Source organism: Halorussus salinisoli, assembly GCA_005239435.1.
Lineage (GTDB): Archaea > Halobacteriota > Halobacteria > Halobacteriales > Haladaptataceae > Halorussus > Halorussus salinisoli.
Genome location: SZNP01000009.1, coordinates 169,949 through 225,185, shown reverse-complemented (window position 1 = coordinate 225,185; position 55,237 = coordinate 169,949). Strand labels below are relative to the sequence as shown.

General features: G+C 65.2%; 56 protein-coding genes and 1 pseudogene (1 of these 57 only partly in view). 23 read left to right on the top strand and 34 right to left on the bottom strand.

Annotation, left to right across the window (positions count from 1 at the left end; genetic code table 11):
• Positions 1 to 118: 118 nt before the first annotated feature.
• The 3 genes from E2484_RS22270 to E2484_RS22260 all read right to left on the bottom strand — a co-directional run bounded on the left by E2484_RS22270 (position 119) and on the right by E2484_RS22260 (position 3,431).
• Positions 119 to 1,072 (bottom strand): biotin--[acetyl-CoA-carboxylase] ligase, encoded by a 954-nt coding sequence (locus E2484_RS22270; RefSeq protein ID WP_137287392.1) that lies wholly within the window; start codon positions 1,070 to 1,072, stop codon positions 119 to 121.
• Between the two features lie 79 nt (positions 1,073 to 1,151).
• Positions 1,152 to 1,526, bottom strand: a complete 375-nt coding sequence (locus E2484_RS22265; protein WP_137287391.1) for a DUF7522 family protein — start codon at positions 1,524 to 1,526, stop codon at positions 1,152 to 1,154.
• A gap of 66 nt (positions 1,527 to 1,592) precedes the next feature.
• Positions 1,593 to 3,431 carry an acetyl-CoA carboxylase biotin carboxylase subunit gene (locus E2484_RS22260; protein WP_137287390.1) on the bottom strand — a complete coding sequence of 613 codons (1,839 nt, stop codon included), beginning with the start codon at positions 3,429 to 3,431 and terminating at the stop codon, positions 1,593 to 1,595.
• A gap of 399 nt (positions 3,432 to 3,830) precedes the next feature.
• Here E2484_RS22260 and E2484_RS22255 point away from each other — a divergent pair, with 399 nt between their 5' ends.
• The gene (locus E2484_RS22255; protein ID WP_137287389.1) at positions 3,831 to 4,673 is read left to right on the top strand and encodes a class I SAM-dependent methyltransferase; all 843 of its coding nucleotides are present in this window, start codon (positions 3,831 to 3,833) and stop codon (positions 4,671 to 4,673) included.
• Between the two features lie 151 nt (positions 4,674 to 4,824).
• Here E2484_RS22255 and E2484_RS22250 read toward each other — a convergent pair whose 3' ends face one another.
• The 9 genes from E2484_RS22250 to E2484_RS22210 all read right to left on the bottom strand — a co-directional run bounded on the left by E2484_RS22250 (position 4,825) and on the right by E2484_RS22210 (position 14,267).
• Positions 4,825 to 5,550, bottom strand: a complete 726-nt coding sequence (locus tag E2484_RS22250) for a glycerophosphodiester phosphodiesterase (protein WP_137287388.1) — start codon at positions 5,548 to 5,550, stop codon at positions 4,825 to 4,827.
• Between the two features lie 94 nt (positions 5,551 to 5,644).
• Complete coding sequence (locus E2484_RS22245) at positions 5,645 to 6,337, bottom strand: NTP transferase domain-containing protein (protein ID WP_137287387.1); 693 nt, start codon at positions 6,335 to 6,337, stop codon at positions 5,645 to 5,647.
• A complete protein-coding gene (locus E2484_RS22240) occupies positions 6,325 to 7,281 on the bottom strand; it encodes a CDP-glycerol glycerophosphotransferase family protein (protein WP_321112973.1) in 957 nt (318 codons plus the stop codon). Before E2484_RS22240 ends, E2484_RS22245 begins: the two co-directional genes overlap by 13 nt.
• Before the next feature lie 221 nt (positions 7,282 to 7,502).
• Complete coding sequence (locus tag E2484_RS22235; RefSeq protein ID WP_394347941.1) at positions 7,503 to 7,838, bottom strand: hypothetical protein; 336 nt, start codon at positions 7,836 to 7,838, stop codon at positions 7,503 to 7,505.
• A gap of 2 nt (positions 7,839 to 7,840) precedes the next feature.
• Positions 7,841 to 9,385, bottom strand: a complete 1,545-nt coding sequence (locus E2484_RS22230; RefSeq protein WP_137287385.1) for an acyl-CoA carboxylase subunit beta — start codon at positions 9,383 to 9,385, stop codon at positions 7,841 to 7,843.
• A 94-nt stretch (positions 9,386 to 9,479) separates the two neighbouring features.
• Positions 9,480 to 10,820 carry a sodium-dependent transporter gene (locus E2484_RS22225; protein ID WP_137287384.1) on the bottom strand — a complete coding sequence of 447 codons (1,341 nt, stop codon included), beginning with the start codon at positions 10,818 to 10,820 and terminating at the stop codon, positions 9,480 to 9,482.
• 140 nt (positions 10,821 to 10,960) lie between these two features.
• A complete protein-coding gene (locus E2484_RS22220) occupies positions 10,961 to 12,304 on the bottom strand; it encodes a sodium-dependent transporter (RefSeq protein WP_137287383.1) in 1,344 nt (447 codons plus the stop codon).
• Between the two features lie 118 nt (positions 12,305 to 12,422).
• Entirely contained in the window at positions 12,423 to 13,133 is a 711-nt protein-coding gene (locus E2484_RS22215; RefSeq protein ID WP_137287382.1) for an SDR family oxidoreductase, read from the bottom strand.
• Between the two features lie 75 nt (positions 13,134 to 13,208).
• Positions 13,209 to 14,267: a dipeptidase gene (locus E2484_RS22210; RefSeq protein WP_137287381.1), complete on the bottom strand. Its 1,059-nt coding sequence runs from the start codon at positions 14,265 to 14,267 to the stop codon at positions 13,209 to 13,211.
• Between the two features lie 107 nt (positions 14,268 to 14,374).
• On the opposite strand from E2484_RS22210, the gene E2484_RS22205 reads away from it, so the two are divergent.
• Positions 14,375 to 15,055, top strand: coding sequence for a DNA methyltransferase (locus E2484_RS22205; protein WP_137287380.1), 681 nt, complete (start codon positions 14,375 to 14,377; stop codon positions 15,053 to 15,055).
• A gap of 9 nt (positions 15,056 to 15,064) precedes the next feature.
• On the opposite strand, the gene E2484_RS22200 is transcribed toward E2484_RS22205, so the two are convergent.
• The gene (locus tag E2484_RS22200) at positions 15,065 to 16,435 is read right to left on the bottom strand and encodes an NAD(P)/FAD-dependent oxidoreductase (protein ID WP_137287379.1); all 1,371 of its coding nucleotides are present in this window, start codon (positions 16,433 to 16,435) and stop codon (positions 15,065 to 15,067) included.
• Positions 16,436 to 16,726: 291 nt separating this feature from the next.
• The gene (locus E2484_RS22195; protein ID WP_170977460.1) at positions 16,727 to 18,607 is read right to left on the bottom strand and encodes a S9 family peptidase; all 1,881 of its coding nucleotides are present in this window, start codon (positions 18,605 to 18,607) and stop codon (positions 16,727 to 16,729) included.
• Positions 18,608 to 18,712: 105 nt separating this feature from the next.
• Here E2484_RS22195 and E2484_RS22190 point away from each other — a divergent pair, with 105 nt between their 5' ends.
• Together E2484_RS22190 and E2484_RS22185 are read left to right on the top strand one after the other, a co-directional pair.
• Positions 18,713 to 19,915 (top strand): amidohydrolase, encoded by a 1,203-nt coding sequence (locus E2484_RS22190; protein ID WP_137287377.1) that lies wholly within the window; start codon positions 18,713 to 18,715, stop codon positions 19,913 to 19,915.
• 564 nt (positions 19,916 to 20,479) lie between these two features.
• Complete coding sequence (locus tag E2484_RS22185; protein ID WP_137287376.1) at positions 20,480 to 21,052, top strand: hypothetical protein; 573 nt, start codon at positions 20,480 to 20,482, stop codon at positions 21,050 to 21,052.
• A gap of 124 nt (positions 21,053 to 21,176) precedes the next feature.
• Here the strand turns inward: E2484_RS22185 and E2484_RS22180 are convergent, their stop codons facing one another.
• Positions 21,177 to 21,413, bottom strand: coding sequence for a HalOD1 output domain-containing protein (locus E2484_RS22180; protein ID WP_321112971.1), 237 nt, complete (start codon positions 21,411 to 21,413; stop codon positions 21,177 to 21,179).
• A 319-nt stretch (positions 21,414 to 21,732) separates the two neighbouring features.
• Here E2484_RS22180 and E2484_RS22175 point away from each other — a divergent pair, with 319 nt between their 5' ends.
• Entirely contained in the window at positions 21,733 to 22,215 is a 483-nt protein-coding gene (locus E2484_RS22175) for an Lrp/AsnC family transcriptional regulator (protein ID WP_137287374.1), read from the top strand.
• A 34-nt stretch (positions 22,216 to 22,249) separates the two neighbouring features.
• Here the strand turns inward: E2484_RS22175 and E2484_RS22170 are convergent, their stop codons facing one another.
• From E2484_RS22170 to E2484_RS22155, 4 genes are all read right to left on the bottom strand, one after another.
• A complete protein-coding gene (locus tag E2484_RS22170; RefSeq protein WP_137287373.1) occupies positions 22,250 to 24,235 on the bottom strand; it encodes a SpoVR family protein in 1,986 nt (661 codons plus the stop codon).
• A complete protein-coding gene (locus E2484_RS22165; protein WP_137287372.1) occupies positions 24,232 to 25,542 on the bottom strand; it encodes a YeaH/YhbH family protein in 1,311 nt (436 codons plus the stop codon). The genes E2484_RS22170 and E2484_RS22165 overlap by 4 nt, the downstream gene beginning before the upstream one ends.
• On the bottom strand, positions 25,533 to 27,806 hold the full coding sequence (locus E2484_RS22160) for a PrkA family serine protein kinase (protein WP_321112974.1): 2,274 nt from the start codon (positions 27,804 to 27,806) through the stop codon (positions 25,533 to 25,535). Before E2484_RS22160 ends, E2484_RS22165 begins: the two co-directional genes overlap by 10 nt.
• Before the next feature lie 80 nt (positions 27,807 to 27,886).
• Positions 27,887 to 29,950 carry a PrkA family serine protein kinase gene (locus E2484_RS22155; protein WP_137287370.1) on the bottom strand — a complete coding sequence of 688 codons (2,064 nt, stop codon included), beginning with the start codon at positions 29,948 to 29,950 and terminating at the stop codon, positions 27,887 to 27,889.
• A 559-nt stretch (positions 29,951 to 30,509) separates the two neighbouring features.
• Between E2484_RS22155 and E2484_RS22150 the strand changes: the two genes are divergently transcribed.
• The 3 genes from E2484_RS22150 (at position 30,510) to E2484_RS22140 (ending at position 31,744) form a co-directional block, all read left to right on the top strand.
• Entirely contained in the window at positions 30,510 to 30,989 is a 480-nt protein-coding gene (locus tag E2484_RS22150; RefSeq protein WP_321112968.1) for a DUF5820 family protein, read from the top strand.
• The gene (locus tag E2484_RS22145) at positions 30,982 to 31,191 is read left to right on the top strand and encodes a hypothetical protein (RefSeq protein ID WP_137287369.1); all 210 of its coding nucleotides are present in this window, start codon (positions 30,982 to 30,984) and stop codon (positions 31,189 to 31,191) included. Before E2484_RS22150 ends, E2484_RS22145 begins: the two co-directional genes overlap by 8 nt.
• A 103-nt stretch (positions 31,192 to 31,294) precedes the next feature.
• On the top strand, positions 31,295 to 31,744 hold the full coding sequence (locus tag E2484_RS22140; protein WP_137287368.1) for a UPF0179 family protein: 450 nt from the start codon (positions 31,295 to 31,297) through the stop codon (positions 31,742 to 31,744).
• A gap of 419 nt (positions 31,745 to 32,163) precedes the next feature.
• Here the strand turns inward: E2484_RS22140 and E2484_RS22135 are convergent, their stop codons facing one another.
• Positions 32,164 to 33,945 (bottom strand): M3 family oligoendopeptidase, encoded by a 1,782-nt coding sequence (locus tag E2484_RS22135; RefSeq protein ID WP_137287367.1) that lies wholly within the window; start codon positions 33,943 to 33,945, stop codon positions 32,164 to 32,166.
• Between the two features lie 232 nt (positions 33,946 to 34,177).
• Here E2484_RS22135 and E2484_RS22130 point away from each other — a divergent pair, with 232 nt between their 5' ends.
• Both E2484_RS22130 and E2484_RS22125 read left to right on the top strand, forming a co-directional pair.
• A complete protein-coding gene (locus tag E2484_RS22130) occupies positions 34,178 to 34,903 on the top strand; it encodes a ribosome assembly factor SBDS (protein WP_137287366.1) in 726 nt (241 codons plus the stop codon).
• Between the two features lies 1 nt (position 34,904).
• Positions 34,905 to 35,276 carry a hypothetical protein gene (locus E2484_RS22125; RefSeq protein WP_137287365.1) on the top strand — a complete coding sequence of 124 codons (372 nt, stop codon included), beginning with the start codon at positions 34,905 to 34,907 and terminating at the stop codon, positions 35,274 to 35,276.
• Here E2484_RS22125 and E2484_RS22120 read toward each other — a convergent pair.
• Positions 35,239 to 35,559 (bottom strand): FUN14 domain-containing protein, encoded by a 321-nt coding sequence (locus E2484_RS22120; protein WP_137287364.1) that lies wholly within the window; start codon positions 35,557 to 35,559, stop codon positions 35,239 to 35,241. The genes E2484_RS22125 and E2484_RS22120 overlap by 38 nt on opposite strands.
• A 163-nt stretch (positions 35,560 to 35,722) precedes the next feature.
• The gene (locus tag E2484_RS22115) at positions 35,723 to 38,344 is read right to left on the bottom strand and encodes a valine--tRNA ligase (protein WP_137287363.1); all 2,622 of its coding nucleotides are present in this window, start codon (positions 38,342 to 38,344) and stop codon (positions 35,723 to 35,725) included.
• A gap of 284 nt (positions 38,345 to 38,628) precedes the next feature.
• Between E2484_RS22115 and E2484_RS22110 the strand changes: the two genes are divergently transcribed.
• The 3 genes from E2484_RS22110 (at position 38,629) to E2484_RS22100 (ending at position 40,995) form a co-directional block, all read left to right on the top strand.
• On the top strand, positions 38,629 to 39,030 hold the full coding sequence (locus E2484_RS22110; RefSeq protein ID WP_321112964.1) for a DUF2209 family protein: 402 nt from the start codon (positions 38,629 to 38,631) through the stop codon (positions 39,028 to 39,030).
• Positions 39,027 to 40,322: a GTPase HflX gene (hflX, locus tag E2484_RS22105; protein ID WP_137287361.1), complete on the top strand. Its 1,296-nt coding sequence runs from the start codon at positions 39,027 to 39,029 to the stop codon at positions 40,320 to 40,322. The genes E2484_RS22110 and hflX overlap by 4 nt, the downstream gene beginning before the upstream one ends.
• A gap of 268 nt (positions 40,323 to 40,590) precedes the next feature.
• Positions 40,591 to 40,995 (top strand): DUF202 domain-containing protein, encoded by a 405-nt coding sequence (locus E2484_RS22100; protein WP_137287360.1) that lies wholly within the window; start codon positions 40,591 to 40,593, stop codon positions 40,993 to 40,995.
• Between the two features lie 10 nt (positions 40,996 to 41,005).
• Here the strand turns inward: E2484_RS22100 and moaC are convergent, their stop codons facing one another.
• Entirely contained in the window at positions 41,006 to 41,521 is a 516-nt protein-coding gene (moaC, locus tag E2484_RS22095) for a cyclic pyranopterin monophosphate synthase MoaC (protein WP_137287359.1), read from the bottom strand.
• Positions 41,514 to 42,953 (bottom strand): NAD(P)H-hydrate epimerase, encoded by a 1,440-nt coding sequence (locus E2484_RS22090; RefSeq protein WP_137287358.1) that lies wholly within the window; start codon positions 42,951 to 42,953, stop codon positions 41,514 to 41,516. Before E2484_RS22090 ends, moaC begins: the two co-directional genes overlap by 8 nt.
• 608 nt (positions 42,954 to 43,561) lie before the next feature.
• Between E2484_RS22090 and E2484_RS22085 the strand changes: the two genes are divergently transcribed.
• From E2484_RS22085 to E2484_RS22080, 3 genes are all read left to right on the top strand, one after another.
• On the top strand, positions 43,562 to 44,620 hold the full coding sequence (locus E2484_RS22085; RefSeq protein WP_137287357.1) for a hypothetical protein: 1,059 nt from the start codon (positions 43,562 to 43,564) through the stop codon (positions 44,618 to 44,620).
• Between the two features lie 119 nt (positions 44,621 to 44,739).
• The gene (locus tag E2484_RS25850; protein WP_321112960.1) at positions 44,740 to 44,856 is read left to right on the top strand and encodes an amphi-Trp domain-containing protein; all 117 of its coding nucleotides are present in this window, start codon (positions 44,740 to 44,742) and stop codon (positions 44,854 to 44,856) included.
• A 27-nt stretch (positions 44,857 to 44,883) separates the two neighbouring features.
• A complete protein-coding gene (locus tag E2484_RS22080; RefSeq protein ID WP_137287356.1) occupies positions 44,884 to 45,171 on the top strand; it encodes a hypothetical protein in 288 nt (95 codons plus the stop codon).
• A 12-nt stretch (positions 45,172 to 45,183) separates the two neighbouring features.
• On the opposite strand, the gene E2484_RS22075 is transcribed toward E2484_RS22080, so the two are convergent.
• The gene (locus E2484_RS22075; RefSeq protein WP_137287355.1) at positions 45,184 to 45,480 is read right to left on the bottom strand and encodes an acylphosphatase; all 297 of its coding nucleotides are present in this window, start codon (positions 45,478 to 45,480) and stop codon (positions 45,184 to 45,186) included.
• Between the two features lie 217 nt (positions 45,481 to 45,697).
• Between E2484_RS22075 and E2484_RS22070 the strand changes: the two genes are divergently transcribed.
• A complete protein-coding gene (locus tag E2484_RS22070) occupies positions 45,698 to 46,381 on the top strand; it encodes an SRPBCC family protein (RefSeq protein WP_170977459.1) in 684 nt (227 codons plus the stop codon).
• Positions 46,382 to 46,459: 78 nt separating this feature from the next.
• Here the strand turns inward: E2484_RS22070 and E2484_RS22065 are convergent, their stop codons facing one another.
• A complete protein-coding gene (locus E2484_RS22065) occupies positions 46,460 to 47,365 on the bottom strand; it encodes a DNA-3-methyladenine glycosylase family protein (RefSeq protein WP_137287353.1) in 906 nt (301 codons plus the stop codon).
• A gap of 86 nt (positions 47,366 to 47,451) precedes the next feature.
• Here E2484_RS22065 and E2484_RS22060 point away from each other — a divergent pair, with 86 nt between their 5' ends.
• Positions 47,452 to 47,916 carry a DUF555 domain-containing protein gene (locus E2484_RS22060; protein ID WP_137287352.1) on the top strand — a complete coding sequence of 155 codons (465 nt, stop codon included), beginning with the start codon at positions 47,452 to 47,454 and terminating at the stop codon, positions 47,914 to 47,916.
• A gap of 159 nt (positions 47,917 to 48,075) precedes the next feature.
• Here E2484_RS22060 and E2484_RS22055 read toward each other — a convergent pair whose 3' ends face one another.
• Entirely contained in the window at positions 48,076 to 48,315 is a 240-nt protein-coding gene (locus E2484_RS22055) for a UPF0058 family protein (protein WP_137287351.1), read from the bottom strand.
• A 250-nt stretch (positions 48,316 to 48,565) separates the two neighbouring features.
• Between E2484_RS22055 and E2484_RS22050 the strand changes: the two genes are divergently transcribed.
• On the top strand, positions 48,566 to 48,973 hold the full coding sequence (locus E2484_RS22050) for a translation initiation factor IF-2 subunit beta (RefSeq protein ID WP_137287350.1): 408 nt from the start codon (positions 48,566 to 48,568) through the stop codon (positions 48,971 to 48,973).
• Here the strand turns inward: E2484_RS22050 and E2484_RS22045 are convergent, their stop codons facing one another.
• A complete protein-coding gene (locus tag E2484_RS22045) occupies positions 48,974 to 49,153 on the bottom strand; it encodes a DUF7836 family putative zinc-binding protein (protein ID WP_137287349.1) in 180 nt (59 codons plus the stop codon).
• Positions 49,154 to 49,317: 164 nt separating this feature from the next.
• Between E2484_RS22045 and E2484_RS26220 the strand changes: the two are divergent.
• From E2484_RS26220 to E2484_RS22035, 3 genes and pseudogenes are all read left to right on the top strand, one after another.
• Positions 49,318 to 49,455, top strand: a pseudogene (locus E2484_RS26220) (putative manganese transporter); the annotation flags it as partial.
• 36 nt (positions 49,456 to 49,491) lie between these two features.
• Positions 49,492 to 49,740 carry a putative manganese transporter gene (locus E2484_RS26215; RefSeq protein ID WP_394347940.1) on the top strand — a complete coding sequence of 83 codons (249 nt, stop codon included), beginning with the start codon at positions 49,492 to 49,494 and terminating at the stop codon, positions 49,738 to 49,740.
• A gap of 55 nt (positions 49,741 to 49,795) precedes the next feature.
• Positions 49,796 to 50,599 (top strand): hypothetical protein, encoded by an 804-nt coding sequence (locus E2484_RS22035; protein WP_137287347.1) that lies wholly within the window; start codon positions 49,796 to 49,798, stop codon positions 50,597 to 50,599.
• 124 nt (positions 50,600 to 50,723) lie between these two features.
• On the opposite strand, the gene E2484_RS22030 is transcribed toward E2484_RS22035, so the two are convergent.
• The 5 genes from E2484_RS22030 to E2484_RS22010 form a co-directional block, all read right to left on the bottom strand.
• Positions 50,724 to 51,251, bottom strand: a complete 528-nt coding sequence (locus tag E2484_RS22030; protein WP_137287346.1) for a hypothetical protein — start codon at positions 51,249 to 51,251, stop codon at positions 50,724 to 50,726.
• A gap of 135 nt (positions 51,252 to 51,386) precedes the next feature.
• A complete protein-coding gene (locus tag E2484_RS22025) occupies positions 51,387 to 51,899 on the bottom strand; it encodes a COG4315 family predicted lipoprotein (RefSeq protein ID WP_137287345.1) in 513 nt (170 codons plus the stop codon).
• Between the two features lie 101 nt (positions 51,900 to 52,000).
• Complete coding sequence (locus E2484_RS22020) at positions 52,001 to 52,303, bottom strand: hypothetical protein (protein WP_137287344.1); 303 nt, start codon at positions 52,301 to 52,303, stop codon at positions 52,001 to 52,003.
• Positions 52,304 to 52,358: 55 nt separating this feature from the next.
• Positions 52,359 to 52,634, bottom strand: coding sequence for an ArsR/SmtB family transcription factor (locus E2484_RS22015; protein ID WP_137287343.1), 276 nt, complete (start codon positions 52,632 to 52,634; stop codon positions 52,359 to 52,361).
• Between the two features lie 71 nt (positions 52,635 to 52,705).
• Positions 52,706 to 52,990, bottom strand: coding sequence for a DUF357 domain-containing protein (locus E2484_RS22010; protein WP_137287342.1), 285 nt, complete (start codon positions 52,988 to 52,990; stop codon positions 52,706 to 52,708).
• Positions 52,991 to 53,258: 268 nt separating this feature from the next.
• On the opposite strand from E2484_RS22010, the gene grxC reads away from it, so the two are divergent.
• Positions 53,259 to 54,575: a glutaredoxin 3 gene (gene grxC, locus E2484_RS22005; RefSeq protein WP_137287341.1), complete on the top strand. Its 1,317-nt coding sequence runs from the start codon at positions 53,259 to 53,261 to the stop codon at positions 54,573 to 54,575.
• Between the two features lie 16 nt (positions 54,576 to 54,591).
• Here grxC and E2484_RS25845 read toward each other — a convergent pair whose 3' ends face one another.
• Positions 54,592 to 55,237, bottom strand: the 3' portion of a protein-coding gene (locus tag E2484_RS25845) for a DUF7282 domain-containing protein (RefSeq protein WP_321112954.1). It continues 542 nt past the right edge of the window; only the last 646 of its 1,188 coding nucleotides appear in the window; its start codon lies beyond the right edge, outside the window; it ends in the stop codon at positions 54,592 to 54,594.

The following is a 55,237-nucleotide window of genomic DNA, read 5'->3' as shown; positions in this document are numbered from 1 at the left end:
CCGCACGCGCCGGGGTAGACGGTTACCATCGGGAACCCGTGTTTCTCGAGAACTCGCGTCCCTCGAAAGCGTACCTCGTCGGCCATCCCGTCGAATCGGCCGATTCGGCGGACCGGGTTCACACCGGCCGGAGGTGTTCGCAGTCGCCGGCGTGAACCCGAACCCGCTCGCCGTCGTCGGTCTCGACCACGAGCGCGCCGGGGAAGGCGACGTCGACGGCCTCGCCCACGACCGCCCCGGTGGCCGTGTCCACCCGAACGCGCTGGCCGAGCGTGGCCGACCGGTCGCGCCACGCCTCGACCGCTCGCTCGGGGTCGGCCCTGAGCGCGTCGAACGTCTCCAACAGACGCTGGACGAACACCCGGCGGTCTATCGCGCCGACTTCCTCCTGGACGCTGGTCGCGCCCTCGGGGAGGTCGTCGCCCGCGACGTTGACGTTCACGCCGACGCCGACCACGACCCACGAGACCCGGTCGGCCTCGCCCTCCATCTCGGTCAGGATTCCCGCGAGTTTTCGCCCGCCTCGTTCGGTCCCCTCCGCGTCGTCGCCCCCCACGAGCACGTCGTTCGGCCACTTGATCTCCGCGGGGACGCCCGCCTCGCGCGCCGCGTCCGTGGTCGCCACCGCGGCCGCGAGCGTGAGCGCGGGGACGTGGGCGGGCGGCAGGTCGGGCCGGAGGACCGCGCTCAGCCAGACTCCGCCGGGCGGGGCCGACCACTCCCGGTCGAGTCGGCCGCGACTTCCCGTCTGCTCGTCGGCCAGTACGACCACGTCCGCGGCACCCTCGTCGGCCAACTCGCGGGCGCGGTCGTTCGTGCTTCCGACCGCGTCGTGATACTCGATTTCGAAGGGGGCTTCCAGACCGAACTCGACCGCGGGACCGCCGTACTCCGGGACCGCTTCGAGGACGTAACCGCCGTCGCCGCTACCGATGTCGAAGCCCGCGTCCCGGAGCGCCTCGACGTGCTTCCAGACCGCGTTGCGCGAGACGCCGAGGCGGTCGGCGAGTTCCGGACCGGGCACGGGTCCGTCCGCTAAGGCGTCGAGGACGGCCCGGCGCGTTTCGTTCATACTCGGCGATAGGACCGAACAGAACAAGAAAGACGCGCTTCGGCCGGACCCCGACGACTACGGTCGGCGCGAAAATCGGTCACTTCAGGCCCGCGACGCCGAGACACTGCCCGATGAAGCTACTTTGAGCCAGAAACGTCTCCGTGTCGAGCGTCACCGCGATGCCTCGGCGCTCGTCGGCGACGAAGTGCATCTCGATGGCCTCCTCGAACACCCAGACCGTGCCGTTGAGGGGACCGCACCCGCGAAGGTCCTCTCGGATGCCCTGCTCGTAGGAGTCGGCCCAGAGGTCGGCGACGATGCTGTCTATGTCCTGCTCGGAGTGGGAGTCTACGTCCTCGCGGAGGTAGACGACCTCGTACCCGTCGGGATCGTGATAGATAACGCTCCGGAGGCCGTCGCCGACCTGTTCGCGCAGGAAGTCTGTGAGCCGATACGGGTAAACCTGCGACACGTGTAGGGGTTAGCCCCCGTACCGCAAGTGGATTGTGGCTACGTGTTCAGAGTGAATCTGCGTCCGTCACTCGATGACGACCAGCACGTCGCCCATGTCCACGCTGTCGCCCTCGCCGACCGCGACCTGGGTGACCGTGCCACTGCGAGAGGTGACCACGTCGTTCTCCATCTTCATCGCTTCCAGCACGCACACCACGTCGCCGGAGGCCACCTCGTCGCCCTCGGAGACGTTCACGTCGAGGATGGTGCCCTGCATCTCGGCGGTGACGCTCTCGCCCTCGCCGTCGGCCCCTGCGCCGGCGTCGTCGCTGTCGTCGCCGCCCGCGGGTCGGGGTTTCTGGCCGCCCTCGCCGCCCGCGTTCCCGGCGGGAATCGCGGCCGCGCCGCGCTCTTCGAGGTCTACCTCGAATCGCTTGCCGTTGACCTCGACCGTGAACTCGCGTTCGACGACCTCCTCGTCGTCGCTGGCCGTCGAGTCGGTCTCGGTGCCCCACTTCTCTTGAGCCTCTGCGATGCGTTCGGGGTCGAGCGTGTGGTCGAGGTACTTGGTCGTGTGCGTGCCCGCGACGAACGCCTCGTCGCCGAGCATCAGTCGGTGGAAGGGGACGATGGTCGGGATGCCCTCGATGTCGTACTCGGCGAGCGCGCGCTTGGAGCGAGCGATACACTCCTCGCGGTCGGCCCCGTGGACGATGAGTTTCGCGATCATCGAGTCGTAGTCGGTCACGAGGTCGTCGCCCTGCCGGAGCGCGTCGTCTACCCGCACCCCGATGCCGCCCGGCGGGTCGTAGGTCGTGAGTTTGCCGCCGGTCGCGGGCGCGAAGTCGTCTGCGGCGTTCTCGGCGTTGATGCGGAACTCCATCGCGTGGCCTTCGAGTTCGACCTCGTCCTGTTCGAAGCCCAACTCCTCGTCGGCCGCGACCCGAATCTGGGACTTCACGATGTCGATGTCGGTGAGTTCCTCGGTGACGGTGTGCTCGACCTGAATCCGGGTGTTGACTTCGAGGAAGTAGAAGTTCGCGTCCGGGCCGAGGAGTTCGCCGTCCCCGCGGTCTTCGTCTTCTTCCACGAGGAACTCGAAGGTCCCCGCGTTGTAGTAGCCCGCGGCGTCCGCGCCTCGCCGGGCGGCCTCGGCTATCTGCTCGCGGAGTTCGTCGGTCAGCGCCGGGGACGGTCCTTCCTCGATGACCTTCTGGTGGCGGCGTTGGAGCGAACAGTCGCGTTCGCCGAGATGTCGGACGTTACCGTGATGGTCGGCGATGATCTGGACCTCGATGTGGCGCGGATTTTCGAGGTAGCGTTCGAGGTAGACGTTGTCGTTGTCGAAGTACGCCTCGCCCTCGCGCTTGGCGGATTCGAGTTGGTCTTCGGCCTCCTCGGCGCTCCGGACGACCTTCATCCCGCGCCCGCCACCGCCGCCCTCGGCCTTGATGGCGATGGGGTAGCCGTGTTCGTCGCCGAACTCCTCGACCTCCGCTGGGTCCTCCACTGGGTCGGTCGTGCCGGGGACGATGGGCACGTCGGCCTCGCGCATCGTCTTGCGGGCGTGGGTCTTCTCGCCGAGTTGTTGCATGGAGTCGGCGTTCGGGCCGATCCACTCGACGCCCTCGGTGTCTTCGACCTTACCCGCGAACTCGGCGTTCTCCGCGAGGAAGCCGTAGCCGGGGTGGATGGCGTCGGCGTCGGCCTTCTTCGCGGTGTCGATGACCGCCTCGTGGTCGAGGTACGAGTCGGCCGCGCGGGCCGGACCGACGTTGTACGCCTCGTCGGCGTACCGGACGTGGCCCGAGTCTTTGTCCGCCTCGCTGTAGACGGCGACGGTGTCGATACCCAACTCCTCGCAGGCCCGCATCACGCGGACCGCGATTTCGCCGCGGTTGGCGACGAGTACCTTGTCGAACATTCTTGGCGGCAAATATTCGGGTGGGATACCTCATTCTGTCGGTTCTAAGTGGAGGCGTCGCGGGCTCGTCTACTTTCCAGGTCGATTCGGTTGACGAGACGAAACAGCGCGCCAGACCTTCTTCCGAGTTCGTGGACCGTTGCAAACCGCAGACTCTGCGGATTTTCCTACATCTGAAGTTCCGCTGATTCTCCACTCCTGAAGTTCCGCGGACGTTCTCGACCCCCGGACGCGCCGTACTCGGGCCCGGCCGCATGCGGTGCGGTCGCGGCCGAGGCACGTACAAGCGGGGAGGGACGGGGCGAAGTTGCGGTGCGGAGTGGCGTGATACCTCACTACACACCTCGCTAACGTTTAACCGCCAACCGACAGAATTCCGACTCGAACGAGAGTCCCGACATGACCGACGAGCCAGATATGGATCCCCGAGAGTACTACGACGAGTTCGGCGAGCGCGAGTGGGAACGCCTCGACCGCGACCCCGTGACCCGGATGGAGTTCGAGAACACGACCGACTACCTCGCCGAACACCTGCCCGACGCGGAGACCCGCGCCGTGCGCGTCCTCGACGCCGGAGGCGGTGCGGGCCGGTACGCGCTGTGGCTGGCCGAACAGGGATACGACGTGACGCTCGCGGACCTCAGCGCCGAGCAGGTCCGCATCGCCCGCGAGAAAGCCGCCGAGCGCGGGGTCGGCGAGCGCGTCACGGCCGAGCAGGCCGACCTGCGCGAGCTGCCCTTCGAGTCCGACCGGTTCGACGCGGTGTGCTGTCTCGGCGGCCCCCTCAGCCACGTCGTGGACGCCGACGAGCGCGCGACCGCCATGGCCGAACTCCGGCGGGTGGCGACGTCGCAAGCGCCCGTCTTCGTCTCGGTCATCGGTCGCTTCGCCATGCTTCGTGACATTCTGAAGTCGAACCTCGACGACGCCCACGGCCTCCTCGCACCCATCACGGCCGACGGCGACTACACCGCCGAGCGCGTCGCAGAACACGCCGACGGCGAGGGGTGGGCCGAGTGCCACGGCTTCCGAGCCGACGAGTTCGAGCGCGAACTGGAGGCCGCGGGGTTCGAGGTCGAGACGCTGGTCGGTCTGGAGAACGTCGCCAACCGGATGAAACGGGAGTTAGAAGCGGCCGACGAGGAGGCCGTCGCGGACGTGCGCGAGGTCGTCCGGACGCTCCGAGAGGACCGAACTGCGGTGGACTTCTCGGAGCACATGCTGGCGGTCTGTCGGGCTTGAGAAACGTATATACTTCCGAAATAGGTAGAAACGATTGTTTTAGAATCGTAAAAGTGTCTCTTCCGCGTCGTCAATCGGTCCGAATCAGTTCCCGGACCGAGCAACGGTTCGGCGCTCGACCGGCCAAACGACCAGTTCGGCGCTCGGCGGGTCAGTCCGCGGCGGCCGCCCCGTCCTCGACGTCCGCCTCGGTCTCGACTTCGACACCGCCGAGCGTCCAACTGTCTGCGGTCGCGCCGTCTACGCCGACCTCGCGGAGGTCCTCGCAGGTCGCGGCGTCGTCCACGCCCCACGCGATTACGTCCATGCCTTCGGCGTAGGCGCGGTCGGCCACGTCGGTCTCGATGCAGAGTTCGGCGTGCGGGTGGAGGTACTCGCAGTCGAGGTCGAGGGCGGTTTCGAGACCGGTCTCGACGCCCGTATCCGAACCGAACAGGTAGCCCAGCGAGGCGTCGGGGTCGGCCTCGCGGACATCGGCCAACGCCTCGGGGCGGAAGGAGGTGAATCGCACGTTTCCGCCGACGTCGGCGTCGGCGACGACCGACACCGCGTCCGCGCCGATACCGGTCTCTTTCAGTTCGACCTGCACGTTCACGTCCGCGGGCACCGCGGCCAGTGCTTCCGAGAGCAGGGGGACGCCCTCGCCGGAGTCAAGGACCTCCAGTTCGCGGAGGTCGGCCCGGTCGAGGTCTGCGACCGACCCGGTTCCGTCGGTCACTCTGTCTACCGTTTCGTCGTGGAAAACGACCAGTTCGCCGGAGCGACACCGGCGCACGTCCATCTCGACTGCGGGGAGGCGTCGAGAAGCGTGTTCGACTGCGTGGAGGGTGTTTTCGGGGTACTCGTCGGCACACCCGCGATGGGCGATGAGGTCCATTCCTTGCCGGGGAGCATCACCACTACGTCATAAACCCTTCCTTCCTCGTTCGGGTACACATCCTCTGTCACTCGTCAAAGGGCCACGTCCCTCGTCAGGGAGCCACGTCCCACTCGGTCTGTCCGGCGAGGAGCGGTTGCTCGCGGGCGGTTTCGAGGTCCTCGGGGCGGTTGATTTCGAGGTGGGACTCGGAGGGAACCACGACGCGCTTGGTCGGGGTTTCGGGGTAGACGTGCGGATACCAGTCTTCGCAGTTTCGGTCGAGTACGTCCATCGCTTCCTCGCGGTGGCGACGACTGAGGACGCCGACCCCGGCGTGGCGGTGGCCCGGAATCATCCCGTACTCGACGACGTTGCCCGCGTCGTCGCACCGAATCGCGGTGTGTTCGGTCTGGACGCCCGGCAGACAGCCGACGACGTTGTACGCGCCGCCGAGCGCCTCGTAGCGCCGAACGAGTCGGCCGACCACCGAGGGCGAGAGGACGATATCGCCATTGAGCACGAGTACGTCGTCGTCGATGCCTGCGAGTGCACGTCGGAGCGACTCGGCGTTGTCGTACTCGTACCAGTGGTCCAGCACCACCGTCTCGGCCGACGAGAGGTGTTCGCGGGCGTTCTCGGCCTCGTAGCCGAGAACAACCGTCACGCCATCGACTTGGTCGGCGATTGCCTCGCGCTGGCGCTCGTACAGCGTCTTGCCCTCGACTTCGATGAACGCCTTTGGCACGTCCTCGGTCGCGTCACCCATCCGGCTTCCGCGACCCGCCGCGAGGATTACTGCGCGCATGCCGTCACCTCCGCGGCGGCCCGCTCACCGGCCCTGCCGTCCATCGGAATGCCCAGCGTCTCCCGGAAGGACGCCTCGCGCTCGGCCACCGTCTCGGAGTAACCGCGCTCGTAGAGCGCGTCGAGCAGGTCGGCGTCGAACTCCGCGCCGGTCGTTACGCACCCGATTTCGGGCACCTCGTTGTCCTCTGCCGCGATGTCGGCGAACTGGACCAGCGGTCGTTCCGTGTGAAGCCACTCGGACACGATGCCCGAGTAGTCGGATATCAGCACGTCGGACTCCAGCATGCTCGCCTTGGGCGTCTCGTTTTCGTCGAACGCCACGTTGGGCATTTCGGCGATTCGGCCCCGGCACTCCTCGGTCAGCGACTTGCCGGGCTCCTCCTTGCGGTCCATCGGATGCGGTCGGAACAGGAGTTCGTAGTCGGTCCCCTCGACCGCGTCGAGAACGTCGTGGGCCGTGTTCAGGTACGACCCGCCGCCGTAGTTGTGATTGGTCGGCGCGTACAGCACTCGCTTCTCTCGGGGCGGGTCGGCCGCCACGAGGTCGTCGGCCTCCGGAATCCCGACGACCGACACCTCGGCGTCCGCGGGCAGGTCGGTCTCGTACCTATTCGCCCATCGGTCGCCCGGCGCGAGCGCCACGTCGATGGCGTGCCCGGCGGACGCCGCGGTCACGTCGATTTCCCCGCGACCGACGGACGCGCCGTGGCGGACGTGAACCAGCGGATACTCCTCGTGGAACTCGACTTCGTCGATTCGGAATCGGTGGTTGTACGCCACCACGTCGGGGTCGATTCGGCGGACGTGCCGGTCGATGGCCGACAGCTCCTCGACCTCGATTTCGGGAATCGAGTCCGAGCAGCCGACCGCCTCGGGGCGAACCGGAACGTAGGCCGAATCGCCGTCTACGTGCCGGTCTATCGCCTCGAACGTTTTCCGCATGAATCTCCGCTCCATAACGTAAAGTACCCTCACCATTGACAAACCCTCCCACGGCTATCGGCGCTAAAAATCGAGAGATACCTCACGAATCGAAGGTACCCCGCCGTAGCCAGTAGCTATCAATAGTACTCCCTACTGCTACTTAGACGTAACCCCCAGAACTCCGACAAATTGCCCGAAAGCGGCCGGTTCGAGGTCGATTCGAAAGCGTCGAGTCCGTCTCAGAACCTGTCTGTCCGGCCCGAGGCGGCCCACGCGTCCGTGGGTGCGCTCGTGGGAACGCGGCCCGCGCGGCCCTGCAACCCGCGCAAGCGACCCGCGAACGACCACCGCTTGCCCTGCCACGATTCCTCGGCGTCGCGCTCCGCGGCGGCGGCCGCGGCTTCCTGGGACCGGAGGTGGGCACCGACCGCCGCGGCGATGGCGGCGGCCTCCTCGTCGGTGGCGTCGTCCGGGATGGCGAGGTCGGCGTCTGCGAGCGCTCCGAGGTCGGCCGGGTCGCCGGACTCGGCGTCGGCGTCCGACTCCTCGCGCTCTTCGGAGTGTGGCGTCGCCATGGTCAGAGCGGGATGTTCCCGTGTTTCTTGTCGGGTTGCTCGTCGCGCTTGCTGGCGAGCATTTCGAGGTCGTCGATGAGGCGCGGTCGGGTGTCCTGCGGTTCGAGCACGTCGTCCACGAATCCGCGGTCGGCCGCGGTGTAGGGGTTGGCGAACTCGGTGCGGTACTCGTCGATGAGTTCCTGTCGCCGGGACTCGGTGTCCTCGGCCTCGTCGAGTTCGTCGTCGTAGAGGATGTTGACCGCGCCCTTCGGCCCCATCACCGCGATCTCGGCGGTCGGCCACGCGTAGTTCACGTCCGCGCCGATGTGCTTGGACGCCATCACGTCGTAGGCCCCGCCGTAGGCCTTCCGGGTGATGACCGTCATCAGGGGAACGGTGGCCTCGGAGTAGGCGTACAGCAGTTTCGCGCCGTGGCGAATGATGCCGCCGTGTTCCTGGTCGGTGCCGGGCATGAAACCGGGCACGTCCACGAACGTCAGAATCGGGATGTTGAACGAGTCGCAGAACCGGACGAACCGCGCGCCCTTCTCGGAGGACTCGATGTCTAGCGTCCCGGCGTTGACCCGGGGCTGGTTGGCGACGATGCCGACCGACCGGCCGTCGAGTCGGGCGAAGCCAATGACGATGTTCTTGGCGTAGCCCTCCTGTACCTCGAAGAACGAATCCTCGTCTACCACGCCGTCGATGACCCGCGTCATGTCGTAGGGCTTCTTGGGCTGGTCGGGCACGATGGACTTGAGTTCCTCGTCGCGGCGCTCGGGGTCGTCCCACGGTTCGACCCGCGGCGGGTCCTCGACGTTGTTCTGGGGGACGTACGACAGCAGGCGTCGAATGTCGTCTAACGCCTCCTCCTCGTCCTTCTCGGCGAAGTGAGCGACCCCGGAGGTCGATTCGTGGGTCTTCGCGCCGCCCAACTCCTCGAAGGTGACTTCCTCGCCCGTGACCGTCTCGATGACGTCCGGGCCGGTGATGAACATGTGGCTGGTGTCCTGCACCATGAAGATGAAGTCCGTGATGGCGGGCGAGTAGACCGCGCCGCCGGCGCACGGTCCCATGATGGCCGAAATCTGCGGGATAACGCCGGACGCCTCGGTGTTTCGCCGGAAGATTTCGGCGTAGCCGGCGAGCGAGGCGACGCCCTCCTGAATCCGCGCTCCGGCCGAGTCGTTGAGACCGACGACGGGCGCACCGACTTCCATCGCCTTGTCCATCACCTTGCAGACCTTCTCGGCGAACACCTCGCCGAGCGACCCGCCGAAGACGGTGAAGTCGTGGGCGAAGACGAACACCTTTCGGCCGTTGACCTCGCCGTAGCCAGTCACCACGCCGTCGCCTTTGATCTGCTTTTCCTCCATCCCGAAGTTGTGACTTCGGTGGGTGCGAAGCTGGTCGAACTCGTTGAACGTGTCGTCGTCGAGGAAGTAGTCGATGCGCTCGCGCGCGGTCATCTTCCCCCTGTCGTGCTGTGATTCGATGCGGTCCTCACCGCCGCCTTTCAGGGCTTCCTCGCGCAACTCGCGGAGTTCTTCTACCTTGTCTTCCATCGTCATAGTCGTCGAACCCTCCGATGGCTACTCATTGAGCGTTTTGAGAACTACGGGCGGGAAAAGGTTTCCTAAAAGAGAGTTGGTCGTGGACTCAGCCCAAGATGGACACCCCGGCGAGCGCCAGCAGGTTCACCGCGAGCGTCCCGAGCAGGAACAGCGGCAGAATCGTCCTGACCGACCAGAGCCAGGCCGGGCCGAGCGACTGGACGCGCGACCCCGCGCCGGTCGAGAACTCGGCCACGGCGTCCTTGCCGAGGACCCACCCGACGAAGACGAGGAAGCCCGCGAGTCCCGCGGTCAGCATCAGGTCCACGAGCGTGCTCGCCACGAAGTCGAACAGCGCCGGATTCAGCGCGTTCGCGCTCCCCGTCAGCAGGACGAGACCCGCCAGTGCGCCGGTCGCGGTCCGGCGCTCCAGGTCGTGTTCGTCCACGAGGTAGGCCACCGGAATTTCGAGCATGCTGATGGACGACGACAGCGCCGCGAGGACGATGACGCCGAAGAACGCGATCGCGAGCACCTGACCGAAGGGAACCTGCGTGAACGCACCTGCGAGGCTGACGAACAGCGCGCCGGGACCGCCGCCGGACGCCGCCGGCCCGGTCAACTCGCCGACCGTGGCGAACAGGAGCGGGAAGACGACGAACCCCGCGAGGACGCCGACGCCGGTGTTCAGCACCGCGATGATGCTCCCGTCGAACGCGAGGTTGTGGTCGTCGCCCAGATACGAGGCGTAGGTAATCATCGTGCCGACGCCGAGCGAGAGGGTGAACAGCGCCTGTCCCGCCGCGGCACCCAACACGTCGAAGAAGTTGGCTCGGAGGTAGGCCGCGTCGAAGTCGAGGTAGAACGACAGGCCCGCGTCCGCGCCAGTGCGCGTGGTCGCCCACGCTGCGAGCGCGACCAGCAGGACGACGATGGCGGGCATCATCACCTTCGTCGCCTTCTCGATACCGTCTCTGACCCCGCCCAGTACGACGAGCGACGTGAGGCCGAGGAACGCGACGTGGAAGCCGACCGCCGGGAGACCGAAGTTGATGGACCCGAAGTACGCGCCCGGCGACCCGAAGTACCCTCCGGTGAAACTGGCGAGGAAGTATCGGAGAATCCACCCGCCGACCACGCTGTAGAACGACAGCAGGACGACGGCGGTCACGACGCCGAACAGGCCGACCGCGCCCCACGACTTCGACCCGGAGAGTCGGAAGAGCGCGCCCGCGGGGTTGCGCTGGGAGCGCCGCCCGATGACGAACTCCGCGAGCAGGCCGGGCACGCCGATCAGCAGGATGATTGCGAGATACACGACCAGAAAGGCGCTTCCGCCGTTCTCGGCCGTCATCCACGGGAAGCGCCAGACGTTACCTAAGCCGACGGCGCTTCCGACTGCGGCGAGAATGAAGCCGAGTCGAGTGCGCCACGATTCGCGTGTCATTGCGACACACTCGCCAAGCCGACCGTAAGAGAGTTTCGAACCGAAGAACCGTCAATCACCCATAAACACGGCTGAAATTGGCTGAAAAACCATTATCGACTGGAGAAGGTTCGGGAAAATTAATCGGTGGCCGACGATTCTTAGAGCGACGGAATCGGCGGCATCTCGTAGAGGGTGTCCACGCCGAGCAGGAGCGTTGCCAGCACGGCGACCAGGACGAACGTCCGGAGCATCCAGAGCCACGCGGGACCGAACCGTGTGAGGCCGCCGGTCCCCTTCCGGAGTTCCTCGACAGCGACCGGACCGAGGACCCACCCGGCGAAGAAGACGCCGAGCAGGACCGACACCGGCAGGAGGAACTTGTACGCGATGGTGTCGAACCAGCCGAGCCACGCGGTGTTGGCCGCCGAGAACGTCCCGACGACGAACAGCACGGCACCGAAGCCGAACGCGGTGGCCTTCCGGTCGAAGCCGTACTTGTCCACCATGTAGGACGTGACGACTTCGAGCAGGCTGATGGCCGACGACAGCGCCGCGATGAGGACCACGAGGAAGAACACGACGCCGACCGCACGACCCGCCGTGCCGAGGTCGGCGAACGCCGACGCGACCGCGACGAACAGCGCGCCGGGACCGCCGCCAGCGGCCGTCTCCGAGACCCCGCCCTGCTGAGCGAACAGCAGCGGGAGGACGACGAATCCGGCGAGCAGGCCGATGAGCGTGTTCAGCACGACGATGGTCGCGCCGTCGGAGGGGAGACTCTCGTCGCCGTCGATGTACGACGAGTAGGTTATCATCGCACCCATCCCGAGCGAAAGCGAGAAGAACGCTTGGCTCACCGCGAACGGAACCACGTCGCCGAGGTTGTTGAACAGGTACTCGAAGTCGGGGTTGAGGTAGTAGGCGTAGGCGTCGGTCGCGCCGGGGAGCGTCGCGGCGTAGACTGCCAGCGCGAGCAGGATGAAGACGATGCTCGGCACCATCAGTTTCGTCGCTTTCTCGATACCGTCCTCGACGCCGAACGCGACGATGCCCGCCGTGAGAAGCATGAAGAGGCCGTGGAGCGCGATTGCGTCTACGCCGGCCGAGATGGCTCCGAAGTACTCCCCGGGGTTGCCGAAGTACGCGCCCGTGGCGCTACCGAAGACGTACCGGATGACCCACCCGCCGACGACGCTGTAGTACGACAGAATCCACATGCCGATGAACAGGCCGAGCGCGCCCACGATCGTCCACGACGGTCGATTCAACCGACCGAACGCTTCGATAGCGTTGAGCTTCGACCGTCGCCCGACGACGAACTCGCCCAGAATCGCCGGGAGGCCGATGAGGACCGCGGCGAGAAGGTAGACGAACACGAACGCCGCGCCGCCGTTGGTCGCCGTCTTGAACGGGAACTGCCAGATGTTTCCGAGTCCGACTGCACTGCCGACGGCGGCGAGGATGAAGCCCACCCTCGTCGCCCACGTCTCTCTCTGTGCCATGTGTGACGGTAGCTTTCAAACAGGCGGGTATAAACGGAACGATTCGAAGGAAGGCGAGCTATTTTTGCCGCGATTTCCTGTCAACTGGTTCGGAGAAGAGGAAAAACTTGACGAACGTTCAGGACTCGCCGTAGACGGGGACTGCGGCCCCCGACGTGACGCCGGTCGCGTCCGAGCAGAGGGCGAGTATCGTCTCGGCGATGTCGGCGGGCGCGACCCACTTCTCGTGGTCGGCGTCGGGCATCATCTCACGGTTCGCGGGCGTGTCGATGACGCTCGGCATGACGGCGTTGGCTCGGACCTCGCCCTTCTCCTCCTCGGCGATGGTCTCGGTCAGCAGGCGGACGCCCGCCTTCGAGGCCCGGTAGAGTCCGTCGCCTTCGCCGCCCTCGAGTGAGGAGCGGGCGCTGACGCTTACTATCGACCCGTTTCCGTCTCGGAGGTGGGGCAGGGCGTGCTTGCTGGCGAGGAACGCCGTCTTCAGGTTCACGTCGAACAGGAAGTCGAAGGTGTCGGCGTCGGTCTCCGCGACGGGCGTGCCGCCGCGCCACGTCCCCGCGATGTTGGCGAGGTAGTCGAATCGCCCGTGGTCGTCCACGACTTCCGAGACGACGCGTGCGACGTCGTCCTCGTCGGTGAAGTCGCCCTCGTAGAAGTCGATGGCGTCTCCGGTGTCGAGGTGGGCGTCCTCGTCGTCCGGTGCCACCACGTCCGCGGCCGCGACGGTCGCGCCCGCGTCGGCGAAGGCTTCGCAGACCGCGCTTCCGAGCGCGCCGCTGGCCCCGGTGACGAGGGCTACTCGGTCGGTGAAGTCGAAACTGACGCTCATACGAGAGATCGGTCTACTCCGAGGACGATAAAAGGCGGGTCGCTACGAAACGGGGCCGGAGTCGGTCTCCCGTCTTCACTCCCACGTCGCTCGAATCACGCGGAGCCAGTTGTCTCGCGCGATTCTCCGTATCTCCTCGTCGCCGAACCCTCGCTCGCGGCACTCCGCGAGTACGTCGGGGAGTCCCGTCACGTCGCCGATGGAGTCGAGGACCGTCGCGCCGTCGAAGTCCGACCCGAGCGCGACGTGTTCGACGCCCACCTGTTCGGCGACGTACTCGACGTGGTCTACTACCGTCGAGACGGGCGCGTCGGGGTCGCTCTCCCCGTCCGGACGGATTTGGCCCGCCGCGAAGGTGACGCCGACGACGCCGTCGGAGTCCGCGACGGCGTCGAGTTGCTCGTCGGTCAGGTTCCGACTCAACGGGCAGACGCCGTGGACCGCGCCGTGGCTCACGACGAGCGGGTCGGTCGAGACCTCGGCGGCCTCCCGGAAGGTGGCCTCGGTCGCGTGCGCGAGGTCGACGAGGATTCCCTCCTCGTTGCACGCCCGGACGAGGTCTCGACCCGCGTCCGTCAGTCCCGGACCGGTGTCCGGCGTACCGGGGTACTCGAATCGCACCCCGTGGCCGAACTCGTTCGGGCGACTCCACACCAAGCCGATGGAGCGCACCCCCGCGGCGTAGAGGAAGTCGAGGTTCGACAGGTCCGGCGCGACCGCCTCGGCCCCTTCGAGGTGGGGGATGGCGGCGATGGTTTCGGAGTCCGCGAGCGTCGCTTCGAGGTCGTCGTACTCACCGACGACCCGGACCGCTCCCTCCGAGTCGGCCGCGATGCGGTGGAGGCGAGCCAGCACGTCGTACGTGAAGTGCTTCGCGCGCTCGTGGGAGACCGCGGGCGGGAGGTCCGTCTCGTACCCCTCGTCGATCTCGCGTCGCTCGTACTCGTAGTCCTCGTTCGGGACGAAAACGGCGAAGAACCCGCCGCCGAGGCCGCCTTCGCGCGCTCGCGGGAGGTCGACGTGGCCGGATTCGCTCCGCTCGAAGAACGACCGGCCACCGCCGCGCGATTCGAGGTGGAGGTCAAGCAGGGTGTCGTTGTGGCCGTCGAAGATTCGCAGGTCGGAGTCGCTCATCTGTTGGCGAGAGGAAAGTAGCGACGAACTGTCAAACTGTCGGAGGGGGACTCCCGGCGGGTCGGGGACCCGAAATATTATCAAACATCCGCCAGAAACTCCGGCTCGTGCAGACGTTCGTGACCCTCCAGTACGAGCAGGAGACCGCGATTCCGTCCGAGTACGACGACGTGCGGACGCCCGAGGCGTACGTTCGCCACTTCCTCCGGGAGTTCTCGGAGGAGGGCGACGTCGTGTTCGATCCCTTCGCCGGGTTCGGGACGACTCTCGCCGTCGCCGAGGAACTGGGCCGGGTTCCCCACGGCGTCGAGTTCGAGGCGGACCGGGTCGAGAGTATCCGGGACCGTATCGACCACGAGGAGAACGTCGTCCACGGGAACGCGCTCGAACTCGACCCCGGCGACTTCCCGGCGTTCGACTGCTGTCTCACCTCGCCGCCGTACATGGAGCAGTCGATGGGAGTCAACCCGTTCCGGAACTACGCGGACGGGAGCGAGAGCGACTACGAGACGTATCTCCGAGACCTGACCGACCTGTTCGCTCGATTGGCCGACCTCGCCGCCCCCGACGCCAGCGTCCTCGTCGACGTGTCGAACATGAAGTACGAGGGCGACGTGACGACGCTGGCGTGGGACGCGGCCGAGTCGGTCTCGGAGTCGTTCCACTTCGAGGGCGAGGTGGTCGTCGGATGGGAGGGCGAGGCCCGCGACGACAGAGACGGGGGAACCTACGGCTACGGATACGACCACAGCTACTGTCTGGCGTTCAGCGCGGGGAAAAGCGATTGAGTTGCCGACTCAGACCGTGTACTCCGACTCCTCGAACTGGACGTACTTGCCCTTCCGGAACTTGCGCTTGGTCGTCTTGTACTTCGTGACGAGTTTCGCGCCCGTCAGCCCCGACGAGAGCTTGTACTTCAGCAGGCCGCTTCCGCGCTCGTCGGCGAGGATGTCGCTCGCCATCGAGAACGTCCGGTCCCAGTCGTCCGGCCCGTAGTCGGCCACGATGTCGGCGAAGGTGACGTTCCGAGTGATCTCCTCGCCGATGGCGTCCTTCCAGCGGTCGTTGTATCCCGATAGCTGACCTTTCCCGGCGAGTTCGCCCGCGATCTTCCCGGTCCGGACCGCGACGTGGTAGCCGCCCTCGTGGAACGCCGAGGTGGTGCCCATCGCGCCGCCGGCGACCGCGACGTTCGCCGCGGTCGGCGAGTCGATGGGTCGCGTCGAGGAGATGGGGTAGGTCTCGGTGCCCTCGCTCTTGCCTCGGTCCTCGACCAGCGGGAAGTCGCTCAGGTCGTACTCGTCGCCGTACTCGCGTTCGAGCAGGCGTTCGATGTACTCGGCGGGCCGGGGCAGGGCGTCGTCCTCGGGTCGAAGCAGGTCGTAGTCCTCGGGGTCGTCCACGTCTTCGAGGCTCATCCCGATGGGCATCGTCAGGCCCACGCGCGCGACGTTTCCGTCGTTGGGGAACACCCACGGGTAGGCGGTCTCGCCCGGCATCACGCCCCACCAGAACTTGAGCGAACTCGGGTCGAACAGGTCCTCGGGGAACTCCCGGTACTCCTGATACGCGATGTGGTTGGCCTCGTTCGGAGCCACGACCTCCGAGATGCGGCGGTCGTCGGGCGAGAACCGGTCCAGCACGCGCATCGTGACCTGTCGTTGGGGACCGTCCGCCAGGACCAGATACTCGGTCTCGATTTCCTCGCCGTCCGAGAGGTGGAGGGTGTGGGTCGGCGACCCGGTGAGGTCGGTCTCCACGTCGGTCACGCCGACGCCGACGCGGTACTCCGCGCCCGCTCGCTCGGCCCGGTCGCGGAGCCAGTCGTCCATCCGGGCGCGGTGGAAGGTGAACCCGAACCCGTCGTAAGACGACTCGATACCCGTACTCTCCATGACGCAGGCCTCGTTCGGACCGAAGAACTCGGTTCGGTCCAACTCTCGGAGGACGACGTGGTCGGGAATCTCCTCGAACGGGATGTCCATGATGTCCACCCAGTAGTCGAGCATCCCGGCGGCGTCGGTCGAGTCCGGTCCCAACTCCTCGCGGTCGGCGCGTGGTACGCCTTTCTCGACGAGGAGCGCGTCGACCCCCTGCTCGGCGGCGGCCCGCGCGGCGGAAGTCCCGGCGGGACCGCCGCCCACGATAGCAACGTCGACTCGCTTCATACCCCTACGGTTCCGCGCCTGGTATTAAAGAATTGACCTTCCGAATTCGTGACTGTTCGTCAAAGTTTTTACATCCAGAGCTATCGGTCTGATTACTGTTCGGTGGAGAGTCGCCGTAGACTACTCGCCGGGAGATAAAATCGCGCGTTCGAGGTGAGACGACGAGGTTCTCCCGTCGTCTGTCAGTTCGCGGAGCATCCGGGTCGTCGGTAGCGGGACCGGAAGCCACCCTAGACGCCCAAAACGCGTCGATGTGAATCCCGACTCACAACGGTTTATCGTCGTAGTGATCTACTCGCCGTCCTGTTTCCGGTGGGGCCGACTGCTCCCGTCGTCGGGGTCCACTGCGAGGTACTTGGCGAACAGGTCGGCCACCCGCGAGTAGGCGTCCAGGACGTTCTCGCGTTTCAGGAAGCCGTGTGGCTCGTCCTCGTAGGTCTGGAACTCGTAGGTCTTTCCGTGCTTCTCCAACTCCTCGACCAACTGCTCGGACTGGCTGAGCGGAACCCGCACGTCCTCCTCGCCGTGGAGGACCAGCAGCGGAGCGTCGACGTCGGGGACCGACCGAATCGGACTGGCCTCGCGGTAGTTCTCGACGTCGGTCGCCGGGAACCCCAGCTCGCGCTTCATGAGTCGCCAACCGACGTCGTCGGTGTCGTCCACGAAGGTCTCGTAGTCGTAGACCCCGTAGAAGGCCGCTCCGGCGTCGAAGCGGTCGGTTCTGCCGAGCGCGTTCACCGTCATCAGGCCGCCGCCGCTCCCGCCGAAGATGCCCGCGCGGTCGGGGTCCACCGCGGGGTAGGCGTCCGCGAGCGCGTCGGCGGCGTTCACCACGTCGTCCAGGTCACCCTCGCCCCACGCGAAGTCGTTGCGATTCCGGAACTCCCGGCCGAAACCGCTGGAACCCCGGTAGTTCGGCTCTATCACGGCGAACCCCTGCGCGGCGAAGTACTGGGCGCGGTAGTTGTACTCGTAGCCGTCGAACGAGGTGGGGCCGCCGTGGGGGTGGACGAGCAGGGGAATCGAGTCTGGGTCTGCCTCGTCGTTACCCTCGGGGAGGTAGACCATCGCGTGAATCTCGACGCCCCCGGTCGACTCGTAGGAAATCTCCTCCGGGTCCACGAACCGGGAGTCGAGTCCCGCGGGCGGTCGGCCCGCGACTCGCTCGCCGGTCGAGAGATTGCGGATTTCCGGGGGTGTGGCGGGGCCTCCGGCGACCGCGAGAACGTCCCCGTCGTGCCACTCGGGGAAGTAACGGTCGCCCGGTTCGTCGGTCAGGGTGGCGGTCTCGCCCGCCGGTTCCCGTGCGACGGTTCGGACGCTCACGTCGCCCTGCCGGGTGGCGGTGACGGCGAGCGTTTCGCCCGCGGTGTCCCACGCTGGCGCGCCGAAGTCGGTGCCGCGCTCGGCGAGGAGTTGCTCGGGTTCGGCCCGGTCGGGGCCGGTGAGGTAAATCGCGTCGAAACCGCTGGCGTCGTGGACGAACGCGATTTCGTCGGTGTCGGTGCTGGAGTCGGGGGCGGGCCGGGGCCGCGGCGCGTAGGCGTTGACCGAATCGCTGGCGAAAATCGGTTCGACGTCTCCGCTCCGAGAGACCCGGACGACCTGGCTCGCGCGGTCCGACCGGTCCCGGTGGCGCGTCCGGACCGCGTAGAGCGTGTCGTCGTCGGCCCACCGCGGGTCGGCGTAGAGGAACTCGTCGTCGCACAGGACCTCGACTCGGCCCCCGTCGGCCGAGGCGACCGCGAGCGACCCCGGCGACCAGTTGTCGGTCACGAACGCGATCTCGTCGCCGTCGGGCGAGAATCGGGGGTTCGAGTCGGCCGCGTCGTGGTTCGTGACGCGCGTCTTCTCACCGGTTTCGGTCTCGACGGTCCAGACGGAGAGACCGTCGTCACCCTCGCCCGCGTAGGCGATTTCGTCGCCCTCTGGGTGCCAGTCGAACCACCGCGGGTCGAAGTGGGTGTATCGCTGGGCGAGGACGCCTCTGTTGGTGAGTTTCCGGGTCTGGTCGCCGTCGCGGAGGTAGAGGTCGGTGCGATGCTCCCTGCTCACTGCGTAGGCGAGGCGATTCCCCTCTGGCTCCGGGACGACCTGCTCGGCCATCTCCGCGGTCGCGGCGTCGGCCAGCAGGTCGTCGGTTCGGGTGTCGCGGAGGTCGCGTCGGTACATGGCCGTGGTATCGCGTGACGCGGGTTTAGGTGTCGGGGTAGCGGCGAGTCGACGGTGGTACATCGAATCGAAACCCTCATCACCCCGCTTTCGAACCTTCGTGGTATGCGAGCAATCGTCAATGGTACGGTTCACACGGTGTCGGAGCGAGGGACTATCGAGGGCAGCACGGTGGTTCTCGACGACGGCGAGATTTCTGCGGTCGGGACCGACGAGGAGATAGCAGTTCCGGAGGACGCCGAGGCGTTCGACGCGGGGGGTCGCCACGTCACGCCCGGCCTCGTCGACGCCCACAGTCACGCCGGGATGGCCGAGTGGGGTGAACCCGAGGACGGCGACGTCAACGAGGTGTCGGACCCCGTGACCCCGCACGTCAACGCGCTCGACGGCTTCCACCCCCGCGACGACGAACTCAAGCACGCGTTTCAGGGCGGGGTCACGACCGTCTCGGCCCGGATGGGGAGCGCGAACGTAATCGGAGGCATCATCTGCTCGATGAAGACCTACGGCGACGTGGCCGACCGGATGCTCGTGCGAGAGGACGGCATGAAGGCCGCCTTCGGCGAGAACCCCAAGCGGTTCCACGGCGAGGAGAAGGACCGCCAGCCCTCGACCCGGCCGGGCGTGGCCGCGACCCTCCGCCAAGCCCTGATGGACGCCGAGGATTACATCGCGGAGCGCGACTACAGGCGCGAGGAGGGCGAACCCTTCGAGCGCGACCTCGGGATGGAGAACCTCGCGCGCGTCCTCGAAGACGACCTGCCGCTCCGGGTCCACGCCCACCGTGCCGACGACATCGCTACGGTGTTCCGCATCGCCGACGAGTTCGGCATCGACGACTTCTCCATCGAACACGCGACCGAGGGCCACGTTCTCGCCGAGGAGTTCGTGGAACGCGACGTGCCCGCCGTGGTCGGCCCGACCATCTCGTCGGCCAGCAAGTACGAACTCCGCAACATCACCTTCGAGACGCCGGGCATCCTCCACGACGCGGGCGTGAAGGTCGCCATCCAGACCGACGCGCCGGTCCTGCCCCAGGAGCATCTCGACGTGTGCGTCGGCCTCGCGGTCCGGGAGGGTCTGCCGAAGGACGTGGCGCTCCGGACGGTCACGCGGAATCCGGCGGAGATTCTCGGTATCGAGGACCGCGTGGGGACCGTCGAGGAGGGCACGGACGCCGACCTCGTGGTCTGGGACGGCCCGATGTTCGAGTTGGACTCGGACGCAAAGCAGGTGTTCGTGGAGGGCGAGCGAGTCTACGACGCCGACCGCGACGACGTGGACGCTCGCGAGGAGTACGCGTGGTAGCCAGCTAGAGAACGAATTTCGTTCCTTTAGGGTGTATTATCATTTCCTAAGGAAATAAAAGCTCACTTTTGGCGCGTGCTGGCGCGACCTCGCGGTTCGAGGTCGCGCCACGGCGCGCGAGGGACGAGTGAGCGACTGGAGGGAGTGAACGAGGAGGCTGGGGAGGTTTGAGGCCCGCGGTCGCGGTGCTGGGCGGTGCGGTGCTGTGCGGTACTCCGTGGCTCAAGGAGTAGCTAGCTACTCTGCCGCTCACGTTCGCGGTCGTCGGTGAGAATCGGATAGTGAGCATCGGTCGTGTTAGTTTCGAAAGCCCCCGCCCGGTCGCGTGACCGGCCCCTTTCAGTCCGCCGGAAGACGAACCGCGTCTTCCGAGCCCTCGTGAGCGAAGCGAACGAGGACACCAGACGGTAGACTGGTCGAGCAAGCGCGTCCTCGGTAAACTGGCCGAACGACCGCGCCCCCGGTAGTTCAGCACCCACCATCACGCACGTAGACACCACGAAACTAGCCATCGCGTAGACGAACCTATTTCCCGTTTCCGTACCGTACTGTCCACCGACACGCATGAGTCGGACTACGTGGACCGCGGTGGCGCGGACGGTCGAGCGCGGTATCCGGTGCGGACTCGTCGCGGTGTTCGGCGAGGGGTTCCGCCGCCGGGACCCGGGCGCTATCGTGAACGCCGTCTTCGCACTCGCGGCCACCTACCTCCCGGACTTGGTGGAACGCTGGTACGACGTGGAGTTCCGGCCGTGGCAACGGGTCTACGCCGGAATCGCCATGCTCGCCCACGCCGTCGGGATGCTCGGACCCTACGACGACACGTGGTGGTGGGACCACGTCACCCACACCCTCTCGGCGACGCTCTTCGGCGGAGTCGTCCACGCCGCCGCCCGTCGGCGCGGCCGCGACCCGACACCGCGCGTCCTCGCGGCCATCGTCTGCGTCGGTCTCGTCTGGGAACTCCTCGAATACGCCATCCACGCGGTCAGCCGTCGTCTCGGCATCGAACCCCTGCTCGTCCACTACAGCGCCAAAGACACCCTGCTGGACCTCGCGTTCAACCTCGTCGGCGCGCTCCTCGTGCTGGCGTTCGGCGACCGCTTGCTCGGGAACTTCACTCGGCGCGCCGAGTGAGCGACCGAGAGGGGCGAAGGAATCGGTGGAGGTTCGAGGCGTGAGGCAGTTGCGGTGCCGAACGGAGCGAGTACAGTTTCGAAAATTCCGGTCTCTTCCGTATACGTTACTTCTCGACGACCGCTTACTGTCGATGGGATTCGTTCGGTGTTACTGAGACCCGGCCATCCCCTGTAACGGTGATTCTGAAGCCATTATACGGGAACTCGACGTGCCCCGCGGGTTCGTCGGGCCTGCTGGTCATGCTGGCCACGACCGCCTCCAGCGCCTCGGGGTCGATGACGTCGTACAACGGCGGGGTGACCGCCACCGGCGAGACGCCTTTCGCGTCGGCGACTGCGGTGACTACGGCTTCGCTCACGCTGTGACTGTCGAAGGAAGCGGGGGCCGACTTCGCTGAGGAAAGTCTATTGCTCACAACAAATCGAGGCCGCCTGACGTTATAAACTTTTGGTCAGATACCTCGATATATCCCTATCTTACGAGAAAAAATTAGAATATCGAGGTACTCTTCTGTATACTGTGGAGAATCCATCCTAGTGGCTCCGTCCTTATATAGGGGTCCTTCACGGATTCAAATTATCCCTCTGATAGCGAGGATACGCTAAAAAATCGAAATCATACCACCTAATCGCGGGGAATATCAACAGGCTCATTGGGTTGGCTCGGATTGACTCGGTATGGCGTCGTACGAACTCGACGATGTGGACAAGCAACTCCTCGGACTGCTTCAGGAGAACGCACGGTACACGGCACTCGAACTCGCGGAGGAGGTGGGGGTGTCGGACAACACCATCCACAACCGGATGGAACGGTTGGAGGAGGCCGGTATCATCTCCGGATACACGGCGAGCATCAACCACGACCAGACCGGACTCGACCTGTATTTTCTGTTCACGTGTACCGCACGCATCAGCGAGCGCTCGGCGGTTGCTGTGGAAGCACTCGCTCTCCCACAAGTGGTCGAGGTGACCGAACTGATGACGGGCGAACGCAACCTCCTCATCAAGATGTACGGGGCCGAAGACGAGGACATTACGCACGTCGCAGAACAGATGGACGAACTCGCTCTCGAAATCAACGACGAGAACCTCATCCGCGCAGAACGTACGACGTCCCTCGATTACGTCGAAGTCGAGGAAGCGCTGTCGCAGATCGAGTAAGTCCCCTCGAGATGGCTGGTTGCCCGAATCTCGATTACGCTAGCCAGTCTTCCGGCTTGGTGTCGTAATCGACTTCGGTCGCCGCGATGTCCTCGACTTCGTTCCACGGCAGGTCCTCCATCGTGAACTGCTCGCCGTCGTATCGCAGGAGTTTCCCGACCTCCTCGGGTTCGGGTTCGCGGTCACGCCGCCGTGCGATTTCGGCGTCCCTATCGTCCACCTCCTTCACGATGGTCTTGAGGTTCACCGGACGGCCCCAGAGGTCGAACACGCGCTCCAGGGTGCGCTTGGCCTGCTCGATGTCGAGCATCACGCCGTTGTAGTGGTGGCCGAGGAGCAACTCGTTGCGATTGTTGTAGTTGCCGTCGTACACCGCGATGGTCGGCTTGCCGAAGTTGGTGAACTGGAGCATCAGTTTCTTCTTCACGTCCTCGTAGTCCGTGCTGGCGACCCGGTAGTCGCCCGTGGTCTGACTGAACTCGTAGGTGAAGTACTGGTTGTCGTTGACGAACTCCTGAGTCAGATAGCTGTCGAGGAAGGTCACGTCGTTGTTGCTCTCGCGGACTTCCCGCATCTTGTCCCAGCCGGTGGTGTAGTCCACGTCCGCGAGCGCCTCCTCGACCGAGTCGTACCGGGCGTCGTCCACGATGTAGCGCGCGAACTGCTCCAGGTCCTGTTGGGAGACCGACCGGATGAACCCGCGGTTCTGGCGCTTGCACAGCGAGAAGTGGCGCTCCGCGAGGCCGTCGTAGGTCAGTAGCTTCCACGGGTACCGCACCACGTCTATCTCGCCGTCCTTCGCTCGCTCCAGACTCTCGCCGTCTACCTTCTCCGGCACGAGGGAGTCCAACTCGTCCAGGTTCTCGGGGTCTACGGCGTCGATTCTTGGGTCGGGCGCGAGCAGGTCCTGCACCTGCTCGAAGTTCACCGTGTCGTGGAAGTTGCGCCACGTGATTCCCTCGACGCGCAGGAGCTTTCGGGCCACCTCCCGGCGGTTCTCGGTGTTCTCGATGTACTCCCAGAGCTCCTTGCCGAGCTGGTAGGGGTTGAGACCGGGCGAGTTGAGGACTCTCGCTTGGTGGTCGGCGTAGCTCAGGAACTCGTCGTCGCCCGCGAACGCCTCCTCGCCCATCATCATCGACTCCCAGTAGGCGGCCCACCCCTCGTTCATCACCTTCGTGAGCTTCTGGGCCGCGAAGTAGTACGATTCGGCCCGGAGCATCTCCAGAATCTCCTTCTGCCACTCGGTCATTTCCTCGGCCTTGCCCGACTCGTCGTCGTAGGCCTTGCCGTGGTCCCGGAGGAACGCCAGCACGTCCTTCTCGGGTTCCTCCAACTCCGCGGCGTCGGCCTGCTCGTCCATCCACTCCTCGTCGAACACCTGCTGTTTCACCTCGTCCGATAGGTCCATCTCGTCTAGCTTCTCTGCCAACTCGTCGTCGCCGAGGTCGTCCTCGTCGTCGTCCTTGCGCTCGAACTGGCGCTTGAACGGTTCGTGCTGGTCGATGTTGTCCTCCAGACACAGCACGCTGTCTATCCACTCTTCGACCGCCTCGCGGTCGATTTCGGGGTCGGCCATGTACTCCTCGATGCGCCGGGCGTGGCGCTCCAGCATCGCCGCGGCGTCCAACTCGTCGGCGAACATCCGGTACCACCGGTTCTTGGCGAAGAAGTCGGCGTGGGCCTCGACGTGGGTGATGACCGCCTTCTGGTCGGCGATAGCGTTGGACTCCTGCAGGAAGGCGTGAGAGGGGTCGTCGTTGATGACGATCTCGAACGCCTTCCCGCCGGTGTACTGGCCCTGCTTCTGCTGGCGGTCGTACTGCATCCCCCACCGCCAGTGGGGATATCGCTCCTGGAACCCGTTGTACGCGATGAGTTCGTTCATCTCGTCGTAATCGACCACCCAGTAGTTCACGTCGTAGGGGTCGAGACCCAGCTTGTGGGCCAGATTCCGGGCCTCCTCGGCCGGTTCCTGAAGCGGTTCCGCCGCCTGCTTGGTTCGGGGTCGTTCTCTCATGATTCGGCCTCCGTACTCAGGATTTCGTAGATGGCGTCGGTCACGTCCTCCGGACTGTTGACGTAGCTGACCGCCACCTCCGACGACTCGCCGAAGTGTTCCTCGACCTCTTCGGCGTGGGTCGCGTTGATGGCCTTCCCGTCGGGTTGGGTCTCGACGTAGGCGTGGAGGTTCGCCGGAATCTCCTCCATCAGCGGCACGACGTTCTCGCTGGTGTCGTTCCGCGAGTTCTCGCTGTCGCCCGCCGCGAACACGTAACGGTTCCAGTCGGTCCACGGGTAGCGCTCGTCCAGAATCGCCGCGGCGAGTTCGTACGCCGACGAGATCTTGGTCCCGCCGCCCGACCGGATGCCGAAGAACTCGTCGCGTTCGACCTCCCACGCCTCGGCGTCGTGGGCGATGTAGACGAACTCCGCGTTGTCGTACTTACCGGTCAGATACCAGTCCAGCGGCGTGAAGGTTCGCTCGACCAGCTCGCGCTTCTTCTCGCGCATCGACCCCGACACGTCCCGGATGTTGACGACGACCACGTTCTTCTCGCGCTCCTCGATGATTTCGGGGTAGCGATAGCGTTCGTCCTCCTTCCGGAAGGGGACGTGGGTGATTCCCTCCTCCTTGATTTTCTGGGCCGTGCTCCGGCGAGTGACGTTCTCCTCTACCTCCTCGATGGAGTCCCACGTCGTCTTCTCGTCGTCGGGAATCCGGCTGTAGGCCTCTTCGAGCCAGTGTTTCGAGACGTTGATGGAGTTCTCCCGCGCCCAGTCGAACGTCCTGTCCGGTCCCCACCCGTCGATTTTCAGCACCTCTTCGAGGAAGTCGGGGTCGAAGTCCATCGCCAGCTTTCGCTTCAACCCCTCCTTGAACATGCGCTCGAAGTCGAGGGTGGAGTCGGGGCCGGTCCGGGTCATGTCGGTGAAGTCGCCTTCCTTCTCCTCGATGACCTCCTTGCCCTTCGGCTCTAGATCCAGCCCCAACTCGTCGTCCAGTTCCTCGGCGAACTCCTCGGGGTCCATCTCGTAGTAGTCGTGTTCGCCCGACTCGTCGCCCGGGTCGCCCTCTTCGTCGCCGTCGCCGGGTTGTGGCTGTGGCTCGCCCACCGGGTCGCCCACGTCGGGGTCGCCCTGACCGATGCCGCCCTTGTCCATCTGGTCGTAGGCGAACTCCGGCAGGTCCACGATCTTGATGGGGATGTTTATCTCGTCGGGGAGGCTCTGGCCGAGGTCGCCGTACTGGATGAAGTCCGCGAGGTCTTGGCGCTTGTCCTCGCCGACTTCGCGGTACCGCTCAACGTCCTCTCTCAGTCCCATTTGTAGCTCACCTGATCCATGACGTGTTGGCTGGTCAGTTCGGCCGACGCCTCGGTGTAGCCGAACATCTCGACCAGGTTCGACACCGTCTCGGCCTTCAGTGCGGCCGTCTCGGTGTTGCTCGGCGGGTCGGCCCACTGGTTGGGGTCGAAGTCCTCGTACACCCGACGCACGTCGTCCCAGTCGTAGTTCGCCAGCACCGTCTTGATGACGGGAATCTCCTTGGGATCGATGTCCGATACCGAGAAGTCCTCGTCGCGGTTCTCCCACGCGTGGCGGTTGAGCGCCGTGATGACCTTGTTGCGTCGGAACTCCTCGACCGCCGGGGAGGGTCCGTGGTCGGCCCCGTAGCTCTCGGGCGAGAACCGGCCGAGGTGGTCGGTCTCGAACACCTTCATCTTGAGCGCGTCGGGGTCGACTCGCTCGCCGCGGTCGTTCTCGACCTGCTCGTCGGTCGCCCACGCGTAGACGTGTTCGATGTACTCCTCGACGGTCTCCTCATCCACCCGCTTGTCGCGCATCATCGCGTCGAGTACGTCCTCCTCCTGTTGCTGGAAGATGTGGTTCTTGACCGGCACGAGTCGGTTCTCGTACTCGGTGCGCTCGGCCGTCGAGAAGACGGGCGCGCCCGTCAGGTCCTCGGCCATCGCGTTCAGGATGTCGCGGGGCATGATGACCTCCTCGACCGCGTACTCGGCGTGAGCGCGGTCGCTCTCGTCGTTGAGCAGGTCGGCGATTACGTCACGGGTGTAGGTCACGGGGATGCCCTGCTCGCCGTCCTCTGCGTCGTCGGCGAACTCGAAGTCGTCCTTGTCGAGGCGGTCGTCGCCGTCGAGCAGGTACCCCCGGTCGAACAGTTTGGCTTTGTCCACCAAGTCGAGTCCCGCGGGCACGTCCTCGCCGTCGAGTCGGGTCACGACGCTGTAGAGCGCCGCGGCCTCGATGGCGTGCGGTGCGAGTTCACGCTGGCTCACGCCGGCCCCGTGGTCCTCCTGCCGGACGCGGACCGAGAGGGGTTCCCGAATCAGATTTTCGAGTTCGTCGTAGCTCTCGGCCTTCCACACGTCGGTCTCGTTGGTCAGTTCCCGGCGGATGAGTTCGGCCTCCAGACTCAGGTTCGTGAGGTACTTGAACCGCCGCCGGTCGAGTCGGCGCTTGAGCGCCTTCAGTGGGTCAGCGCCGCCCGCGTCGGCGTGCTGGTTGAGTTGGGCCTCCAGGTCGGGGTTCGAGATGATGAGCAGTTGGGTGTCGATGTCCATCTGGATGCCCTTGTCCAACTTGACCGTCTTCTCGTCGGGCACGTTGAGCAGTTTCTGGAGCAGGTCGGCGTGCTGGGCCGCGTCCTCCACGATGGTCAGCAGGCCGTTGCCCTGCGAGAGGACGCCGTCGTAGCTGAACGCCTGTGGGTTCTTCCGGCCCCGCGAGTCGAGTTCCTGCAACATCCCGCGCATCCACGACCCGACGAGTCGCTCCTTGGGCGGCCCGGAGTCCTCCGAGTGGAGGACTCCGATGCCGTGACCGATGTCCACCACGTAGTTCTTCACTCGGAGGTGGTTCGGGTCGGTGATTGCCGAAAACAGGTCCTCTTCGCCGGTCCGGCGGTACTGCTCTTCGAGGTAGTCGTAGGCCTCGCGGCTGAAGGGGTCGAGTTTGCTATCGACCTTCAGGTCGATGTGGTCCGAGACGTTCTCGTTGACCTGCGCGAGGACGTTCTCGCGGACCTCCTCGGGGAACACCGTGAGGGGGTTGGCCTGCACCGGACTCGGGAACCAGTTCTCCTCGTCGGCGGCCGCCCGTTCCTCGCCGTAGCTCAGCCCCCGTGCGTCGGTCGCGCTGGCGATGTTCCACTCGATGGTGTATCGGCGACCCTCCTCGGTCTTCGAGAACTCCCGAAGCCCGTTGACGAGACATCGCTTGAGTTCGGACTTGCCGGTCGCGGTCGGCCCGTCGAACCAGATTATCTTCTCGGCCTTGCCGCGCTCGGCCGCGATGGACCGGAGGTCGTCCACGAAGGCGTTCAGGACCTCCGTGTTCCCGAGGATGGCGTGTTCGCCGTCGTTGGCGGGGTCGTCGAAGAAGCGATACCGCTGTTTCTCCTCGCCCTCCTCGATGACGGTCCGGGTACCCATCGACTCGATGGCTTCGAGGAGATACTTGCTCGCGTGGGCCGCGACGGTGGGGTTCCGGAACGCCTCGTCTACGAACTCCGAGAGGCTCTTTGGCTCCTCGTAGGTCTCCCGGAGTTCGCGGTCGGCCGCTTCGATGAACTTCTGACCGTCGGCGTCCTCGCCGTCCGGGAACTCGTCGCGGCCTCTCGACCCGTCGTCGTGGCCGGTCGCCACGGTTAGTCCTCCATCTCCGCTCGGGCGACTTCTGCGCCGGCGAACTCCAGCACCTCCTTCGCGCCCTCGCGGGAGTAGCCCTGGTCGACGAGCGCCTCTATCCAGGCGTTCTGCTCGTCGTCGTCCATCTCGTTGGACGACACCAGCGCCGAGAAGTTGATGTTGTGCTTCTTGTCCTCCCAGAGCTTGCGTTCGAGCGCGCGGCGGAGGCGATCGTTGTCCTGCGGGTCGAACGGCGACCCCTCGCGGGCGCGCCGCGAGACCCAGTTGCTCACTTCCTGCCGGAAGTCGTTCTTCCGGTCGCGCGGGATGTCGAGTTTCTCCTCGACCGCCCGGAGGAAACTCTCGTCGGGTTCCTGCTCGCGTCCCGTGAGTTCGTCCTCGACGGTGTCGTCGTCGATGTACGCCATGACGTGGTCCATGTACTTCTCGCCCTGGCGCTGGATCTCCTCGATGTCGTAGGCCAGCGCGTGGCGCACGTCCTCGATAGCGCGGTCCTTGTACTCCTCGCGGACCATCTCGAGGTACCGGTAGTAGGTCTCGAAGTTCTCCTCGGGGATGGAGCCGTGGTTTTCGAGGTTCTCCTCGAAGTGGTTGAACACCGAGAGCGGACTGAGGAATCCCTTGTCGCGGTGGGTCGAGTTCATGATGGCCTCCGCGATCTCGTCGCCGATGAACCGGGCCGAGACGCCCTCCATGCCCTCGCCGATGTCGGCGTTCTCCTCGCCCTCCTCGCGGAGTTTCTTCACGTCCACGTCCTCCCCGTCTTTGATCTCGCCGTTGTAGGCCTTGACCTTCTGCATCAGGTCGACGGTTTCGGAGTCGGGGTCCTCGATGCGAGTCAGGACGCCGAAGAGTCCGGCCATTTCGAGGGTGTGGGGCTCGATGTGGACGTCGGGCACGTCGGCGTTGCCGAGCATCTTCCGGTATATCTGGGCCTCCTCGTCGTATTCCAGGACGTACGGGAAGTCGATGCGCTTGGTCCGGTCGTTGAACGCCTCCATCTTCTCGTCGCCCTTCTTGTCCCGGTACTCGGGCATGTTCGTCCGGCCGACGATGACCTGGTCGATGTCGATTCGCGGGTTGTTCTTGGGCTTGATCGTCTGTTCCTGCGTGGCGTGGAGGAAGTCGTACAGGAACTCGCGCTGGAGTTTGAGTAACTCTTCGCCGGAGAAGATGCCCCGGTTGGCGTTACAGAACGCGCCCGAGTAGTCGAACGCTCGCGGGTCGGACTCGCCGTAGATGGCGATCTTCGAGTAGTTGACGTCGCCGGTCAACTCGGTCTCGTCCTGGTTCTTCTTGTCCTTCGGCTCGAACGTCTCGACGGCCTGGCGCTTGTTCTCGTCGGCCGTGAGTCGGATGACTTCGACGTGGTTCTCCAGCACCTGCTGGATGTCGTCGTCGTAGTGGGCCAGCAGTTCGTCCATGTAGAACGCCGACGCGGGGTCTAACGACTGCTCGTTCTGGATGGTGTAGGGCGCGTCCAGATTCTCGTTCAGGTCGTCGATGACTCGCTGGCGCTGGTCGAGCGGAAGCAGGACGAGCGGGTCCTGATTCATCGGCGACCGAACCGTGTCGTCGGCCGGGTCCTGGTCGTGGATCACGTCACAGAGGTTGGTCCACTTGTAGGTGTACATCCGACCCTCGTCGCTGAGGGTGTAGTCCTCGAAGTAGGTCCGGACCTGCCGGTCGAAGTCGGACTTCCCCGACCCCACCGGACCGAGCAGGAGTTTGATACGCTTCTCCGGCCCGAGTCCGCGCGCGCCGGACTTGACCTTGTTGACGAACTCGTGGATGGCGCGGTGAATCTCGTGGCCGTAGAAGGTGTTCTCGCCGTCGTGAAGCGGGTCTTCGGAGGCGAGCAGGTACTCGACCACTCCGGCCTCCTCGTCGTACTCGGTGCCGTAGTAGTCGAACATGTCCGCCACCCGCTGGTGGGCGCTCCGGGCGATTTTGGGGTCGTCGTACACCGCGTCGAGATACCAGTCGAACGACTTGGTCTCCCGGAGGTCTTCGGGCATCGATTCTTGGTAGCGCTGGCTGAGTTCTTCCAGTGTTTCTGTCATCGTATCACGTGTTTCGTTGGGAGAGAGCGAGGACGCAAACGGCCGACCGGTGGTTCGGGAATTTGCGGTCGAAATATGTGGTAGACGTACACGCACAAAGGTGTGACGGCTGGTTTGGCAACTGATAACTTCTAGCTAGGCTGCCGGTGTCACGTCCTCTTCTGAAGGTTCTTCGGTCTCGCCCGCGCGAGACGCCATCTTGCTGGCCGTTCATGTGCGTGCCATCCCCACCCCATTTACGGCGACGACGCGACAGCGGGCGACGGACTCGTACGGTCGTGATGGGATTTTGTTAGGTGTGACCGCGTACCGCGTGGGTTGCTACCACCGATACTATTTAATGGATGAGATGAAGCGATATATAACTGTTGGCTCGACTCGTTTTCTATATAGTATAAATTAAATCCATTGAACACCGACGACTGGAGGGGGTGAGTGGCGTCGGCTATTGGATGATAACAGGTACCATAAACCACCTTTAAGTTGAAGTGAGCGAGCGGGCCCCAGTCGCCAGCACGCGACCGGCAGGGCCTTATCCGACAGGGCCGAACCGACGACCATGAGCGATGGCGACCCATCGGCGGACGAAGCGCCGACCCGCGACTCGGCAGGCCGCGACTCGCCGGACGACGCCGACCCGCCGGAGGACGGTTCGAGCGACGCGAACCTCCCGGACGGATGGACGGTCTGGAACGACGAACCCGGCGGGCGGCGAATCCTCGCGTACCGTCCGGACGTGTTCGACGCCGACCAGTTCCCCGCGGCGTGTATGCCGACGCTGTACGTCGCCGCGGGCGCGCCCAACCGCCCGGCCGCGGAGGCCGAATACGGGACGACGAAGGTCTGGCGCGTCGAGTTCTTCCTCGAACCCGAGGTGGAGTTAGTCCCCGCACGCACGTACGACACCCGCGAGGACGCACTGACAGGTGCCCGCGAACTCGCCGGGGAGTTCACCCGCGGCGAACTCGACCACCGCGACGCGTATCAGGTCCCGCGCGACGAGTATCTGGACGAACTGGACGAGTTGACCGGTGAGTAGCGAACGCTCGGCCGAACGAAACGACCTGCGGGCGCTCGGTGCGACGACCGACAGTCTGGGTGCCCTCGTGAGCGAAGCGAACGAGGGCTCGGAAGACGCGGTTCGTCTTCCGGCGGACCGAAAGGGGCCGGTCACGCGAGCAGTGCGCGGCGCTTCGCGCCGCGAGCGGGCGGGGGCTTTCTACCCGTTCTTCACCGTGTGACTTCTACGGCGGTAGCAGGTCCGTTCGAGACGCTTCTCTCCACGACTCCAACCCGAAACGACAGGACGAGAGTCTTAACCCGGAGGCCCGCGTATCCGTTTCCATGTCATCCATCACCCTCATCGGAACCCGCCTCGCAGAACCCGGACAGGAGTTCGTCTATCAGGGCGAAGCCTCGGCCTGCGACGGTTGTCCGTACCGCGACCAGTGCCTGAATCTCTCGGAGGGCGTGCGCTACCGCGTCAACGACGTGCGCGACGGCGCACAGACACTCGACTGCGGCGTCCACGATACCGGCGTCACGGCGGTCGAGGTCGAACCGGTCGGCATGAAGGCCAACGTCCCGGCGAAGAACGCCTACGCCGGAAGCAAGGCCGAACTCGCGGGACCGTGCCCCCACACCGAGTGCCCGAGCCACGAGTTCTGCGAACCCGCGGGCGCGGAGTTCGACGAGGACTACCAGATCGCCGAGATAGTGGGCGACCCGCCGCACGACTACTGCATGCTGGACCGCGATTTGACGTTGGTCGAGTTCGCGCCGGAAGAGGAGTGACGGAGTTTTAGTTGTCCTTTGTACAGGTATTTATTTCTTTAATGGGTATATTGGAGTTCTTAGTAGAGGACAACGTTGCCCACGGTACGATTGCTGGAAGTCGTTTGCTGAGGTCGATTTCGGTGAACCGAGTGGTCTCATCGAGTGACGCACGGCTACCGTGAGAGAGGAGCGGAAGCTATCTACTCCTCGAGCCAACCATATCCGCACCGCAACTGCGGGCCTCACACCTCCCCACCCGCCTGCGCTTCTCGGCCACGGGCCTGCGATGCTCGTCCCTCGCGTACCGTGGCGCGACCTCGAACCGCGAGGTCGCGCCAGCACGCGCCGAACCGGAGGTTAAGCACCGCGCGCAGGGTCGACTACCGACAACTGCGCGCTGGCGGTAGAAGACGGCGAGCGGACGCTCCGAAGCGGGGTCAGAACTCGTCCAGATACCCCGCGAAGGTCTCGGCGGCGCGCTCGTAGGGGACCGCGCTCGTCACGTCGATGCCGAGGCGGTCGAACTGCGCGAGCAGGTCCCTCCGGCCCGTGTTCCGGAGGAAGTCGCGGAACTCTGCCGGAGTGAGACTCCCCTCGCGGAGTCTGTCGCGAACGACCAGCGCGCCCGTCGCGCCGAGGACGTACTGGAAACTGCTGTAGGGGTCGCGTGCGCCCCGACCGAGCCAGTTTCGGCCCGCGCGGTCGTCGTACGCGACTTCGGGCCGGAACTCCGCGAGGAGGTCAGCGTACGAGTCTCGGATTCGCTCGGCGGAGAGGCTCTCGCCCTCCTCGACTGCGGTGGCGAGTCGGTGGTCGAACGCCGAGTGCATCGCCGACTCGTAGAAGTTTCCGCCGAGACACTCCAGCAGGCGGTTCTTCGCGTGGGCCGCGACCGGTCCGCCGCGTTCCAGCCAGTGTTCGGCCAGCAGAATCTCGTGGAGTATCGACGGAATCTCGGTGATAGCGGTGGGACAGGTCGCGTATCGAGTCGGCCCCTCGCGGTGGTACGAGACGTTGAGCGCGTGGCCGAGTTCGTGACAGACGTACGACGCGGTGCGCACGTCCTCGCGGTAGTTCGCCAGCACGAACGCGCCGTCGGCGGCCGACGACGGGCAGTACGCCGGGATGTCCGTCCGCTTGTTTTCGGTCGGGAACACGTCGATGCGTCGCTCCTCGAAGAACGACCTCGCGCGAGCCACGTAGTCGTCGCCGAGCGGCGCGAGTGCGGCGAGAACGTCCGATTTCGCCTTCTCGTAGGGAATCTCGGGGTCCGGCGCGTCGGCGACCGACGCCGAGAGGTCCCACGGCCGAAGCGCCTCGACGCCGAGGCGTTCGCGTCGAACCTCTTGGGCGCGGTGATACGGCCCGAGGTTCGCCCGCACCGCGTCGAGCATCGCGTCGTGGACGACCCCAGGCAGACTCGGTTCTCCCCCCGATTCGGGGTAGGTCCCGCGGAAGTCGCGGTCCCGAATCGAGTCGTACCCCCGGACCTCGGCCTCGGTGCTGGCGGCGGCCAACTTCTCGGCGTAGGCCCGCGAGAGGACGTTCTCGAAGCGGTCCATCTCGGCCCGGTAGGTCTCGTACACTCTCCGGCGGTACTCCCGATTCGGGTGCGACAGTTCGTCGCGGTAGTTACCGTACCGGAGTGCGACCGTCTCGCCGTCCGGGCGCTCGATAGCTGGCGGGTCGAAGTCCTCGGTCGTGACGGCGCGAATCACTCTGGTCGGCCCGGACCGGACCTCGCCGTGGGCCGCGATGGCGTCCTCGGCGTCGGGCGACCGGACCCGGTCGGCCTGCTCGCGCAGACGGTCGGCGTATCGGCGGTACTCGTCCAGTTCGTCCACGAACGCGTCGAGGCGTTCGTCGTCGGTCCTGCGAAGCCGACGCTTCACCGCCGCGACGACGGGGTCGAACTCGGTTTCGAGGTCCCGGAAGCGTCGGAGCAGGTCGTCGGCCGCCGCGGACTCGGTGTTGACGTTCTCGTATAGCGTAGCGTACAGGTCCAATCGCTGCTTTCGGCGATAGCACGCCTCGGTGCGTTCGAGGAGCGCCCGGAGGTCGGCCGCGGTTTCGAGCGACTGGTCGGCGCGAGACTCCAACACCTCGATATTCTCCCGCAACGTCGCCGCGGCGTCGTCCCAGTCGACGGGCGACTCGTAGATGCGCGTCAGGTCGAATCGGTACTCGGGGTTCACGTCGTCTCTGGCTGGTAGACTCATGGCTGTCTGTCGTGAGTGGTGTTCGGAAGCGATGCGAACGACTGACCGGGGGCGAGCGCCGGTCGGGAGGAGTTAGCGGGTCATCGGTCGCCTGCCGTTGATCGAACGTGTCACGCCATCGTAATAACTCTACCGCACGTACTCCCCGACGTACACCTGCCAATCCGCGCAGACGCGCTGGACGAAGAAAAGTGGGCAAGACTATTTTAGACGGGGGACACTACCGTACCGTATGATACCACTCGAAGAGGCGGTGACGGCCCGCCTCGAATCTCACGGCGAACGGTTCGAGGTGCTCGTAGACCCCGACGCGGCGCTCGAAATCAAGCGCGGCGAGTTCGAGGGCGAACTGGAGGACGTCATCGCCGCCGAGGACGTGTTCGAGAACGCGAGTCGCGGCGACCGACCGGCCGAGACCGCCCTCGAAGAGGTGTTCGGCACGACCGACCCCCTCGAAATCATCCCCGAGGTCATCAAAGACGGTGAGATCCAGATCACGGCCGAACAGCGCCGCGAGATGCAGGAACAGAAGCACAGGAACCTCGTCAACCGCATCACGCGCAACGCGGTCAACCCCCAGATGGACAACGCGCCGCACCCGCCGGAGCGCATCGAGTCCGCGTTGGAGGAGACGGACTTCCGGGTGGACCCGATGGAACCCGTCGAGACGCAGGTCGACGACGCCCTCGACGCGCTCCGGCCGGTCATCCCCATCCGATTCGACGAGGTGACGGTCGCGGTCCAGATTCCCGCCGACTACGCCGGGAGCGCGCAGGCCAAGATTCGGCAGTTCGGCGAACTCGAACGGGAGGAGTGGCAGAACGACGGCGGGTGGGTCGGCGTCCTCACGTTCCCCGCCGGGATGCAAAACGAGTTCTACGACCTCGTGAACGAACACACCAGCGGCGAGGCCGAGACCCGAATCATCAAGGACGAAGACGAACTCAGTACGCGGTAGGATGGCGCTCGTAGACGTACTCGCGTACGACCAGCCCGACGGCGAGACGGTCTACAGGGCGGTCGAAGCCGGACGTGCCAGCGACGTCGTCGCGGCTCACGAGGCCGAGTACCGGAAGCGCCGAGGTATCCTCTGGGCGTTCGCGGGGATGGCCGCTGTCGCGTCGGTCGGCTACAGCCTCCTGATCGTCCAGCGACCGCTGTTCGGCGTCGTCGCAGCGCTGGGCGTCCTCGGAGTAGTCAGACACCGGTCGTCGAAGAAGGAACGGTTCGTTCCGAGCGTGGCCGCGGAGCGTCTCGACCGCAGCGAGGCGGTCCGACAGTACGACGTGGAAACTATCCCTTCCGGAAGCCGAGCAGGAAGCCACCGGTGAACCCGGCACCGACCGAGAGCGTCGAGAGGATACTCGTCACCCACGAGGGCGGCGTGCCGCCCTGTGCCGCGTCGCCCGCTTTCACCGCGCCCGCGGTGAGCCTGTTCCAATCGACCGTCAGGATTCCTCTCGATTCGAGGAACTTGAACAGCGCCAGTTCGAGACCGACGATGACGGCGATGAGTTTTGCGACCTTCTTGGCGGCGAATCCGATGACGCCGCCGACCACGGCCCCGGACCCGAACTCGAGTCCGAGTTGCTGGGGGTCGATTTCGAGGGGCATACGACCAACCCCTCGTCGATGGGATAAGATTCTTGTGGTACCTCAGTTCGGACGTTGAACCGAGACGAAGCGAAGATTCAATTCGGATCCGCAGCGATGTATCGCAGTCCGAACCGGTCCGAACGGTCGGTTTCCGGTGTCGTTCCGGAGACGCCGGCCGAGGCTATCGGACGAGGAGGACGACGTCGTCGGTCTGGACGAGCGACCCGTCGCCGCGATAGGTCCGCTCTCGCTCCACCTCGAACGAGTCCGGGGCGAGCGTCTCGCCCGCCACGTGGAGTTCGTCGTCCGCGAGTTCGAAGTCGTCGGCGTCGATGCCCGCTTCGATGTCGCCGACCGCGTTCCCGTACTCCGGCCCGAGAATCGAGTAGTCCAGCGAGACGTCGACGATTTCGGTGCGCGTCTCGGGCGGCGACTGGAGTTTCTCGAACGTGTCGACGTGCATCGTGTCGGCGATGGCGTCCTCGAACCCGTCGACGTGGCCGTAGACCCCGACGTAATCGAGGTCGGCGTTCAGCGCGAGGTCGTTGTCGGCCTTGTATCGGCGAAGCGCTCCGATGACCTCCATGGCGGTTTCGCCAGCGTCGCGGTCGGCCTCGTACCCCGTCGGTTCGGGCCACTCTTCCCGGTGAATCGACGCGTCGCCGTAGGACTTCCGCCATAGCTCCTCGGTGACGTGCGGGAGGTACGGCGCGAACAGTTTGAGCAACCGTCGATGGGCCGTACGGAGCGCGTACTCCGTGGACGCCGAGTCGCGGTGCTTGGCGATTTCGAGGTAGTCGTCGCAGAACGTGTGCCAGAAGAACTGACGGAGCGCGTCACGGGCCTTCGAGAAGGCGTAGCTCTCGAAGTGGGTCGTCACCTCCGCGACCACCTCGTCGAGCGACGCGAGCAACCACTCGTCGATCGGGTCGAGTTCGGCGGGTTCGTCGGGCGACGAGTCGCTGATGGACGTGACGAGTTTCGAGGCGTTCCACAGTTTCTGGAGCAACTTCCGCCCCGTCACGAGGTCGTTCTCGCTGAACGGGAAGTCGTCGCCGATGGAGGTGCCGGCGGCCCAGTAGCGCGCGGCGTCGACGGGGAACTCCGACAGCACCTCGTCGGGTTCGACGACGTTCCCCTTGGACTTGGACATGGCTTCGTGGTTCTCGTCGAGGACCATCCCGTTTATCATCACCGAATCGAACGGCACCTCGCCGGTGTGCTCGTAACACTTGATGATCGTGTTGAACAGCCAGAACGTGATGATGTCGTGGCCCTGCGGGCGCAGGTCCATGGGGTACAACTCGGGGCGGTCGAACGAGAACTCCGCCGTCTCCTCGTCCCAGTCCCATCCGGAGTTGACGAGCGGCGTCAGCGACGACGTGGCCCACGTGTCGAAGACGTCCTGCTCGGGGTCGAACTCGTCGTGTCCGCACTCGGGGCAGGCGTCCACGGGCGGGTCGGCGGTGAGCGGGTCGACCGGGAGTTCGGCTTTCTCGGCGAGTATCGTCTCGTCGCACTCCTCGCAGTACCAGACGGGGAACGGGATGCCCGAGTCGCGCTGGCGGGAGATACACCAGTCCCATTCGAGACCTTCGACCCAGTGCCTGTACCGGGTGAACATCTTCTCGGGGTACCACTCCATCTCTCGTCCGATTTCGAGGTACTCGTCGGTCTTGTCGAGGACCTCGACGTACCACTGGTCGGTCACTCGGAACTCGATGTCGGTCTCACAACGCTCGTGGACCTTCACCGCGTGCGTAATCGACCGTCGGTCCTCCAGGTGCCCCTCGTCGTCCAGGTCCGCCACGATGGCCTCTCGGGCCCCCCGAGTCGACAGACCCTCGTAGGGGCCCGCGTCGGCCGTCATCGTTCCGGACTCGTCGATTGCGACCCGGAGCGGCAGGTCGTGCGCCTGGTACCACTCGATGTCGGTCTGGTCGCCGAACGTACAGGACATCACGATACCGGTCCCTTGGTCCCTCTCGACTCGTTCGTCTTCTCGAATCGTGACCTCGTGACCGAACAACGGGACGCGGGCCGTCTTCCCCACCAGGTCCGCACGCTCCTCGTCGTCGGGGTGGACGAAGACGGCGACGCAGGCGGGCAACAACTCCGGGCGAGTGGTCGAGACGGTGATTCGGTCGCGGTCGTCGTGGTCGACCAACTCGAAACTGATGTCGTTGAAGTGGGTGTCGCGCTGGGCGTCCTCGGTTTCGACCTGCGAGATGGCGGTCTCGCAGTCCGGACACCAGATGGCCGGTGCGGTCTGGCGATACTCCCGTCCTTTCTCGTAGAGGTCCACGAACGACAACTGCGAGAGTCGCTGGACGCGGGGTTCGATGGTCTTGTAGGTGTTGTCCCAGTCGACCGAGATGGCCAGCGACTGGACGTTCTCGGTGAAGTTCTGCTCGTACTCCCGACATACCTCCCGACACTTCTCCTGAAACGTCGGTCGGTCGAACTCCTGATGTCGAATGCCGAGTTCCTGTTCGGTGAGTCGCTCGGAGGCGATACCGTTGTCGTCGTAGCCCATCGGGAAGAACACCTCGTCGTTTCGCATCCGGTTGAATCGGGCCACGAAGTCCTGGAGCGTGAACTGGTAGAGGTGGCCGATGTGGAGGTTCCCCGAGACGGTCGGCGGCGGCGTGTCGATGCTGAAGACCGTGTTCGGGTCGACGGTCTCGTCGTAGCGATAGGTCCCCTCTTCGACCCAGCGTCGTTGCCACTTCGATTCGACGTCCGCCGGTTCGTACTGTCCGTTCCAGGTCGTCTCCGCTTGGCTTCGTTCGTCTGTAGTCATTTTTACGAGTCGATAGTCGGTTGGAGCACGTAACGTCCGAAAACACCGCGTCAGAAATCACCGAGAATGAAGTAGAGGCCCCTCTGCGGGGGCTACACGAACTGATGCCGCGACGGAGACGTCGGAGCGGAACGACGTCTGACCCCTCGCTGGCGTACACATACCTCAATTGAACCCGGCAACCGTACTTATAAATTCCGCAATTACGGGACGGTCGGCCGGCTTCCGACCGGTCCGACAATTGAAAAGGGATGACGTCGTATACGCGATTATGGGCACCGTGGGTGCGGCAACCGAGGTGGAGGCCCGGCGAGGCTAGCGTCGTCGGCGTCGATATCAGCGGCCGCCACGAGGAGTCCGGCGAGTACCTCATGGTAGCCGCAGCCGTCTACGCCAGCGTCGGCACGACGCGACTCCGGAACGTGGAAGGAATGGGCTTCGCCGTCAGTCGGAACGCGCCGACCTTCGAGAACGCCGCGAGCGTCATCGCCGACGCGGTAGCCGAACTGCCCGAACCGCCGGACGGCCCGGTGGTCGCCGAGCGAGGCGAGTTCTACGAAGAACCGGAAGTCAAGGTCGAGCAGTTCCTCGGCCCGGATTTCAAGTACATCGAGAGTATAGCCGAACGTAAGACCGTGCAAGCCGCACACCACGCCGCGTACGCCGCCCGAAAACTGTTCATATGAAAGCGATAATCGTCAAGCGAGTCGATTCCGGCACGCCAGACACCGAAGAGATACGCGACCTCGCCCGCGCGGCGGGTTACGAGGTCGCGGCCGAGTTCACACAATCACGCAAGGAGGACCCCGCGCTACAGGTCGGCGAAGGGAAAGCCGCCGAAATCGGTCGCGAAGTCGCCGAGACCGGGGCCGACGTGGTGATCTTCGACAACGAACTCGGCCCGTATCAGACGTTCAACCTCGGCCGGAAGTTCCCCGAGGAGACCAGGGTCATCGACCGGTTCAGGCTCATCCTCGAAATCTTCGGCCAGCGCGCCCAGACCCGGAAGGCCCAGTTGCAGGTCGAACTGGCCGAACTCCGGTACGAACTCCCGCGCGCCGAGGCCAAGACCAGTCTCGCCAAGCGCGACGAGCGACCGGGGTTCATGGGACTGGGCGAGTACGACGAGAGCCGGGAGCAGGACATCAAAAACCAGATCTCCCGCATCAAGGACGAACTCGACTCCATCGCCCGGACCGAGGCCGACCGCCGGGACCGCCGCAGGGAGTCGGGGTTCGACCTCGTGGCGATGGCGGGTTACACCAACGCCGGGAAGTCCACGCTGATGCAGAGCCTCGCCGAGGACCTCGAACTCGGTGAGAACGAGGAGTTACATCCCGACCTCGACACGACTGCGGAAGCACAGGACCGCCTCTTTACGACGCTCGGCACGACGACCCGGAAGATGGACATGGAGCGCCGCGACGTGCTCCTCACCGACACGGTGGGGTTCATCAGCGACTTGCCCCACTGGCTGGTCGAGTCGTTCAAGTCCACCCTCGACGCGGTGTACTACGCCGACCTCGTGATGCTCGTGGTGGACGTGAGCGAACCCATCGAGGAGATACGGGAGAAACTCATCACCAGCCACGACACCCTCTACGAGCGCAACGAGGCCCCCATCGTGACGGTGCTGAACAAAATCGACGCCGTGGGCGAGGAGGACCTCCGCGAGAAGACCGAGGCCCTCTCGGCGCTCGCGCCCAATCCCATCGCGGTCTCGGGCAAGGAGCAGATAAACCTGACCGGACTGCGCGAGCGCATCGACGCGGAACTCCCCGACTGGGAGCGCGAGCGACTCGTCCTTCCGATGAAAGACGGGACGATGAGCGTCGTCTCGTGGGTCCACGACCACGCGCGGGTCAACGACGTGACCTACGCCAACGACGAGGTGGTCGTGGACTTCGAGGCCCGGCCGTCTATCGTTGAACAGTCTCGCGCCAAGGCGGGCGACCTGACCAGCGCGCCGTCGGCGTAATATCTGGTAATTCTCGTTACCGCTCGCGACGTTCCGGGTAACCTCGATAGCTTTCGCACGTCGGTACTTGAGTGTGCGCGTTTCCGGCCGCAAGATTCGAAACCCGCGCGCAGCGCCATCCTGCCGTTCTGCGTTTCGTAGATTATCTCGACAACGAAGTCCGGAGCGAGGTGAATAACAAAGTAGCGCCGACTGCCAAATCAGTACGGCAGGAAGTCAGCCGACCGGCGAGACCACCCGGTGCCGGACGTGCCCTGCCTCACAGACGATGGCCCGCGAACCAAGACGGACGCGGGTAGCGTGGCCCAAGGTGTATCTCGCGCTGACCGCGCTCTCGATAGGTCTGCTCGGACTAGCCCGATACGACGTTCCGCCGTTCGACGGCTTGCCCCCGGTCGCCGTGGCCGCGCTCATCGTAGCCTTGTTCGCGGTGGCGAGCCTCAGCCACTGGTACGACATACACCGGTGGCGACGCCGGAACGAAGACGCGCCACCAGACTTTCTCGCCACGCTCGACGAGGAGATAGAGTACCGAGAGGACGAGGAGAGCGAGGGTAACGACGCAGAACGAAAGGGGCACGAGGGACGGGAGAACGACGAAGGTCGGAAGGACAGTGACGACCGGAAACGGGAGGACGGCGACGGGGAGAGCGAGGGCAAGACCGAGAGGTGAGTCCGAACGGCTACAGTTCGGTCTTCGTCTTCTCGACCACTCGCACGCGGTCGATGGACGTGTCGGGATACTGGCCGTCGGCGTCCTTCTCGGCGGCTTTCACCATGTCCCAGACCACGTTGAGGCCGGTGGTCACGCCCTCCAGGGCCTCCATCTCACATCCCGTCTTGCCGGTGGTTTCGACCGCGACTTCGAGGGTCACGCGGTCGGCGAAGAGTTCGAAGTCGGTCTCGACGTTCGTGATGGGAATCTGGTGGCACATCGGGATGGTCTCCCACGTGTGCTTGACCGCCTGCACCGCGCCGACGCGGGCGGTGGCCAACACGTCGCCCTTGCTCACCTCGTCGTCGCGGATGGCCTCGACCGTCTCGGGTTGGAGGTTGATTTCGCCCGCGGCGACCGCTCGGCGGGCCGTATCTGGTTTGTCGCCCACGTCCACCATCTGGACCTCGCCCTCGTCGTCGGTGTGCGTGAGTTCCGCCTCGCGCTTCTCGCTCTCGTCGTCCCCTTCGGTGCGCTCACTCATCGTTCTCACCCCAAACGGCGCGGGGAAGCGCGTCCAGCAGGTCCGAGGCCAGCAAGCCGTCGTGGCGGTCGTCCAGCAGTTCGGCCGCCCGGCCGTTCGCGTAGGCCGCCATGCAGGCCGACTGGAAGGGGTCGTGTGCCGCGAGCAGGCCGGCGACCGCGCCCGCGAGCGTGTCGCCCGTGCCGCCGACGGTCATGCCGGACGTGCCCGCCGTCGAGACGCGAGTGCGCTCGCCGTCCGAAATCACGTCGTCTTCGGCCTTCGCCAGCACGACGTGGCCGAGGTCGTCGGCGAACGCCTCGATTTCGTCGGCGTGGTCGCGCAGGGCGTCGGCGCTCTCGACTTCCGGGCCACCCATCTTCGCCAACTCCTTGCGGTTGGGCGTGCAGACGAGTGTCGCGTCGGTCTCGACCTCGGGGACGACGGGGAGCGCGTCGGCGTCCACGACCGCTCGGCCCGAGAACGCCGCGAGGAACCGCTCGGCGGCCTCCAAGGTCTCGTCGGCGTTGCCGAGACCCGGCCCGAGGACCACGACGTCGTCGTAGCTCTCGGCGGTGTCCACGAGGTCCGAGACCTGTTCGGGTTCGAGGCGGTCGCCCGCGTAGGCTTGAACGATGAGGTCCTCGGCGTAGCCCTGAATCTGCGGCGCGACGGTCTCGGGCGCGGCGACGAACGAGAGGTTCGCACCGGTCCGGAGCGCGGCCTGCGCCGCGAGCGCCGGGGCACCCGTGTACGGACCGCCGCCGACGACGTAGGCGCGGGCGTCTTCGGCCCCGTTTCCGCGCCGGACCGGGAGCAGGTCGCCCGGGCCGACCAACCGCTCGGCCGCCGCGGGGATGCCGATGTCCGCCACCGTCACCTCGGCGTCGAGCGAGCCGAGACCGGGTTTCGCGTCGTGGAACGTGACCACGCGGTCGGCCGCGACTGCGATGCCCTCGGCGTCACCCGTGTCGGCGTTCACGCCGGAGGGAACGTCCACGGCGACCACGGTCGCCTCCGCGTCGTTGATTCGCTCGGCGGCGGTGGCCTCCGGTTCGCGGAGCGCGCCCGTGACGCCGGTTCCGAGCATCGCGTCCACGATTACGTCGCAGTCGGGCAAGTCGAACTCCCGGGAGTCGCCGACCTCCTCGGTGACGTACTCGCCCTGTTGGAGGGCGGCCCAGTTCTCGCGGGCGATGTCGGTCGCGATGGTCTCGGCCCGGCCGAGCAGGTGGACCGAGGCGTCGTACTCGTCCAGGAATCGGGCCGCGACGAAGGCGTCGCCGCCGTTGTTCCCGCGCCCGGCGACGACCGCCACCCGCGCGCCGGGGTCGGCGACTGCCCGGACCTCGCGGGCGACGGCGTTGCCGCTCGACTCCATCAACTGCTTCCGCGGCACGCCGAGGGCGGCCGCGTTCGCATCGACCTGAGCCATCCGGTCTGCCGAAATCATGTCGAAGCGTTGGTCGGGGAGCGCGTTAAGTCCTGCCGTCGACGACGCGTGACGCGAGGTGTTTTTCGGCGTCGAGCGACGAAGCGGGCCGCAACGAAAGCGACGACGACGAGCCGTTAGCGACTTCGTGGGCCACTGACCCGTGTCACCGGCCGCAGTTTCGTGGACTGGACCACCAACCGCGTTCCGTGAATTTCCCCGGACTACGGGACGCGCCGCACTTGCGCTCGGCCGCATCTGTGGTGCGGTCGCGGCCGAGCGCACCGCACGCGGGGAGGAACGGGGCGCGGTTGCGGTGCTGTGCAGTCGCGGTGCGATTGCGGTGCGTGCTGTGCGGTTGCAGTACTCCTTGGCTCAAGGGGTCGCTAGCGGAGCGTGGTTGCAGTGCTGTGCGGTCGCAGTATGAGTGGCTCAAGGAGTAGCTAGCTTCTCCGACAACTCCGGGAAGCTACCGACGGTGCGCTCGCATCAATAGAAATATAAATATTTCTAAAAAACTTAGAAATATATCTTTAGCAATCAAGTACAATTCTTAGCACCCGTCTCGAACTCCCCTAGCCAGCACCGATAAGGAAGTCGCGGACCGAAATCTTGCCGGGAGATTACTGATGTCGAACGACCGATACCGACAGGGAGGCCGGGAGTATCGTCACACCGAGGAGCGCGGACGCGACGACCAGCGACGGACGGGTAAGCGACAGACGAACCAACGAGAAGGGGGCCGACGCGGTGACGACCGGAGTCCCGAAGAGGTCGAGCGCGAGGTCAAAGAGCGGATGCAGGGCGGCGAGGCAATCGTGCCCGCCAACAGCGCCGAGGGACGGGACCGCCAGTCACAGCACTATACGCGCAGAAGACAGGTCAGCATCCGTTTCGGCGGTGACTCGCGCCAGCAGGGCAACCACATCCCGCGGGAGCAGTACTCTCCGCAGGCGAGCGGTGAGACCGGTCGACAGCAATCACTCGGTGGGCAGTCCGGAGGACCGCAATCGACCGGTCAGCAGTCGCCCGGACAGCAGTCGCCCAGTCAGCAGTCGTCGCCGTCTCGATACGGAGGGCGGCGACAACAGTCCCAGAGTCGGCAGTCCGGGGGTCGACAGTCCGGAGGTCAGCAGTCGGGAGGTCAACAGCCACAACAGGGACAGTACCAGTCTCAGCAGGGACAGCGACCGACGGAGAACCACCGGCAGACGCAGGCCCAGCAGCAGATGCCGGGTCATCAGCAGATGGACGACCAACAGGCACAGAGCCAGCAACGCCGGGCGGACGACCAGCAACGGACGGGCGGCCAGCAACAGGCACAGGGCCAGCAACCGCAGGAGAGTCGCCACAGCCTCGAATACGGCGGCGAGTCGCGCCATCAGCCGAGTCACGCCGGCGGCCCCCACGCCGGGGAGCAGTTCTCCGAGCGAGAGCGCCAGTCGTCTCACGGGCAGGGTCAGTCCGACCGACGGGAGATGCCCGCCGAAATGCCCCACCAGCGCCCCTCGCCCCAGCAGTCCCACCAGCAGACGCCGCCGAAGCAACCCCACCAGCAACCGACGGAGGAGTCCGAGCAGGCCCGACCGTCCTACTCACCGCAGGGTCAGCAGACGCAGGGTCGGCAACCCCGGTACGGGAAAGGATACCAGCGGGACCGAGGCCAGCAGGGTCGTGACCGACGGTAGGGTCGGAGCGTCTCGGGAACGACTCCCCGAAGCCCCACCGTCGGCACGCGAGAAGCCCGACTGCGGCGCTCATTGACCGATTGCGACGTTTTACTACGCCGGACGTCGTTGGTGGTGACGTGTCCGAAGAATACGAACTCGAACGGACGGCCGACCGCGAAGCCGTCGCAACGATTCTCCGCGGAATCGCGGACGGCGTCGCCGCTGGCTCGGTCCGCCTCGGCGACGAGGGGTAGGCCATCGCTGTCGAGATTCCCGACGCGGTGGAACTGGAGATAGAGTCCGAGACCGACGACGGCCGGAGTCTGGAGGTGGAACTGGAGTGGGACGAAGCGACCGCAGTCGAAGCGTTCGCCGACGATACCGCGGCGGCCGCGCCCGCCGAAAGTAGCGATTCGTCTTCCGACGCCGATACCGCCGAAAGTGGCGACGGAGACGATACCACCGACGGCGGCGACGGAGACGATGCCCCAGACCTGCCGGTCGGACCCACCGACTCCCGAGAGAGCCTCGCACGGTTCGAGGTGTTCGCCGACCGAGCGGGCGACTGAACGACCTAACGACTACCGCCGAATCCGGAACCCGTCTTCGCCCTCTGGGTCGCCGTACTCGATTTCGACGTCGTCCACGTCGGCGGCGGGACTCCCGGTGTGACACCACTCGACCATCGACTCCACCGCGTCCTCCGGCCCCTCGAAGACGGCTTCGACCCGGCCGTCCGCGAGGTTCCGGACCCATCCATCGACGCCCTTCTCCCGGGCGGTGTCGCGGGTGTTCGCCCGGTAGTAGACGCCCTGTACCTTGCCGGAGACGAAGACGTGCGCACGGGTTCGGTCGGCGCTTTCGGAGACGCCTGACATGGTTCCGGTCGGTAGTTCGTCGTTCTGTCGTAAGGCGATTTGGATGCCGGAGATTCGATTGGCGGTGAACGCCGGGGTTCCGGGCACAAGATACAATGTCCAATCCCTCAAGCACTCAGTGGGTGACTACTGGGTGACACAGAACACTACTGCGGGACGTAACGGCTCCGAGGAACGTAACGCTTCCGCGGAACGTAACGCCAGTCGGGGCAGGCGGATGGTCTCCGTCGTCCTCGGCGGAACGCTCCTGACCGCCGGACTCCGGAGACGCTCGCTCGGCGGGGCGGCACTCGCGCTCGCTGGCGGGTGGCTGTTGTACCGAGGAGTTAGCCGACCCGACCGCCCATCCGAGGCTGGCGGCGCGACTCCGAGGCCCGGAGGTCGGGACACCGACACGGAGACGCAGTCCGGCGCGACGGAGGTCGAGCGAACCGTCACCGTTCAGGAGTCCGCGGACGAGCTCTATCGCTATTGGCGCGACTCGGACCTGCTGACTCGCGTCGTCGGGGAGTTCGCCGGGGTTACGCTGGCGGGTGAAGACCGCCACCGCTGGATAGTGGCCTGTCCCTTCGACCGGAGCATCGAGTGGGAAACCGAAATCGTCGAGGACCGTCCGGGCGAGTTCCTGCGCTGGAGGTCGGCCGAGGGCGCGCCGATACCCAACGAAGGGTCGGTGCAGTTCCGACCGGCCCCGGCCGACCGCGGGACGGAGGTCACGCTCACCCTGCGATTCGACCCGCCGGGCGGCCGAGTCGGACGTACTGCGATGGAACTACTGGGCGTCGTTCCCGAGACGCTGGCGAACCGGATGCTCTCCCGGTTCAAGAGCCTCGTCGAGACGGGTGAAATCCCGACACTCGAACGGAACCCGTCGGCGCGCGGGAGCGGTGATTGGGTCTGAGGGCGGACTGCCGAGCGAGCGAGAGCGTCGAGGACCGGCAGGCCCGACCCCGGACCCGTCGATTCGGTCGACGTGATTTCACTCCTGGTTCCGGAGATAGTGGAACACGTAGGTCTGGGCGTACCCCGCGAACTCGCCGCCGAACTCCGCGCGGAGCGCGCGGGAGGTCTCGGCGTACGACCCCTTCTCGCAGTGAGGGTAGTAGTCGGCGATCGCCGTCTGAATCCACGTGTCCAGCGGGACCGCCTCCAGATAGCCCAGCGAGAACATGAGTACGCAGTCGGCCACCTTGTCGCCGACGCCGACGAACGCTTGCATGGCCTCGCGGGCGTCTTCGTAATCCAGTCCCCGAACGTCCTCGGCCGTGGCCTCGCCGGAGGCGACCAGTTCCGCCGACCGCTGGACGTAGGGTGCCCGGTACCCCAGACCTAACTCCCGAAGGTCCGCCTCGGTCGCGGCCGCGAGGCGGTCGGGCGTCGGGAACCCGTGGTAGGTCTCACCGTCCAATCGGACCGTCTCGCCGAACTCGCGGGCGAGGGCGGTCTGCATCCCGTGGATGCGGCCGACCCGCATCTGGGCCGAGCAGATGAACGACACGAGACAGGGAAAGAAGGGGTCGTCCACGATGCGGAGTCCGCGGTAGGCGTCGATGGCGTCGTCCAACAGCGGGTCGTCGGGAATCTCGGCGAAGATGGCGGGCAGGTCGTCGCCGAGTCGGAGTCGCTCCGCGAGCAGTGGGTCGGCGTCGGTCGTCGCTTCCCATTCGAGCATCCCCTCGCGCTGGCGCACCCGGACGACGTCAGCTCTCCCCTCTGTGTGACCGACGACGACGGTGTAGTACCACGCTGACCCGCCGGTCGCGTCGGCGGTCTCGTAGGCGCGTCCGTCGTCGCGCCGCCAGAGGAAGGTCTGGCCGCTCTCCAGCGTCGCCTGCAAGTCGAGGCCCCCTGCGAGGTCGCCGACCGGTATCGAACCCGAGTCCATCGCGGGACCAAAGGAGACGGGTCGGTGGAAGTCTTTCGTTTTGGGGCTAAACTTGATACTGTTGGCGCTACAACCTCTATGCGCCCATGAACTGCAGAGTTGTCGTGGAAGCCGCAGTTCCGGTCTACGACGTGGAGACTCCGGACGAGGCCGTCCGAATCGCTATCTCCAAGACCGGCGAGTTGCTCAACCCCGACCTCAACTACGTCGAAATCAACATGGGGGAACGGTCCTGCCCGCACTGCGGGGAGGAACTCGAACCGGCGTTCATCGCGGCCGACGAGAGTCTCGTCGCCTTAGAGCTGGAGATGTCGGTGTTCAACGTCGAACGTGAGGAGCACGCCTCGCGCATCGCGCGCAAGGAGATCGGCCAGCGCCTCGAAAACATCCCCCTGACCGTCCTCGAAGTCGAAGTCATCGAGGAAGACGACGACGAGACCGAGACCGAGTCCGACTCGGACGAGGACGAGGTCGAAGACGAATCCGAGGGGCAGAGCGACCGCGGCGAAGACGACGAAGTCCTCCCTGAGTTCGAGGACCTCATCGAGTGACCAACGACTCTGCTAGCCCCTCGCCCTCGCGCGGCGTGACGGGCACGTCTATCGTTCGACGTAGCCGACGGCCGTAGCTGATCGGTAGTAACTGCCGGAGAGAACAACGCTACCGCTATCGGACCCGTATCGACAATTCGAGGATGCGTCGCCTGCGGTTCAGTCGGCCTTGGCGGCGACCTTTTCGTCCGCCTCGGCTTCGTTCATTTCGGAGGTTATCGCGGTTGCCATCGCAAAGACTGCTGCTTTGTGGTCTGTTTTCGACTTGTGAATAGAAGTTGGTCGTACACCGAGGGAATCGTACTCGGAAAGGTCAACTTCGGTGCCGTTCTCTTCCTCGAAGTAGTTCCCGACCTCCGCGAGAAGGCCGTGAAGGTGGATGAGTTCCTGCTTCTTCATAAGCAAACGAGGCTAACAGTTGCAGGGTTATAGTATTATCTTGAGCCCCGTTAACACGGATTACGAATTACTCCTTCATATAACGCCATAATCACAGCCAACGAGGGGTAACGCGATATTGTGAAACAGTTTCAAACTGTTGTGTCCGACCGACGCTGACCGTAATTAACCGGCCGACACACTGGTAGCTGAGAGCCGTTTCTGTACGACCCTGAAAAGTTTTTATCCGATTGCGCTCGTGTACCCGTCTATGGAGAGTTACGACGACCACCTCGAACGGGCGATGGACGAGACGCCCGAAATCGACGGTAGCGGGGACCGTTTCGACGTTCCCGACGCCGACGTGCGTCAAGAGGGGAACGTGACTGTCTACGAGAACTTCCAGGACACCCTCGACAGACTCGGGAGAGACGAGGAACACGTTCTGAAGTTCTTGCAGGACGAGTTGGGGACCAGTGCGCACATAGACGAGAGCGGCCGCGCACGCCTGACCGGCGAGTTCGGCCAGCGCCGAATCGAGGACGCCATCGACGACTACGCCGAGACGTTCGTCCTCTGTCCGGAGTGCGGACTCCCGGACACGAAACTCGAACGAGAACAAGGTGCGATGTTGTTGCGGTGCGAAGCCTGCGGGGCGCGCTCGGCGACCAACAGCTAACTACTGAAACTGTTTTAGCGTCTCCAGGTCCCGCTCGGTTCGGGTGAACTCCGCGGTCCGACGACCGGCGTGACAGTTCGGGCAGTGGAACATCTCGTCGTGAGGCGGGAGATCGTCCGGCGATTCTTCCCAGTCCTTGCTGCATTCAGGACAGACGAGCCGCACGTACGTTTCGTTCATACAATGTACCATGCGCGTGGCTGATAGAAAAAAGTTGCCGCAAAATCGCATCCGGTAGGAACGAGGTACAATCGAAATTCTAAGCCGCCATCTGCTAAGCGCTATTTTAGGTATACCTAAAACCCTGGCCGGGATTCGATACACGGTCTCGGAGGGCGAACGAGATTATCGATAGCATCGAGATACTCGTCGCGTCCGTCCGTGACGGCTTCGTTCAGGTAAGTACGTTCGTCGCGGTCACGGTCCCGCTGTTCGGTCTCGTCCAGTATCGGACCGAGGGTGCGCTAATCGAACGACTCGGCGAGAACGAGCGCGCTCGACCACTCGTCGGCGCGGCGATGGGACCGACTCCCGGGCGTGGCCCGCAGAACGTCCTCGCCGGCGCGTACGCCGAGGGCGCGATTCCCTTCTCGGCGCTGACGGCCAACGCCATCGGTCGGGACGGCTACGCGCTGTTCCTCCTGCCCGCGGTGGACGAGGTCGCCGCCGTCGTGGCGTCGGTCGACACCACGATTCCGGCCCTGCTCGTCGGGGTCGCGCTCCATCTGCTGTTCGGCCCGGTGTTCGGTTTCGGCCTGCTTGGATAGTCAGCCAGCACATCTAAGGACGTTCTCGGACAATCCGTTCTCGGGGGTTTCGAGTATGGCTAATCCACACAAGATACAGCGACGGCGCGAGGAAGCGAACGAGGACGGTCTCCACGAGAGTCGTGAGAGCCACCATCAGGACTGGACGCAACCCGACAACGACCGCGACGAGGGCGGCGACAGTCACCATCACCACCACCATCATCATCACCACCACGGCGACCAGAGTCAGACGGACGACCGAGACTACGAGCAACTGGCCGAACGGGCTCACTCCCGGATGCAGGAGGAGCGGAGTAACCGCGGAGAGAGTCAGCAGGGCCACCAGCACGGCGGGACCGCGAGTCAGCAGGGTCACGACCGCGGGGAGAACGACCGGCGACGCACCAACCGGTACGGGAGTCGCGGCGCGAACGACTCCGGCACGTCCCGAAGTCCGAGAACCGAAGGTCGCCAGTCGAGTGGCCACGGTGGTCAGAGTGGCCACGGCGGCCAGAGTGGGACGGAACGACGACGTAGTAGCCACCGCGAGCAGGGTCGCCAACAGAGCGACGACCGACAATACGGCCAGCGACGAGAGCAACGAGGACGCGAGGGCCAGGAACACGGCACGCCACACGAGGGAAGTCAGCGCGGGAGCCACCGCGAACAGGGAATCTCGGGCCGGATAACCGGCCAGCGCGGTGAAGCCACTCACCACTCCGACCCGAGCGACTCGACGTTCCGCGAAGGGACCGGCGGGGAGCGCGAACACCGTCACGGCGGCCAGCAGGGGACGAGCGAGCGCGACCGGCGGTACGGCAGTCGCCGCGGTCACGGCAGCGAGCGCGACACCGAGTACCGTCCCTCGTCGCACTGAGGCGAACCTCGTCAACCGTACGGTAGGTCACCGCAGTCCGGAACTTACCTACATTTTCGTTTGCTTCGCAGATGTGTTTGTTTCTTAGAGAATTACGGAGGTGTCCCGACGGCGCTCGCTGGTCTCAGTAGGGGCCGCCACCATCGTCTCCGGCCGTAGTGGTCTCGGTGGCAGTTCCCCCGGTCGTGATCGTCGCCTCCTGCGTGATCTGTCCGCGCATGCTCTGGGGGTGGTACTCGCAGTCGTAGCGCGCGAGCGACTCGGTGGCCTCGAGGACGACCGAACGCGTCTCTCCGACCTCCTCGGCCGACTCCGACGCCGCGACCACGTCGTCGTCGGCGTCGAAGACCCGGAGTTCGTGTTCGACGCCGTCGAGGTTGACCCAGACGATTTCGTAGACCGTGCCCGGTTGCAGGCCGAGTGTCGGGTTCTCCGCTTCGTGAATCGGCGACGGCGCGAGGCCGAACCAGTGGCTCGTCTCGCCGCCGAGGACGATTGTCTCGTCGGGTCCCCGGGCGGTCGTCGTTCCGCCCTCTCCTTCGGCGGTGGTCTCGGTCTCCTGGCGGTTCTCGCTCACTCCGGCGCACCCGGCGACCGACGCCGCGAGGCCGAGTGCGGATGCTTGCAGTAGCGTTCGCCTCGACGGTGGCATGCTTCGACGTGCCACGACCCGCACAATGACCGTTTTCCGAACTGCGGCCCAAATTCAGCCCAAAACGGATTCGAACCCCGAGCCGTCGGTGGCCGGGCCGCCGTTCAGTTATCGTCGCCGGCCTCGGCCGTTCCCTCACGGAGTGGTCGTTCCGGCCTCGCCGGGACACGCCGGATTCACCACGAACCAGACGTCGTTGGCACCTTGTCCGTTGGCGTCCCCGGGTCGCTGGTCGTTGGCGAAGGTGTACAGCGGCATTCCGTCGTACGTGACCTGCATCGACCCGTCGTCGCGCTCGGTCGTGCCGAACTCGCCGGGCAGTCCGTCGGGGATGGTCGGCGACCCCTCGACGGTCAGCGGCGGCCACGCCTCCGCACACTGGTCGTAACAGGTACTTTCGCCGCGTTCGTCCTGCGTGAAGCGGTAGAGGGTCATCCCCTCGTCGTCGGTGAGGATGACCCCGTGGTCCGGGTGAGTCGTCACCTGAACCGTGAAGGGAGCCGAGTCAGTCCCCACTGTCGTCGTCTGCATCTGACCCTCGGTCGTTTCGGTCTCTTGCCGGTTCTCGCTCGCGCCCGTGCACCCGGCGACGGAACCCGCGAACCCGAGCGCCGACGCCTGTAACAGTGTTCGCCTCGACGGTGGCATGCTTCGACGTGCCACGGCGGTCGCAAAGACCGTTTTCCGAACTGCGACCCAAATCCGGCCCGGATTCACCCGTTTCGGACAGCCACTGCTCGCGGGCCGGTTCAGTCCCACGTCACCCACGCCAAGAACAGCAGGCCGACCGATTCGAGGACGCACAGTCCCATCATCGCCTGCTGGGTGAACGACGTTCCGTCGTAGAGCCAGGCGTGGAACGTCGAGTTGAACGAGTACGCGTACACCCAGAGGAGGTTCTCCGCGAGTAGAAGACCGCCGAAGACGAGCAGGCCGAGCGCGTGCTTCGACCGTAGCTGCCGGTAGCTCCGACCCCACACGCCGACTAGCCCCACGAGGAGCGCGACGTTCAGCACCGCCGCGACCTCCGCGACGTCTACCCAGAGTGACATCCGTTCCTCCCTTGCGACCGGTGACAGTTATACACTTTCCCAATTTCGGCCATACTCACTCCACCTCTGTGATGATCTCCTCGACGGTGCCCCAGTGGTCGCGGGCCTGCTCGGTCGGGAGATACACCGCGCCGTAGTCGTCGCCGGAGTTGCGAACAACGTCGTTGTCCATGAGCACGTCGAGATGGTGGCGAACCGTCTTGTAATCGAGGTCGAGGTCTTCGGCGAGTTGGTTGGCGTTCCGCGGCCGGTCGTCCAACGCTCTGAGGATGCGGGCCCTGTTGGTCCCGCCGCGAGTCCCGGCGAGTACGTACCACAGGACGCCCTCCATCAGGGAGAACTGACACAGGCCCGGCTTGTAAGCGCACCGCCGAGGAGTACGGAGACCCCGGGACTAATCGCTCAGACGGTGAACAGGTGACCCTCGCGGGGCACGTCGAACAGACCTATGCGTGCGCCCGCGTCCAACCACGCGTGACCGTAGGAAAACGACGCCAGCGCGTTCACGGGGTCGCCGTCCTCGCGGAAGTGACGACCGTCTTCGAGGTACGAGGTAGCCATCTCCAGACACTCCGCGGCGGCCTCGCCCATCGGGGTGTCCTCCGGCGGTGCGATTTCGGCGGCGTCTACGGCTTCGGCGAGCAGGCCCTCGTAGCGGTCGGTCTTCTCCTCGAGGTCGGCGGGCATGTGCGGAACGTGGCGAGGTAGGAGGGTAAGCGCTTCGGGAACGGCGTCGGCCCTGCTCTTCGTCGTCGGTCCCGAGACCGGTTCTCCTCGCTGCCTCCCCGTCTCCGCTGCCGGCGTTCGCGTCCTCGGTCGCGTTCTGGCCGTGGACCGTTCCTCGCCCCGTTCTCACTCGAAACCCTCGTACTCCCTCCGATTACGAACGACCCAGAAAGCGGAAAGCCGACGGGACAACACAAGCTAAATACGCCCCCCATTACAATATTGTACCATGACCGAACAGCCGCACGTGGAAATCTACACGAAGGACGACTGCCCGTACTGTGAGATGGCCAAGGATCTCTTCGACGCCAAAGGCATCGAGTACGAGACGTACAACGTCACCGGCGACGAGGAACGGTTCGAGGAGATGATAGAGCGCACAGACGGCCGGAAGACCGCCCCCGAGGTGTTCATCGACGACGAACTCGTCGGCGGATACGACGACACCAAGGCGCTCGACGAGGACGGCGAGTTGGACGAGAAGTTAGGTATCGCAACCGCCGACGGCGGCGTCGAACACCGAAAACTCGTCATCTCCGGGAGCGGCATCGCGGGCCTGACCGCGGCCATCTACGCCGCGCGGTCGAACAACGACCCCCTCGTGCTGGAGGGCGACGAACCCGGCGGTCAGTTGACGCTCACGACCGACGTGGAGAACTACCCCGGGTTCCCGGAGGGCATCAGCGGCCCGGACCTCATCAACAACATGAAAGAGCAGGCCGAGCGGTTCGGAGCCGAAATCAAGAACGGCGTCATCGAGGACGTGGACGACTCCTCGCGGCCCTACCGCGTCGAACTCTCGAACGGCGACGTGTACACCGCCGACGCCTTCATCGCCGCCTCGGGCGCGAGCGCCCGGACGCTCGGCATCCCCGGCGAGGACGAACTCATGGGCTACGGCGTCTCGACCTGCGCGACCTGTGACGGCGCGTTCTTCCGCGACGAGGAGATGTTAGTTATCGGCGGCGGGGACGCCGCGATGGAGGAGGCCAACTTCCTCACCAAGTTCGCCGAGAAGGTCTACCTCGTTCACCGCCGCGAGGAGTTCCGCGCCGAGGACTACTGGATCGACCGCACCCACGAGAAGGTCGAGGAGGGCGAAATCGAGATAATCAAGAACGCTGAAGTCCGCGAGATTCACGGTTCGGTCGAGGAGGGCGTCGATTACGTGGACCTCGTGCGACACCCCGAGGGCTACCCCACCGACAAACTCGACGACCCCGAGACCGAGGAGTTCGAGATGGACGTGGGCGCGGTGTTCCTCGCTATCGGTCACACGCCCAACACGGAGTACCTCGAAGACACCGTCGTCGAGATGGACGAGGCGGGTTACATCCAGACAGTCGGCGGTAAAGGCGGCGGCCAGACCGAGACCGGCGTACCGGGCATCTTCGGCGCGGGCGACGTGGTGGACTACCACTACCAGCAGGCAGTGACCGCCGCGGGCATGGGCTGTAAGGCCGCGCTCGACGCCGACGACTACCTGGAAACTGCGGAAATCGAAGCCGAAGAGGGCACGACCGAGGCCGCGACGGGCGACGACTGAATCCCGAGTTCCGGCGCTACGCCGTCTCGGTAGCCGTCGCGTTTTCCGTCCCTTCTTGGACCTCGATTTGGGCGATCGCGTTGACCGCTTGCCTCGAATCGGCCTCGGTGTACGGCCCGTCGGCCGTCCGGTTCGAGGTCACGAAGTCGAACGTCTGGTTCTCGTTCGAATCGCGGTAGACGACCGCGACGAGTCGCTGGGACTCGTTCAGCGGTTCGTCGAGTTCGATCGTCACGTTCTCGCTCGTACCCGCCGCGAGGAAGTTGGACCTCCCGACGATGCTCCCGACGACGTTTCCGTCGAGAAGGCTGGTGTCGTGGATGACGACGAAGCCCCCCTCCGGAACGTTCACGGACTGTACGGTGACTGCAGTGCCGTTCGAGGTCTGGTCCTCGAACGCGACGGTGGCGGTACGTGTCTCCGGCGTCGTCTCCTCTGGCGTTTCTTCGGGAGTGGTTTCTTCGGGCGTCGTTTCTTCGAGCGTGGTCTCCTCCGGCGTGGTCTCCTCCGGCGTCGTTTCCTCGTCTACTGGCGCCGCTTCTTCAGGAGTTGTCTCTTCAGGAGTGGTTTCCTCTGGGGTTTCTTCGGGCGTCGTCTCCTCTGGTGTCGTTTCTTCAGGGGTAGTTTCCTCTGGCGTCTCTTCGGGCGTCGTCTCTTCCGGA

Bases quoted from the DNA above. Each gene is read 5' to 3' on its own strand.
- E2484_RS22020 (WP_137287344.1), bottom strand. From the start codon at position 52,303: ATGTCACTCTGGGTAGACGTCGCGGAGGTCGCGGCGGTGCTGAACGTC.
- grxC (WP_137287341.1), top strand. From the start codon at position 53,259: ATGACCGAACAGCCGCACGTGGAAATCTACACGAAGGACGACTGCCCG.
- E2484_RS22195 (WP_170977460.1), bottom strand. From the start codon at position 18,607: ATGTACCGACGCGACCTCCGCGACACCCGAACCGACGACCTGCTGGCC.
- E2484_RS22085 (WP_137287357.1), top strand. From the start codon at position 43,562: ATGTCGAACGACCGATACCGACAGGGAGGCCGGGAGTATCGTCACACC.
- E2484_RS22165 (WP_137287372.1), bottom strand. From the start codon at position 25,542: ATGGGACTGAGAGAGGACGTTGAGCGGTACCGCGAAGTCGGCGAGGAC.
- E2484_RS22065 (WP_137287353.1), bottom strand. From the start codon at position 47,365: ATGGACTCGGGTTCGATACCGGTCGGCGACCTCGCAGGGGGCCTCGAC.
- E2484_RS22050 (WP_137287350.1), top strand. From the start codon at position 48,566: ATGGAGAGTTACGACGACCACCTCGAACGGGCGATGGACGAGACGCCC.
- E2484_RS22185 (WP_137287376.1), top strand. From the start codon at position 20,480: ATGAGTCGGACTACGTGGACCGCGGTGGCGCGGACGGTCGAGCGCGGT.
- E2484_RS26215 (WP_394347940.1), top strand. From the start codon at position 49,492: ATGGGACCGACTCCCGGGCGTGGCCCGCAGAACGTCCTCGCCGGCGCG.
- E2484_RS22245 (WP_137287387.1), bottom strand. From the start codon at position 6,337: ATGCGCGCAGTAATCCTCGCGGCGGGTCGCGGAAGCCGGATGGGTGAC.
- E2484_RS22235 (WP_394347941.1), bottom strand. From the start codon at position 7,838: ATGGCGACGCCACACTCCGAAGAGCGCGAGGAGTCGGACGCCGACGCC.
- E2484_RS22010 (WP_137287342.1), bottom strand. From the start codon at position 52,990: ATGCCCGCCGACCTCGAGGAGAAGACCGACCGCTACGAGGGCCTGCTC.
- E2484_RS22090 (WP_137287358.1), bottom strand. From the start codon at position 42,953: ATGATTTCGGCAGACCGGATGGCTCAGGTCGATGCGAACGCGGCCGCC.
- E2484_RS22125 (WP_137287365.1), top strand. From the start codon at position 34,905: ATGGCGCTCGTAGACGTACTCGCGTACGACCAGCCCGACGGCGAGACG.
- E2484_RS22100 (WP_137287360.1), top strand. From the start codon at position 40,591: ATGGCCCGCGAACCAAGACGGACGCGGGTAGCGTGGCCCAAGGTGTAT.
- E2484_RS22120 (WP_137287364.1), bottom strand. From the start codon at position 35,559: ATGCCCCTCGAAATCGACCCCCAGCAACTCGGACTCGAGTTCGGGTCC.
- E2484_RS22270 (WP_137287392.1), bottom strand. From the start codon at position 1,072: ATGAACGAAACGCGCCGGGCCGTCCTCGACGCCTTAGCGGACGGACCC.
- E2484_RS22045 (WP_137287349.1), bottom strand. From the start codon at position 49,153: ATGAACGAAACGTACGTGCGGCTCGTCTGTCCTGAATGCAGCAAGGAC.
- E2484_RS22070 (WP_170977459.1), top strand. From the start codon at position 45,698: ATGGTCTCCGTCGTCCTCGGCGGAACGCTCCTGACCGCCGGACTCCGG.
- E2484_RS22030 (WP_137287346.1), bottom strand. From the start codon at position 51,251: ATGCCACCGTCGAGGCGAACGCTACTGCAAGCATCCGCACTCGGCCTC.
- E2484_RS22210 (WP_137287381.1), bottom strand. From the start codon at position 14,267: ATGAGCGACTCCGACCTGCGAATCTTCGACGGCCACAACGACACCCTG.
- E2484_RS22060 (WP_137287352.1), top strand. From the start codon at position 47,452: ATGAACTGCAGAGTTGTCGTGGAAGCCGCAGTTCCGGTCTACGACGTG.
- E2484_RS22150 (WP_321112968.1), top strand. From the start codon at position 30,510: ATGAGCGATGGCGACCCATCGGCGGACGAAGCGCCGACCCGCGACTCG.
- E2484_RS22055 (WP_137287351.1), bottom strand. From the start codon at position 48,315: ATGAAGAAGCAGGAACTCATCCACCTTCACGGCCTTCTCGCGGAGGTC.
- E2484_RS22075 (WP_137287355.1), bottom strand. From the start codon at position 45,480: ATGTCAGGCGTCTCCGAAAGCGCCGACCGAACCCGTGCGCACGTCTTC.
- E2484_RS22035 (WP_137287347.1), top strand. From the start codon at position 49,796: ATGGCTAATCCACACAAGATACAGCGACGGCGCGAGGAAGCGAACGAG.
- E2484_RS22170 (WP_137287373.1), bottom strand. From the start codon at position 24,235: ATGAGAGAACGACCCCGAACCAAGCAGGCGGCGGAACCGCTTCAGGAA.
- E2484_RS22230 (WP_137287385.1), bottom strand. From the start codon at position 9,385: ATGGAAGACAAGGTAGAAGAACTCCGCGAGTTGCGCGAGGAAGCCCTG.
- E2484_RS22225 (WP_137287384.1), bottom strand. From the start codon at position 10,820: ATGACACGCGAATCGTGGCGCACTCGACTCGGCTTCATTCTCGCCGCA.
- E2484_RS22200 (WP_137287379.1), bottom strand. From the start codon at position 16,435: ATGAAGCGAGTCGACGTTGCTATCGTGGGCGGCGGTCCCGCCGGGACT.
- E2484_RS22255 (WP_137287389.1), top strand. From the start codon at position 3,831: ATGACCGACGAGCCAGATATGGATCCCCGAGAGTACTACGACGAGTTC.
- E2484_RS22025 (WP_137287345.1), bottom strand. From the start codon at position 51,899: ATGCCACCGTCGAGGCGAACACTGTTACAGGCGTCGGCGCTCGGGTTC.
- E2484_RS22220 (WP_137287383.1), bottom strand. From the start codon at position 12,304: ATGGCACAGAGAGAGACGTGGGCGACGAGGGTGGGCTTCATCCTCGCC.
- E2484_RS22135 (WP_137287367.1), bottom strand. From the start codon at position 33,945: ATGAGTCTACCAGCCAGAGACGACGTGAACCCCGAGTACCGATTCGAC.
- E2484_RS22130 (WP_137287366.1), top strand. From the start codon at position 34,178: ATGATACCACTCGAAGAGGCGGTGACGGCCCGCCTCGAATCTCACGGC.
- E2484_RS22140 (WP_137287368.1), top strand. From the start codon at position 31,295: ATGTCATCCATCACCCTCATCGGAACCCGCCTCGCAGAACCCGGACAG.
- E2484_RS22175 (WP_137287374.1), top strand. From the start codon at position 21,733: ATGGCGTCGTACGAACTCGACGATGTGGACAAGCAACTCCTCGGACTG.
- E2484_RS22115 (WP_137287363.1), bottom strand. From the start codon at position 38,344: ATGACTACAGACGAACGAAGCCAAGCGGAGACGACCTGGAACGGACAG.
- moaC (WP_137287359.1), bottom strand. From the start codon at position 41,521: ATGAGTGAGCGCACCGAAGGGGACGACGAGAGCGAGAAGCGCGAGGCG.
- E2484_RS22190 (WP_137287377.1), top strand. From the start codon at position 18,713: ATGCGAGCAATCGTCAATGGTACGGTTCACACGGTGTCGGAGCGAGGG.
- E2484_RS22155 (WP_137287370.1), bottom strand. From the start codon at position 29,950: ATGACAGAAACACTGGAAGAACTCAGCCAGCGCTACCAAGAATCGATG.
- E2484_RS22250 (WP_137287388.1), bottom strand. From the start codon at position 5,550: ATGGACCTCATCGCCCATCGCGGGTGTGCCGACGAGTACCCCGAAAAC.
- E2484_RS22240 (WP_321112973.1), bottom strand. From the start codon at position 7,281: ATGCGGAAAACGTTCGAGGCGATAGACCGGCACGTAGACGGCGATTCG.
- E2484_RS22015 (WP_137287343.1), bottom strand. From the start codon at position 52,634: ATGGAGGGCGTCCTGTGGTACGTACTCGCCGGGACTCGCGGCGGGACC.
- E2484_RS22215 (WP_137287382.1), bottom strand. From the start codon at position 13,133: ATGAGCGTCAGTTTCGACTTCACCGACCGAGTAGCCCTCGTCACCGGG.
- E2484_RS22260 (WP_137287390.1), bottom strand. From the start codon at position 3,431: ATGTTCGACAAGGTACTCGTCGCCAACCGCGGCGAAATCGCGGTCCGC.
- hflX (WP_137287361.1), top strand. From the start codon at position 39,027: ATGAAAGCGATAATCGTCAAGCGAGTCGATTCCGGCACGCCAGACACC.